Here is a 55925-nt window from a genome sequence, read left to right on the forward strand (position 1 = left end):
GCTCTCAATCCGCCAGTCCACCTCCGCCGCCTGTGACCGCTGCCGCCTCCGACGGTTCCGCCCGGCGCTCTCAATCCGCCAGTCCACCTCCGCCGTCTGCGACCGCTGCCGCCTCCGACGGTTCCGCCCGGCGCTCTCAATCCGCCAGTCCACCTCCGCCGACCGCGACCGTCCCCGACGACCCCACCTGTCGCCCTCAATCCGCCAACCCACCTCCGCCGTCTGCGACCGCTACCGCTCCCGACGGTTCCACCCGTCGCCCTCTACCCGCCAATGCGCCCCCGCCGCCCGCAACCGGCGGCCCCACCTGTCGGCCAGTTCAACCCACCAATCCAGCTCCGCCGCCATCGGTCGCTTCCGCCGCCGACGGGCGAACCCGTCGGCCGGTTCGACCCGCCGACCTCCCTCCGCAGTCCTCGGCCCCTTCCACTGCCGGTGCGCCCGCCCGTCGGCTGGTTCGGCTCGCTATCCCATCCCGTCCGCCGTCGGCCACGTCCGCCGGCGGTGGCACCACCAGTCGGCCGATCCGACCCGCCCCCTCATCCCAGCCGGCCCCGGCCACTCCCGACACCAGCGGAACCGCCCGTGGGCGGGAGCTGGCCACCGAGCACCACCTCCAACCAGCCCAACCTCACCAACCTCCGCCCCTGCCCGTCGCGGAGCGGCTGTGATGGACTGGCGGCCCGGTCCGGTCGCCAGGCGCATCGGCCTGGAGGTCCTGGCGGTCGGCGTGCCCCTGCTCGCCGTGCTCCTGTCCTACCCGCCCAACCCATGGGCGATGCCGGTGGCGATCGGAGCGTGCCTGGCGCTGCCGCTGCGCCTGCGCTGGCCGTGGCTGGCGTTCGCCCTGTGCCTGCCCGCCCTGTACGGCAACCTGGGCTGGCCACCCGCCCTCGTCGCCCTGTTCCGCCTCGGCCTCTGCACCAAGCGCGGGTGGGTCGCGCTGGCCGTAGCCATCGTGGTGGTGACCGTGCAGGCCGCCAACGGCTTCGGCCTGGACGAGCCGGTCGCCAACCAGCTGATGAGCCTGATGTTCACCCTGGTCGCCCCCGCGGCCCCAGCCGCTCTCGGCGTGCTGGTCCGCCTGCGCGCCGAGCTCAGCGCCACCCTCGCCGAGCGCGACCAGGCCCGCCGCGCCGAGCTCACCGCCCGCCTCGACACCGCCCGAGCCGACGAACGAGCCCGCATCACCCGCGAGATCCACGACGCCGTCGGCCACAACACCACCCTCATCGCCGTCCAGGCCGCCGCCCTCGCCGCCACCACCACCGACCCCACGGCCCGCGAAACCGCCGACCACCTCCGCCGCCTCGCCAAGCAGTCCCTGGCCGAGATGCGCGCCGCTCTGGGCCTGACCACCCCCGACACCCGCCGCGGCCTAGCCGACATCCCCGCCCTCATCACCCAAACCCGAGCCGCAGGCGTCGACGTCCGCTACACCCCCGTGGCAGCCACCCCCAGCCCCCTCATCAGCCGAGCCCTCTACCGCGTCGTCCAAGAGGCCCTGACCAACGCGGTCAAACACGCCCCCGGCGCCCCCATCACGGTCAACCTGACCCGCGACACAGCCCACATCGTCGTCTCGGTGGTCAACGGCCCACCCACCCAACACCCAGACCTCACCCCCGGCGGCACCGGCCTGGAAGGCCTCACCGAACGAGTCCGCACCGCAGGCGGCACCCTCACCACCACCCCCCGCCAGGACGGCGGCTTCACCCTCCAAGCCACCCTCCCAGCCCACCGAAAGTAGCCCCCAACACCCCCAACTTCCGGCGGTAGCCACCCCCACCCACCCCGAGCGATAGTCCGACATGCTCCCTGCCAGTCCCGGGAGCACATCGGGGGTGGTGAGGGACCTGCCGCCGGGGGGCAGGCCCCTCACCCCACCCCCGCACCAACCCCACCAACCCCATGCGCTAGTCTTCTGCACGCAAGACAGACCGGGCTGTGGCGCAGCTTGGTAGCGCACTTGACTGGGGGTCAAGGGGTCGCAGGTTCAAATCCTGTCAGCCCGACCAGAGAGGCCGCGAAGACGCAGGTCAGAGCGGTTTCCCGCCGGTTCTGTCGTACGCAGGCCCCGGGGTATCCAGGATTTGTCCAGGATGACCCGGGGCTTTCGCACGTCTAGGCCGCTGCCAGTTCGGCGACCGCCGCCGCGCGGCCCACGTCCAGGGCGTCCGCCACGACGTCGAGCCGGTCGGGCCACAGGTGCCCGTACACGTCGAGCGTCATCGAGGCGTCTCGGTGCCCGAGCATCTGCTGAACGACTTTCACGTCCGCCCCGGCGGCGATGGCGAGCGAGGCCGCCGTGTGCCGCAGCTTGTGCGGGGTGAGGCCCTTCACCTTCAGCTTGGCCGCCGAGACCGCCGCGTTGAACTCCCGGACCCGCCAGTTGTTGGCCCGCAGCGACAGCCCCCGCGCTGTGCGGAACACCAGTTCGTCATCGTCACGTCCGGCGATGAGCGCCCGCAGCTCGGGCACCAGCGACGCGGGGATGGCTACCGTGCGTGCCTTGCCGTTCTTCGGCGGCCCCACGTGCTGGACTCCGCCGAGCTCGTAGAACGTTCTCATGACCCGGATGCGCCGGTTAGCGAGGTCGACATGGCCGACGAGCAGCGCGGCGGCCTCACCCCAGCGCAGGCCGGTATAGGCGAGCAGCAGGATCAGGACGCGGTTCACTGCGGCGCCCGCCGTGGGCCGGTTGTACTTGGTCCGCAGCGTGCTCGCTGCCGTGGCCAGCAGCTCTACCTGCCGGTACGTGAGGTAGACGTGTTCGGCATCGGGCGCAACGGGCACGGTGACGCCCTTGGCCGGGTTGCTGGGCAGCCGCGCGGGCACACACCAGCCCAGGACCATGCTCAGCACCCGATAGGCGTGCCGTGCCTGCGACGGTCCGAGGCCGCTGCCGCCCTGGTCCTTCGACCTGACCAGCTTGGCCACCCAGACCGCGACGTCTTCCTTGGTGATGGCATTCAAGGGCAGGTCGCCCCAACTCGGAAGCACGTGGTTGTCCAACAAGCCGCGGTACTTCCACCAAGTCGAGGGTCGCAATTCGTGCCGCGACTCCAGCCACTTCTCCGCGATCTCGCCCAGCCGAGCCTTGCCCGCGGTCGGGTCGACATAGGTGCCAGCCGATAACGTCTGCTCCAGCTCCCGCTGCCGACTTTCCGCGAGAGCCTTGGTCGACATGCTCTCCGAGCGCTGCCGGTTGGTGCGGTCGAGGTACATCACCATCCAGCGGCCCGGAGGCTTGCGACCGGCCTCTTTTGCCTTGGCCGCGAGTTTCTTGTACGACGCCGTTTTCGACCGGTCGTATATCCACACGCGAGCCATCAGACCGTCCCCGGCCGACTGTCCACCCAGGCGTAAACATCCTCGGGCCGGAACTTGACGTACTTGCCGATACGGCGACCAGGCGGACCGTACCGCTTCGACCGCCACTGGTAGATTGTCTGGAGCGGGACACCCAGGAACTCGGCAAGTTCCTTCGGCCCCCAGAGCTTGCTCATGGCCGATTCTCCTCTCGGTAGGCGCGTTGGCGGGGAAGTCGTTTGCTCTCCGCGATGGCGGCGGCGAGTTCGCGTTCGGCTTCGTTGTGGTGGCCGACTCCGGCGAAGTCCCATTCGCCGACGACGACGACCGTTTCGGGGTCGAGGTCGGCGGCGGCCAGGAGTTCGGCGAGGCGGAAGGCGCGGCGGTCGGCGCGGATCGCGCCGAAGGTGGTGGAGTAGGCGCGGGATTTGGTGAGGAAGTGGCCGCGGAAGCCGAGCATGTGCGCCCAGCGCCGCAGGTTGAGGTCCGCGTAGTCGGGGTGTTCGCCGAGGTCCCAGCAGGTTTGAATCATCCGGCGGTGGTGCTCGGACACGCGCAGGAAGTCGATGTCCTGCTGCGAGCGGATGGGCCGGTCAGCCGCTTCGCTCTTGCCGGTGCCCTTGGTCGCGTACTTGGCTACGTAGGCGGCGAGGGCGTCCTCTGCGATGCCGTCCCGGTCGCCGTCGCCCTGGTCGTGGGTGATGGTGCGGACGTCGACCTGCGCGCCGAAGGCGAGGTCGATGGGTGTGCCGTCGGGGCGGACGGTCTCCACCGACACCGCCGCGGCGGCGGCCCGGATGGCGTGGTCGAGCAGGTCGGCGGTGGCCCACGCGGGGGGTGGGGTGTCGGGGCCGTGGGGTCCGTCGAGGCGGATCACGGCGTGGAAGTGGACCAGGCCGCGCCGCTGGTACTCGGCGACCTTGCCGTAGGAGAGGCGCAGGTGCTCGCCGAGCTCGCCCACCCGCAGGCCGCCGAGGTTGGCCAGCCTGCGCCGCAGGTAGGTGGTGAAGCGGTGCCAGAGCGCGCCGCTGTGGGCCTGCCAGAGCACCGCGCCCACGTAGTCATAGCCGTCTGGGTCCAGGGGCGCGCCGAGGCGGGGGTCGTGGTCGTGGTGGAACTGCCCGCACCCGCACGGACGCCGCTTGCCGCCCGTGGTGGTGGGCTGGTTGTGCACGCGGCCGAAGGAGGGCGGGGTGAGGGTCACGAACGCCCGCGGGTGGGCGGTGACGGTGGTGGGGATGCCCTTGTGGCCGCCGCACAGGCCCGCGCGCATGAGGTGGAAGGCGTCGGCGGCGTAGCGGTCGCTACAGCTCGGGCAGACGGCTTCGCGGCGGTTGCCGCAGGGCACCATCACCGAGCCGGTGTGGTGGTGGATCAGCCGGTCAGTGGTGGTGTCGATCAGGCCGTACTCGCCGGACAGGCGAATCGGTTTCGCGCAGCCGCCGGTGGCCTCGACCTTGGCCCGCCAATCATGGTAGTCCGCGCGGCGAATGCGGTCGGCGATCATGTCATCGAGCAGGGCGGTCATGCAGTCCTCCTTTCCGGGTGGGGTAGGTGGTCGAGGGCCAAGCAGCCCAAGTAGCGGGTGTAGGCGGGCGGGATGGCTTCGCGGGCGCTCTTGGCGCTCATCCAGTGGCAGCCCATCGCGTCGGCGTAGGCGCGTTCGTCGCGATGCTCGAAGGCCAGCAGCCCGACGTGGCGGCACGGGTTGGTCAGCTGCAGGCCCCAACCCGAGGTCTCGAAGACCCGATGCCGCCGCACCCGCAGCCCGAACATCGAGCCGCACAGCAGGAAATCCGCGCGCAGCGGGGCCTCCGGGACGTTCTCGATCACCCACACCGGATGCCCGGAGGCGAGCAGCGCCGCCCTGGTCGGACCGAGCAGGTCCGGGTGGGTACTGCGGTCGCCGCGCCAGCCGGTCACCCGGCAGTAGCGCTGGCAGGGCGGGGAGGCGTGGATCAGGTCGAACTCGGCTGCGTGCGCGGCCAGGAACTCCAGCGCGTCGCCCTCGTGGAACACCTCGCCCACGTAGTTCGGCTGCGGGCGGATGTCCACGCCGGTCACGTGGAACCCCGCAGCCTGGTATCCCTTCGTCGCCCCGCCCTCATGACAGAACAGGTCCAACACACGCGGCACGGTCACGCGATCCTCCCCAGGTGGACAGCAGCAGGCGGGCCGGGACGCATGTGTCCCAGCCCGCCCACAGCGGGATAACGGGTTGTTGTCAGGCCACGGGGTGGCCGTTGGTGATGTGGTCGGCCAGCACGCGCGCGGCGAGGGCGTCGGAGAGCCGCACCACGGATTGCACGTCGGCCACGCTCGGGGTGCGGCCCTGCGCGCGGGCGTAGGTGATCGAGGCGGCGACCTTGGCCGCCAGGTCGTCCGGGAGCCGGACCCTGCCCGGTGCCGGTGCAGGTGCTAACACGGGGGGCGGTGTGGGCGCGGCGGGCGTGGGCGGCTCGGTGGGAGCCGTCGTGGCGGGTGGAGCGGTGTCGTGCGCCTGCGCGGCGGGTTCGGTGACCGCGGGGGTGGGCGCCGGGGGTGGGGTGTCGCGGAGCCGGGCGCAGGTCTGCTGCACGACGGGGACGACCTGGGCGATGAGGAACACGATCACCGGGATGACCAGGTGGACGAACACCGAGCCCACGCTCACGCTGCCGCCCGGTGGTGGGGCGAGGGTCGGGTAGACGTTCATGAACAGCGTCGCCCCGAGCAGCACCCACTTCAGCGCCCCCACCGAGCGGGCGGTGATCTCCAGCCCGCGGGCGAGGACTTCGGCCTCCCACCGCAGAACGGTGATCAGGATTCCGGCGAGAGCGGGTTCGACCAGCCACGCGCCCCACCACAGCGGGTCATCCGGTTCGCGGTCACCGGCGAGGAAGGCGTGCACGCCGGTGGTGGTGAAACCGAGCCCGCAGGCCAGGAAGAACCACAAGCCCCGAGTGATCGAGAGCCGGAACCGTTCGGCGCGGACCGCGGTGAGGTGGGGGTCCGCCGTGAGTGCGTGCAGCTCGCGGGCTTCGGCCAGTTCGTCCACCAGCCGCCGCACCCGCCGAGTCCGCCCATCCTCGCGGGGCGGGGTGTCCGGGGTGGACATGACGTGTTCCTCCTTCCCGGACACCGCAGCGGGTCCAGGGTCAGGTGATGGGGCGCAGTGCGGACCAGCGCGCCCGAAGGGACAGGCCGGATCTGGTCAGCCGCAGCGGCGAGACCGGCTTGCGCACCGCGCCGTGCAGGCAGGTCGCGGTGTCGCGGGGAGGGCGGCGTTCGACGTAGCGTTGAGCCAGCAGCGACAGCACGATGTCCTCATCGGCCGACAGCCGGACCCGGTCGTCATCCTCGAACACCACCACCCGATCCGAGGCGTCGAGCATGCCGAGGTGGCCGTGGTGGACGTTCTCCAGCACCTCAGCCACCAGCTCCGGACGCTGCGGCCGGTTCCTCCGGCTACGACGCGAGACAGGCACGGGCGGCGAGGCGGCCGGGGGAGCGAGATCGGTCGGCGGGGTGAACAGGTCGATCTGGTCGCTCACGCCGACCCCCGGTGCCGCAGGGCGTCGCGGTAGTCACGGCCACGGCGGGTGAGCAGGCAGTAGACCCGCCCGTCGTCGCAGTGCGCGGACTCGTCGGCGATCAGGGCATTGTCCCGCGCCCACGTGGCCGCTTCCTGCTGCGCGGCGGGCAGCGGCGGGCACTCCACCCCGTCCACCGCGTGCGGACCCTGCCAGTCCGCCCAGAACAGCACCTCGGCGGCGGCGTGGTCGAGCACCCGCGCCAGCGCGTCCAGGTCGATCCACGGCGGCACATCCCGAAGCAGCGCCACCGCCGTCGAGGCGTTCACCGCGACCTCCCCGCCGACCGCTTCCGGTCGCCCTCCCGATCGGCGACACCGGTCAGCGCCGAGCGTGCCCCGTAGAGCACCGACCCGACGACCAGCGCCGTGATCCAGAACAGCGCCGAGAACCCGGTGCCCACCCAGATCACGGCCAGCAGCAGCAGCCCGCCGCCGCCGTACTTGAGGTACTGGCCCGCCGACCAGATGCGGAACCCGAGACGCCACATGCTCATCACCTGCCCCTTCCGAGCAGGGCGAGCAGCGCCCTGCCACGTGCGGTCGGAACCAGGCCGACCATCGACACCTGCTCGCCGCTGTCCGTGCGCCCGCTGATCGTGGCCGCGTCGTCGAGGAACCCGAAGTCCCGAAGCTCACCGACCATCAGCTCCACCACGACGTCCACCGGGTGCAGGCGGTCCCCATCCCGCTGCCACGCCCTGCCGCCGCCCACGTACACGGTTTCGGCCTGGGCCAGGCGCAGCGCCTCCACCACGCCCTCCCGAGCGTCCGGCACCCTGCAGACGTCGATGTCGGACAGGAACCAGCGGGCATCGCTGTAGTCGATATCGGTCACGGTCACGCGGATCACGTCCCTTCGAGTAGTTCGAGCAGGCGGCGGCCTTCCTGGGTGATGACCACGCGCGCGGCGTGCACCACCTCGCCGCTGTCGTCGGTGCCGATCTCGGCGAAGCCCTGTTCCGGGGTCGCCATCTCCGCCTCGCACAGGTCCATCACCGCCATGCGCAGGCGCTGGGGCAGCTCCACCAGGACGCCCTTGCGGCTCTCCTGCCAGACCTGCGACCAGCCGATGTGCACACCCTCGGCGAGCACCAGGCGCAGCCCCTCGGCCAGCTCGTCGGGCTGACGTCGGGTGGTGAACAGGAACTCCTCAGCGCTCCGCCCCGCGGGCATCAAGGCACCTCCCCAGCGCCGTCGCAGCCCCAGCACGCCGTCTCCGGCCCGTCGGGGGCGTGGCCGAGGCCGTCGCAGTCCCCGCACAGGCGGGTCAGGCCCGTACCCCGGCACACCCCACACGGCTCGATGCCGAGGACCACGTGGGGGCGGGCGCGGTCGGTGACGGCGACCAGGCCGCCGCCGTCGCAGGCCCCGCAGGCGTCATAGGGCTCGGTCAGGTCGAGCACCGAGCCGAGGATCATGGTCATGCCGGACTCCCTTCCGGGGTCGGGAAGAACGCCAGTTGCTGGCCCCGCGCACAGCCGCGGGTGAGACGTTCGAGAACGGTGCTGCGCCACTGGCGGGCGTAGCGGGGGCAGTTGGCGCAGTTGCGATGATTTGTGCAGCCGGGCAGCGCCGGGGCGCGGCGGGCGCGGAACGACCACGCCATCGAGTCCGCCGAGGCCAAGTGCTGCCCGTAGCGGGCGAGTCCGCCGGTCTTGACTCCGAAGCCGTGCAACCGCAGACCCATCCCGGCCAAGGTGGTGACGATCTCGGTGATTTCCTCGGTGGACTGCCGCCTGCACACGCTGCCTAGGCCCACCGTGGGGAAGGAGCGCAGGTCGACCCCTGCTGCCTGGTAGAGGTCGACGCAGCGCAGGTAGTCGCCCAGCGCCCAGCCCTGCACGACCGGGATGATCGGCAGGTCGGGCGCGAGCTCGCGCAGCCGCAGGAAGTTCCCGACCGTGCGGGCGTGGTGCTCGGCGATGGTCAGGCCGGTGCGGGCGAGCATGAACGGCTCGCACATCCAGTCTTGCGGCGCGATGAAGTCGGGCATGCCGAGGCGGTCGCGGTAGCGGTAGAGCGCCTGCACGTACTCCTCCGGGCTGGTCTTCCAGCCGCCGTGCATGCTCAACTCGGTGAAGCCGCCCGAGTCGACCGCGTAGCGGTTCACCGCCGGACGCAGCCCCTTGGGAGAGCGGGCGGCCAGGCGACGGTGGGACACGAACAGCGGGAACAGACCGCGCTGCCACAGCCAATGCGGATGATGCGCGCCCACGTAGAACACCGCACCACCCGCACCCGGCGACGTCGACGGCGTGGCCATCACGCACCCGAACGGCGGGAGCGGAACAGGCTCGACCAGACCACGGCGACGATCAGCAGGCAGTACAGCAGGAACCCGCCGAGGTGCTCGGGCAGCTCCAGCGACCGGCCCGCGGGGATGATCAGCGCCGCCGCGATCAGCAGACGCACAACGTTCGAGAGCATGGCTAGGCCACCACCTTCAAGTGAGAGTTGTTGTTTCCAGCCAGGACGAACGCGACCAACTCGGCGATCTCGTGGTCGTCGGTGAAAGCGGCGCGGATGCGCTGTGGGGCGCGGGTGCGGGGGCGGATGACGAACCCGATACCGGCGGTCTCCGGCAGGTTGGGGATCTCGTCGGCCAGCGCGCCGCGTGCGCGGGCGTCCTCACCCAGCACCATGTCCACATGCGCGGCCGAGGTGACCCGGAGGCAGACACGGCAGGTGAACAAGTCCCGGATCGGCACCACATCCTTGGACGGCTCCTGAACCAGGCCCCACATCCGGTGCCCCGTGGCGCGCCCCTGCGTGGCGATCACGGCCAGGTCCCGGCGCAGCAGCCGCGCCAGATCGGAGTAGGCGGTGATCGCGCCGATCTCGTCCAGGATCAGCAGGTTCAGCGGCGTCTCCCGTGACACGCTGATCTTGCGGGACTTGTCGGCCTTGAGACGCCGCTGCGTGGCCGCCATGTCCGCGCGGAACTCCCGCACCAGGTCCGCGATCGTGTACGGGTCGTCGTCCTCGTCGTCGGGTTCGGTGACGGTCGAGTAGCGGTAGGCGATCGGGGCCAGCGCCGCGAACTCGCTCTGCTTGGGGTCGGCCAGCCACAGCCGGACCAGGCCCGCGCGGATCATCGGGGCCAGCGCCCGCAGCGCGGCCAGGATGACGCTGTTCTTCCCCGCCCCGGTCGCCCCCGCCACGAAGACGTGCTCACGGTCGACCCCGATGCGGAACTCGGTGGCGAACTCCGTCTCGCCGATGTAGACGCTGCCCAGGTCCACCGACCGCACGTCCTGCGGCATCTCCGGTGCCGGGATGACCTCCGTGAACGGCTCCGAGCGTTGGATCACCAGCGAGATCACCCGCGGCTTGACCTTCTCCACCCCGACCCGCTCAGCCTTGAGGCAGTCCGCCAGCTCCGGCAGCTTGTCCTGCCACGTGGCCGCCGACTGGCCCGGGGCGAGCTTCACCCGCACCACGTCGATCGTCGGCGACCAACACCGGACCGCGAGGATGCGCGGGACCCGCTCTTCACCGCTGCGGCGGTTCGTGGTCGTCAACCCGCAGTCCAGCAGCGCATTGCGCCACCGCCAGCCCATGTAGGTCACCCAGCGCCGACGCCACGCCCGCAACACCGGCAGCGCGTAGCGGTCGAAGGTGTCCGGGTGCGCCCGATACCAGGCCCCGCACCCCAACACCGCCGCGCCCAGCGTCCACGACCCCGCCGCCAGCGCGGCCTCCTCCCCGAGGGCGCCCACCGCCACACCCGGCACCCCGGGCACCAGCAGCGACCCCGGATGCTGCACCACCCACCGCGCCACCCGAAACTCCGCGCCCATCCGACGCCTGCTCGCCTCACCCATCACCCACTCTCCCTTCCCTTGCCGTGCAACGAGAACGGCCCGCACAACCCCGAGTAGGGGCGTGCGGGCCGAACCGGTCGCGTCTGGTTTGTGCTACTCGCGGTCGAACGAGGCCGCGTTGTCGGCGACCTCCACCGACAACGCCGCCACAGCGGTGGTCAGCTTGCGGTGCGTGTTGCGGAAGAACTCCCGCCGAATCGCGATGTTGTCCACCGCGTCCCGCAGCTTCTCCATCGCCTGGTCCAACTCGTCCAAAGCGTTCGTCACCTGCTGGGACATGTCAGGGCCTCCACTCCCGCGCGATCATGTCGCGCTCGTAGTGCTTCGCCGTCTCCCGCAAGTCGTCCAACCGGCCCTGCGCCGTACGCCGCAACGCCTGCATCTCCCGATCCGTGCGAGTCCGCCAGTTCACCGCAACCGGCTCATAGTGGCGCTTGATCAAGCCGTCCACCGTGTCCAGCGCCTCCTGAACGGCGTCCATCGCCTTCACCAGCTCCAAGTAGCGGTCCTGTGCCTCCTCCGCCTTGGTCTTCGGCTTCGTCGCTTTCGCCGTCGCCACCCTTCACCCCTTCCTGATCATCTGCCGCGCCAACCGCAGCCCTTCGACGTAGCCCTCCCGAAACTCGGGCGAACGCGAGTTCACCCACGACGGCACATCCCGCCCCTGCCGGTCGAGCACCGCCACCAACCGATGACGCACCCGCCCCTCACGCACCCTGCGCGCCATAAGACCCGTCCCTCTCGCCTAGTACACCGAGGACATCGCACGGTGCTGGACCACCCGGAACCTGCCGGTGTCCACGTTGCGCACCATGTACCGCCAGCCCGACACCGCGCGATACACCCGCCACCGCCGCGACCGCACGTCCCCCGGAATCGAGCAGAAGCGGCCCACGTTGTTGAACCGGTCCACCACGAACACGATCACCACTCCCTTCCCATGCCTCACTTCCTCGGACACCAAGACCCCCGGAACACGCCCACACCAGGCGACGCGGCCGGGGGTCAACGTCTCCGCCCGGCACCCGCAGGCACCGGGAGAAGGCATAGATCGGCCCACTGTGGAATTGACAAAGAACAAGCAGCCCACGAAACCGGCTTAAGAAAGCGAATCCCCAGAAACCTGGCAGACGAGAATCACGCCCACCCGAAGCGGCGCACTAGGCAGCCGCGCGCCCCGCCACAACCGGCGTGATCCCCGCGGCCCGCCACGACAGACCCGACCGGCCGTCAACCTCCCAGAACGAGATACGCGGGTTGATCAGCTCCACCCGCACACCCTCCTCGATCCCTTCACCCGGGTCGGTCTCCAGCGTCACCTTGATCTCCTCACCCTTGCCCGCACGACCCGTCTCCGGGTTCGGCAACGGCTTGACGAACAGGCTCACGACGTAGAGCTGCGTCCCGTCCCGATCCGTCGACACCACCTGACGCCCGTCCTGCTCGAACGTCTTCACCACCGGAGCCTCCGTCACCTGGAGCTTGTAGCCCTCCAGCAGCACCGGGATGTTCCGCATGTAGACCTCCTGAGCTCGTTAGAACTATCTCTATTGAAGCGTACCGCTGTGAGCCTGTCAATAGAGATGGTTCTAATGTCGGTGGTCGGGGCTAACATGCAGGTAGGGATAGGGTTATCCCGCTGAGAGGAGAGTGGTAGATGCCGCCCGGCTACCGCGAGCTCGCCGCCATCCTGCGCGAGGCGATCCAGCGCGGGGACTACCCCGCGGAGTCGACCTTGCCCAAGCAGGAGGAGATTGCCGCTGCGCACGGGGTCAACATCAACACCGTGCGGAAGGCCGTCAGCTTGCTAGAGGCTGAGGGCTTGGTGACGCCAGTACGGCGGCGGGGCACGGTGGTGCGTGCGCGGCCCCCGATGAAGCGTCTCGGTGTCGACCGGTACGCCAAGAGCAAGTGGAAGTTCGGCCTGGTCGCCTTCGCGGCCGATCGTGAAGCGTCCGGGCGGGAGTGGAAGCCGGGGGACCAGACGAACGAGGTTCGGAAGACCGTCGCCGACGAGGAGACGGCGACCGCGCTGGGCGTCGAAGTGGGCAGCGCCGTCTACGAGCGCGCGCGGCTGGTTCGAGATGAGGACAAGGTGCCCACGCATACGCTGACGAGCTACTACCGACCGGAGCACGTCGAGGGCACCCCGCTGGTCGATCCGTCGCCTGGACCGGCGACGCCTGGCGGGGGTTTCGCCGTGCTGACCCTGCAAGGCTACGAGCCACACCGGATGACAGAGACATTCCTAGCCAGGATGCCCACGCCAGAGGAGTTGGCCAAGCTGGAGATGCCAGCCGGTGAGCCAGTCATGGTGCTTCACCGCACCACCTACACCGAGGTCGGCGAGCCCATCGAGTTCGCGCGCGGCATCCACCGGTCCAGCCGGTTCTCCTGGACCTACACCTTCCCTCTCCCGGACTGACGATGAGCTCCGCGATTCCCGCCGAGCACCGTCGCGCCGTTGACGTGCTGTGGGCCTATCACGACCTCGGTCACCCGCTGACGACCTCGGATGTCGGTATCGGACTCGGCAGTCACGACCTAGGCGTGGCCACCTGCGCGGCGGAGCTATGGCACAAGAAGGCGTTCCCCCTCATCCTCTTCACCGGAGCCAACGCCCCCACCACCGTCGAGCGATTCCCCCAAGGTGAAGCCGTCCACTACTGCGAGCACGCCCTCACCCTTGGCGTTCCCCGTGAGGCCATCTTGGTCGAGACCCAGGCCCGCAACACCGGCGAAAACATCGTGAACAGCCGCCGCCTACTGGCCGAACATGGCCTCAGGCCAACCTCGGTGACCTTGATCTCGCGGCCCTATCAACAGCGGCGAGCCTTCGCCACGTGCAGGAAGCTGTGGCCCGAAGTTGCCGTCCAATGCGCGTCGCAGCCACTCCAGCTTGACGACTACGTGGATCAGATTGGCGAACCCGACCTAGTGATCAACATGCTGGTCGGATACACCCAACGTATTGCCGTCTATGCCGACCGAGGCTTCGCAATCCCGCAGGACATGCCCTCCGAGGTCGCTGATGCCTACGGTCACCTCGTCGCCGCGGGGTACACCCGGCACCTTGTCAGGGACGCCTGAGTCAGCCACCGCTGTGGCGTGCGTGTGCAGACTTTCTTCTCTTGTTCAAGGCGGCGGCCCTGCCGGGCCGCCGCGGGCACACTGTGCCGCTCCGGTCGGCGCAACTCCGCGGGCGGCTGCGGCTGCCGCCGGTCCGCCCGCGGGCGCCGCCCGAAGAGGCGTGCCCGCAGGACAACCAGGCAGGCCGCCACCAGCCCAGTGGAGATCAAGAGCATGCGCTCGCCGCGCGGGCAGGTCTCCGGGATGGCCGGGAAGCCGCGCAGGCTGCGGTTCGTCGGTGGCTGCCTGCCATCCCGACGACCTCCCAGAGGGCTACCACGGTGCCCACCAGGCGCGCAGAGCCTGGCACCAGGCGCAGACCCACCCGAGGCCCCGGACACCCAGCCCAGGCCGCCGGACACGTCGCGGGCGGGACCTCGGGCAGCTCAACGCCCAACCTCACCAACCGTCGAGGGCTGCACGCCTGGTGACCACCGTGGTAGGGCTACGCCAGGTCGACGGGATGGCAGGAAGTCACCGCCTAGTGCGTGTCCATATAGGACCCGCCGATGCAGGATTTATCCAGAATGAGGTCCGTAGAGACCGAGAAGCGACGACAAGCGACCAGACGTATCCGTGCAGCTCAGGCCCCGTTTCGCTCGCATCCCCGCAGGTCGGAGGCGAGGCGAAGAAGAACAAGGGGTCGCAGGTTCAAATCCTGTCAGCCCGACGGTCTGAAGAACGCCCGCTGGCTAGGTGGAAACACCGGGTCAGCGGGCGTTTTGATCTTCCTAGGGCGATCTTTAGTTGATCGTCGTTTGTGGACGGAAAGATCGTTGTACTGACGGGTAAGGAGCCAATCAGGAGAAGTGCGCTCCAAAGCCCCTGTTGATCTCGTTATGGGGTCGCCGTTGATCTTCCCGATCGGATGAACTTCGCCAACTGCTTTCAATGGACCGCATCTGCCCTGGTCAGGCCCATAGTGAAACTGGTCTGGGTCGGTTGATGCGCGATGGGGATGCTTTGCTGCGGGAAGCGATGGTTGGTGCCGAATGCCCTGCGCGTCCTCCGGTTGCGGTTGGTTCGCGTCCTCGACACTCGTGCCGTGCCGCGGTCATCGGCAGCGGACGGCCCGTCTTGACCCTCACACTGCCAGTTCGGACCGCCTAGAGCCCTGACCAGGCAAAACGGAGAACACGCACGTCGCAGGACGTCGAACGAGACCGTTGGCTGTGGTTCACCGCAGTTAAACCCGGTTCAGCAAGCGTGCATGCTCCAGATTTGCTCCACCCACCCCAGTGTGAACCGGACATGGGCTCATTGTCACGTGCGCAGGTTCGAGCCCTGGGCAGGGCACCACGCAGACCTTCAACCGTGCGAACCCGGGGTCAACTGGATATCCAGGAAACGTTCTCCTTGGACGACCGGAGTCCGGACTGAGCCGAAGATTTCGAAGTCCAGCAGGGGGAAGCGGGTCCATCCCGCACCCCCTATCCTGCAGTTGATCGCCACGAAGAGCCGACGGCTCCCCGTCTGGTGGGCGATACTGGGATTGAACCAGTGACCTCTACCGTGTCAACGTAGATCGCCCGGCCCTGTGACCTGCGGAAACGTGACTCCTGCGGGTCACAGGGCGTCCGTTGAGTGTCGTTGGGTGCGGTTCAACGCTGTTGTACGCGTTCGTCGGCTCCCAATCTGCTCCCATCCGGTGCTCCCACGCTTCCTGGCACAGCGGGACAACGTCCGCTCGTGGCTCCCCTCTATGTCAAGGGGGCTGGTGTGGGCGTTGCTTTGGCGTCGTGGGTGAGTTGTGTCGGAGAGGCGGCGTTTGAGGCATCGGATGGCCTCCATCGGCGACTTGCCCGCGGCGAGTTTGCGCCGGTAGTAGGCGCGGCCGGGGGTGTCGTTGCGGAGTTGGACGATGGCCATGACGTGCAGGACTCGGTTGATGCGGCGGTTGCCTGCGCGGGAGAGTCGGTGGCGGTGGTGGTCGCCGCTGGAGGCGTCGATCGGCGCTGTCCCGTTCCAGGTGGCGAACCTGGCCTTGTCGGGGAAGCGGGCGATGTCGCCGACGTCGCCGAGCAGGCGGGCGGCGCTGGAGGGCCCGATGCCTTAGAGATCTCGCAGTGTCGTGCCGGTGACATCGAGCAGCTCGTCGAGGTGCTTGTCGGCGGTCTTCATCGTGCGGTCCAGCCCGGCGAGTTCGGTGATGAGGTCCGCGGCCAGGGCGCGGCGGGTCTTGCCGACGATGTCGCGTGGGCGGACGCTGGCGAGCAGGCTTTTGGCTTGGGTGGCGGAGAGGATCTTCGTGGCGCCGCCGGGGATGAGCTCGGCCAGCAGCTTGTGAAGGCGGTTGACGGTGTCGGTGCGGGTGCGGCCGAGTTCGTCGCGGCGGTCGACCAGCAGGCGCAGGGCGACGGTGTGGTCGTCTTCGACGACCTGGTTGAGCCCGTCGGTGCGCAGCGCGACCAAGGCGACCAAGGCGACCGAGCGGGCGTCGGTGTCGTCGGTCTTGCGGCCATGACCGGTCGAGAACACCCGCGTCCTGGCCGAGAGCTTCGCCGGGACGTCCACGACGATCTCGCCGTCGGCGACCAGGCGCTGGGACAGGTGCTTGCCGACACCGTTGCAGCCCTCGACCGCCCACACCCGCCGCGGCCAGGCCGCCGCGGCGGCGAGCATGGCCTGGTAGCCGGTGTTGTCCGTGCCGAATTGGCCTGACCGAGCAGACGTTCCCGCCGGTCGAGAACCACGATCGTGGCCGAGCGCTTGTGCGGGTCGACCCGGATCGTCAGGATCGAAGTGTGTCTGGTGTCCAACATCCCGGGTCAAGTCCCCCTTGCCGTCAGGTCTGCGGTGTGGCGGGTGCGCGTCCCTGAGGCCTCAGGCGGTAGGCCTCGCCTGTCCGGCCACGCTCAGCGGCGCCAACGCCAGCGCGCGATCGACCAACCCTGATCGAGGCCCGGGGGCGGAGCAGAGAGGTAGGCGTCGACGGTTCCCGGCGGTGCCCTTGACAGCCAGTGGCCGTTGCAGTGAGGACAGCGGGTATCCAGGCACCGCTTCCTCCTGGTCGGAGGTGGACGACCCCGGTCCCGGCGAGGATGGCGTCATGGGCGTGAGGTCTGGCCAACGAGTATGCGACGGGAGCCGGGCGAGCAGGAGCTACGCCTTGACGGTCGAGTTATGCGTTGCGGGAGCGAGCTGAACAACTTGGCGCCGACCGACGGCGCTGCCCGTGCCGCATGCCCCGTGTCCAACGTCCTGGGATAGGACCGCGTAAGCACTTGTCGAAGGCTGGCAACCACCCAGCACGTCGCCTCACCGGCCGCCCCTACTAGTTTGGCCCGGGGAAACTTCGGCCGCAGGTTCCGTTCCCGTGTTGAGGGGTGTCGCAGCATGTCGGTCTCGGGTGACTGGCCGGTCGGGGACGGGCCCAAGGTCTTCGTGTCCTACGCCCATGACTCCATCGACCACCGGACACAGGTGCTGAGGCTGTGCGAACTGTTGGCCAGGCTGAACATCAGGGTCACAGCGGACTTCTGGGCTGAGGACCGCCGACGGGACTGGGCAGCGTGGACCACTGGCCAGATCGTGACCGCGGACTACGTCCTGGTGGTCGCATCACCTCGGTACCACGCGACCAGCACTGGCGAGCCCGGTGTCATCGAGGGCCGCGGCGTCCAGAGCGAAGCGGCCATTCTGCGCGAGCTCATCCACAGCGACCGCACGACCTGGCTGCCCAAGGTGCTGCCGATCATCCTGCCGGGGCGTTCGGTGACCGAACTGCCGACCTTCCTCCAACCCCGCTCGGCGAGCCACTACGCCATCCCCGCCATCACCCCCGCCGGCGTCGAACTCCTGATGCGCGTGCTCACCAACCAACCCGCCTACATCCGCCCCACATCCGCCCGCACACCGCACCTGCCACCCCGCTCCACCGGCTACCACGGTCAGTCTTCAGGGGCGGCCCCGCCCACCATGATCGGTGACCTCATCGACGAGCCGGGCACGACGAACCACCCCGACGATCGAGCACTACCCAGCACTGCCAGCAGGTCACGATGGCCGAAGATTCTCCTCATCCTGGCCGCCGCAACATTCCTCACTCTTGCCCTGTTCGGGCTCTACACCTGGATGCAGCCAGCATCGACCGGGATGCGATTACCGCCGACCTCCCAGCAAGGGCCTCTCGCCACCGCAGGACCCGAACAATCCACATCAGCAGGGCCCGCCAAACCCGGCACCACGGCCCCAACTCCCACCGAGTCCGCCATCACCACTACTACGTCGACCACCGCTATCACCAGCGACAGAACACCTGACCCGGACGTCCCGAAAGTACTTCACGCCGCGGAAACGTTCGAAGTGGGAGGAAACTCCAGTCACTTCGCCGACCTCGAAACGTCGTCGAGAGGAATGGGCGGATCCTTCCTCAACGAAACCTGGGACATCCGATTTCCTTACGCCGACGACGACAAGTTCCACTTCGCGATCACCCAGTATGCCGCACCGATGCAGTCTGAGCCCACATTCGACCAATGCGCAAAAGCGGCAGAGGTGAAAACGGACAGCGCCGTCGACCGAGTGTACGTCGAGCCCTTGGGCTCCTGGTACTGCATCCGCACCCGAGAAGGCAACACCGCGGCCATCCAGGTAACGGGAACAGGCGAGAACAACAAATCCGTGACCATCACCTACGTGGTATGGGACACCAACTACTGAGTCTGGACAGCCGCTCGAGCCGGTCGGCCCCCGGTTGTCCCGGCATGCTGGGAGTCCAACTCATCGCTCGCCGCCGACCATCACCGCACAACCGCCGCGGACCGGGTCATCATGGCCAGTCTGGACTCACGCAAGCTCATGCCGATGTGGAGAAGTTCGGCACGGTGCCCGTGACCAAGATAAGCGAGTCATAGCTGATCAGTTGCCGTAAGGGATCAGTGCGGGATGGGCTGGTTGAATGATGCCGTGCACTCCAACGAGGTGGAGCAAACCGTCCGTGAGTTGGTCGCGGCCGCTGACGACGAGAAGCGGCGCTGTCTCGGCGCGGAGACCGTGGTCCGGCTGAGCGCGGGCGACGACCTCGCGGACGCGGCGGGGGCCGAGTTCGACGACGACGCTCAGCAGGCGTTCGAGCAGCCATGCACGGACCCGGCGGGCTGCACGCCAGACCGGCTGCGCGCGTGGCTGGACACGATCGACAAGGGCACGCTGTCCGACGGCGACATGGAACCGCGGGTGCTGTGGGCGCTGGAGCACTAGGCGAACTTCCTCGTCAACCGCGACCCCGAATTCGTCGTGCAGCTGGCGATCCGGTCGCTGGAGGCGGTGGACTACGAGGTCTCAGCGGACCTGGACGACTTTCTCGCATCTCCGGAGATGGCGGCCGAGTTCGCCCGAATCGGCAGGCACCTACGCTAAATCTAAGCACGTTTCCAACCGCATTCCACTGCTCGCTCGTCAACGTCCGGAAATGCCGAGTTGAGGATGATCGAGGGCACCGAAGGACTGCGTTGTCGATGACTACGCACGCGGGTTGAGTCACAGTGTTGGGCGGCGTTCGCTCGCACCACGACGCAGCCGGACGGGACCGTGAAGCTTATCTCTACTGATAAGCGCGTGATCGCGACGTTCAAGCTTTGTCAGAACGTCCAGCCCTGTGCCTGGACGAACCCGACTAGGTTCAGGCACGGCACGCTGACGGCTTTACAGACATCGGGTATGCGTGGCTTGTTGAGGTTGCCGCTGAAGGTCTCGTCGGTGACGACGGTGCCGCTACGGGCGAGCGCGAGGCCGATGACGAATGGGTCAGCACCGTTACGCCCGCCGCCGGTGCCCATCATCTTCGGATGGGCCTGCAGGATCTGTTTGGTTGCGAGCTGAATGTCCTGGTCCAGGGACACGAAAAGTCTGCTTTGGGCCCGCGCCCAGGTGTTGGCGTCGTCGTCGCGTTTGCCGAGCTCGTCGCGAACGACTTCGACGGAGCGGATGCTTCCCTCGGCGATCAGCGCTTCGATCCGCTGCCACAGGGTGCTGAAGACCGAGGGGGGCAGCTGGTCGCGGCGTCCGTTGAGGATGGCGCTGGTGTCGAAGGAGTACAGGGGCACCGGCTAGACCGCCTCCCGGACTGCTGCGGCGTCGGCAAGCTTGTCGATCTGGCCGGCCTTGGCGTTCAGGTACGTTGCGGCGGTGTAGGTGTCGATCACGCGGCGGCGGTGTGCGTCGGTGACCTGACGGACATAGCCCTTGCCCAGGTCACGGACCGTATTGCGATACCAGTCCCCGCCGCTCGTCGTTCGCGCTGCCGCGTCGGCCTCGTATGCCTTCAGGAACTCAGCTCGGCGCGCTTCGTAGAATGGCTGCGTGACGCGCTCAAGGATGAGCAGGCGGCGCAGGAATGCCTCGGCGCTCGCCCCGAACGGGGCGGCTGCATCGCGTAGCGCCGCATAGGTCCAGGTGTCTTCTTGTCCGACCCTGGCCTGTACCTCAGGTCGCTGAAGCACGGCGGCGGCCGGCATGAGCATGGCCGCAGCGAGCGCGTTGCAGCGTGCTTCCAGCTGCCGTTCCGGCGTCGTCGCACGCAGGTCAGTGGTCACATCGCACAGGCCCTGCGTGTGTAGGACCAAGTGGGCGTACTCGTGCAGGAGTGAGAACAGGCGGCCTCGGGGGCTGTCTGCGCCGTTGACCATGATCACCGGTAGCTGATCGAAATAGAGGGAGAAGGCCCTCATTTCGGTCGTCTGGATCCTGCCCCGGGACGTAGCCAGCACCAGGACACCAGCGCGTTCGAGTCCGGCGGCCCAAGCGTTGAGGTGGTCGTACGGGTTCGACCGAATCGTCAGGCCCAGCGGCGACAGGTTCAGCAGCGTCTCGCGGGCACGCGCCGCCAGACGTTCGTCGGGCTCCACAGGGTGCAACCGCCAGTCGTCGGCTGGTTCTTCATCATCAAGCTCATACAGCTCGAGCAGGTTGTCGCGTTGCTGGTGGGCCCGCCGGTACTCCGCGTGCAGGCCTGGGGACCACTCGTCCGGTCCGGCGTCGGGAAGCCTCCGGAAGTCACGCAGCGTGTCGAAGGCAGCAGGTGGTTCGGCCAGGAAGAACACGCCCAGTGCCCTGTTGTACGCGCTCGCCGCTTTCTTGAGCTGCGCGATCGTCGGTTGCGCCTCGCCCGACTCCCACTGCGTCACGCGGTCGTCCGGCACCCCGATCCTGCGCGCCGCAGCTACCTCCGTCATCCCGATCGTGACCCGGGCCCACCGCAGGACCGCAGGTTCAACCAGAGCGGGAATCGATGTCGGCACGCTACCCATCCTGACCCAACGTCACCAACACCGCCACTACCGACCCATCGTTGGGCCGGAGCGGTGGGTGACCTGATGTCCAATCGACGAGCAGCGATGATGCCAGTGGACCCCAGCACTCTGCGAGGCTGCGTCCAGGGCGGGAGCGGTCCTACAACGGTGGGGCGTTGATCGCGTGCCGCGATCAACGCCCCACCGTCTGCCCGGAGCCTTGAACCCCTACTGAACGGCCTCTCCTACCAGCGGCCGGCCACGATGCGCGGGGGCCACCAGTAGATCTCGACGTACACCCCGTGGTTGGTGGCGTTGCCCCAGCCCTTGGCCCACTCGACGAGCAGGTTGCCCGCTGCGGTGCACAGCCAGCCCGGCAGCCTCGCCTGGCAGGCGCGGACGCCGGCCCACACCGCACCGTTCACGATGTCGGCGTAGGAGGCGACGATCCAGAAGTGGTCGCCGGTGATGCCGGTCGCGAGGTCGGTGCGCATCTCGCCGGGCTTGGGGGGCGCCAGCGCCGCGGCGCCCACACCGGTCACGCCCTCGAACGAGGTCCGCAGGTCGGCCACCACGCGCTGGCGCCCCTCCTCGGTCGAGACGATGCGCTGCCACTCCGCCTGCTCGGCGGCGGTCAGCTGGACGGTCATCGCGGGCCTCTCCTCGGCCCGCAGCGGGATGGGCGCGGCGGAGGCCAGCGGAGCCGCCGCGGTCACGATCGCCGCGGCTCCCAGCACGGCCGCCACGGCGCGGGACAGGAACATTTTCACGATCTCTCCAATGGATGTGGTCCCTCCCGCCGCGCCCTCCGCCCGCGGCGGTGGATCCTCGGTGGTGAGACGGTCTGAGGTGGTCGCCTCGACTGCCCCTGACGATGCGCGGCCCCGCTGTGATTACGATGTGCCGCCGCTGTGCTGGCTGGCGGTCAGCTTGCCCTGGACACGACGGGCGTCGTCGTCGCGGAGTTGCTCGCGGTACAGGTGCAGCGCGTGGGTCCAGGCCGGACGCGGGTCGCGTCCGCATCCGACGCTTGCGTCACCCAGTCGTTCGAGGGTGTCGGCCTGCGCGTAGGTGTTGCCGAGCTCGGCCAGCAGGCTCGCCGCCCGCTGGTAGTGCTCGACCGCGCGCGGGTGATCGCCCATCGTCGCGGCGATGGAGCCCAGGCTGTCGAGCGCTGCGGCCTCACCGTCGCGGTCCGAGACACGCCTGGCCAGCGCCAACGCGGTGGTGCACCGGTCGAGGCCTCCGGGCAGATCGCCGTTCGCGACGGCGCACAGCCCCACGAGGTTCAGCACGTCGGCCAGACTCGGCGGGTCGTGCAGACTTTCGAACAGAGTCAGTGAACTGGTCGCGTGGGTCAGTGCGAGCGGGGCGTCGCCGTGTTGCAGCCAGTACCAGCCGAGGAACTGGCGCGTGTGGGCCTGCCCGAACACGTCGTTCGCTCGCTCGGCCAGCGCTAGTGCCAGGCGGAACGAGCGTTGGGCGTCGTCGAGTTCGCCCGTACGGGCGCAAGCCCCGCCGTGCAGGCGGAGCGCGAGACCTCGCGCAGCCGCGTCCTCGACCTGCGCGCAGTCCTTGCCGATCCGCCAGGAGACGAGGTGGTCGCGCCGGTGTCCGCGGCGGTGATGAAACGTGTGCGCCGCCCAGGCGAGCTGCCATCCGGCCTTGTACCAGGCGATGTCCGCTGCGGTTCGCTGTGCGGCGAGCAGGCAGCGGTGCTCGGCATCGAACCAGGCCACCGCGGCGGTGCGGTCAGGGGGTTCGATGGACACGCATCCCGCGGGTGGCGGCGCGATGGGGATTGGCGGTCGCGGCGGGTGCAGGAGCCGATCCGCGGCGATGGCTGAATGCAGGTAGTGGCCGATCGCGCGGCGCAGCGCGTGGTCGCGTTCCTCTGCCGACAGGTCATGTTCAGCCCGGTCAGCCGCGTGCGCGCGCACGAGGTCGTGCATGCGGAAGCGTCCGGACGGCGTTCGCTCAAGCAGCGACAGCTCGGTCAGGCGCCGCAGCACCTGCCGGGTCGGCCCTGTCGGCAGCGCGAGCAGGCTCGCGGCGGCCGCGAGGCTCACGTCCGGGCCGGGGGCGATTCCCAGCAGGCAGAACGCCCAGGCCTGTTGCTCGTGCAGGGCGTGGTACGACCACGACAGCACCGACGGGACGCTCACCCGCTCGTCCTCGGTAACCACCTCCGTGAGCAGCTCTTCGCGCAGTTCGACGACCAGCTCGGCCAAGGGTGTTGTGGTGTCGGTTTGCAGACGGCCTGCTGCGATGCTCAGCGCGAGTGGAAAGCCCGCGCACAGGTCCAGCAGGTCGCGCACCGCGGCCGGATCGGACGCGAGGCGTGCCTCGCCCGATCGCGCCGACAGCATCGCCCGCGCGTCGTGGTCGTCGAGCACCTCGAGCCGGAGATGCTCGGCACCCAGCGAGGTGATCAGCGGGGTGAGTTGGTCACGACTGGTGATGAGGACGGTGCAGGTCCTGGAAGCAGGCAGCAGGTCGGTGATCTGTTCGGCGTTGACGGCGTTGTCCAGGACGACCAGCATCCGCTTGCCGTAGGAGAGGCTGCGCCACAACGCCACCTGCGCGTGGTGTTCTGGCGGAATTCCGCGCGGGTCGACGCCCATCGCGTCGAGGAAGCCGCGCAAGGCGGCGCCGGTGGGCAGCGGACGGCCGCCCGGCGTGTGCCCCTGCAGGTCGACGAAGATGTTCCCATCGGGAAAGCGGTCCCGGTTCTTGTGCGCCCAGTGGGTGGCCAGGGTGGTCTTGCCTATCCCGCCAGCCCCGGTGACGACCCACAGCCCGCCCTCACGGCCGCTCACCCCCGACAACGTGCGCAGTTCTGCCTTCCTGCCGGTGAACCCGCGCGGCGCGAAGGGGAGTTGCTCCCGACGCGAGGGGACGGTGGCTGTCTCTGCCTCCAGCAGCCCGGGATCGTTGCGGAGGATCTTGGTGTGCAGGTCCCGCAGGTCGGCACCGGGGTCGGCCCCCGCTGCCTCTGCGAGCTGCCTGCGGCAGCTGTCGTACGCCCGCAGCGCCTCGCCCTGACCGTCGCTGCGGAATGTCGCGATCAGCAGGTGGTGGTGTAGGCGTTCACTGACCGGGTACTCGGCGACCCATCCCCTCAGCTCGGCGATGATCTCGGTGTGTCGTCCCAGGTCCAGCTCCGCGGCGGCGCACAGGTCCAGTGCCTCGATCCGCAGGTCGATGAGCCGCTGCCGCTCGACGTCGAGGGCGGAGGTGGGGACGTCGCTCAGGGGAGCGCCACGCCACAACGCGAGCGCGTCGCGCAGAAGCGTCACCCGGCGCTGGATGTCCGTTTCCGCGCGCGCTCGCACAACCGCGTCGCGGAACCGGCAGGCGTCGACCTCGGCCGGATCGGCCCTGATCAAGTAGCCGGGTGGGATGCGCTCGACCAGCGCTGGGTCGCCGAGCGTTTTCCGGATGTTCATGACCACTTGCTGCACGGCGTTGTCGGCGTTCTTGGGCGGTTCGGGGCCGTCGTCCGGCCACAACGCGTCGATGATCGTGTGCATCGCGACCACCTGCCCCGGGGTCAGGAGCAACAGGCCGAGCACGGTTCGCGTCTGGGCACGAGTCAGGGTGATCGGCCCGTCGGCACCGCTGACGCTCGTGGTACCCAGCAACCCGTAGTCCATGTACTTCCCTCCTGGCGGGCACGCCGCGCGCCCGCCAGAAGGGGACCAGCGATCGTGCACGTTTCGTGCATTTCGGCGGATCAGGGCATCCTCACGGGGCGTGACCAGCCCGGCGCGCGTGGTCTCAGCGGAGGTTGGAGCTGAGGACGGCGGCGATGTGCTGGGTGAAGGTGCGTCCTTCCAGGTGTGCGGTGGTGTAGGAGCTGTGGGCTGGGCTGGTGAAGCCGTTTATGACGAGCTCGATGGCGCTGAGCCCGTTGGCGCTGCAGACGATGTCGTTCTTCACGCACAGTTCGGTGACCGTGGTGAGGGCGCCGAAGGATCCGCGGAGGCCGAGAGCGCCATGCCCGGCCCAGCCGGATCCCTGGACGGGGTGGATGGGGTTGCGCACGGGGTCGGCCACGAGCATGACGTCCTGAACCCGGTCGGGGGTCACGGGGCTGGCTTCGTTGCCGATGGTGGCGGCGAGGTCACCGATGATGTGGGCGCCCTGGGAGTAGCCCAGCAGCGCGAAACGGCTGTTCGGGCAGTCGCGGGCGTAGGTGTTCAGGGCTGACCAGGCGGCGCTGTAGCCCTGGTCCTTGCTGGCGAAGTAGAGGCCCGGGTCGGGCAGGTTGTTGTCGTTGTAGAGCTTGGCCGGGTAGTCGACGTAGTGCACGCGCACCTGGTGACCCAACTGCGTGGAGATCGAGTCGGTGGCGTCGGCGAGCAGACCGTGCGCCCGGGCGGGGTCGTTGCCGACGTGGGTTTCATGGCTTCCGGGCACCGCGAGCAAGATCGATGGGGCGCAGGGAGCGCCGAACGGCTGAGGTTCGGCGTGCTGGGGCTGCTCGCCCCCCGGCTCTTGGCAGCGCGGCAGCCGCGGGTCGAATCCGTCGACGCCGGTGTAGGTGTAGCGGTCGGGCAAGTAGGTGCCGTCGACAAGGCGGTTGTAGATCGTGTTGCCCTCGACGGGCTCACCGGTGGTCTGGCAGTCGATCTGCACGGCGGTGCCGTCGGAGAGCGCGACCCCGGTACGCGCGCTGGGGTCCATGGTGGGGGCAGAGCGCGGGAAGATGCCGATTCCGGTGCCGAACACGTGGTAGCCGGGGTTGGCGGTCGCCGATCCGGGCAGCACCGCGATCGCCGTGATCACTGCGAGCCCTGTGGCCGCAGCTGTGCGCTTGTACATCATCACCTCATGGTGTGGGCGGATGGTCGGGAGCGTCCCGCCGGGCGACGTCCGGCGGGACAGTCCCTGTCTAGCGCCTGGCAAGATTTCCAGACACCTGATCGGAGATGGATAAACAAACCCCTGACCTGGATAAAGAACCCGTAGATCTCAGGAGAGCTCGTGTCGATAGGCCGTCCGGAGAACCCGGTCGATCCCGAGTCCGGCCCCATCGCCCGGTTCGCCGGTGAGTTGCGCGAGGCCCGCAACGCCCTGCCCGAAGGTCAACGAACGTACGCGAAGCTGGCGGAAAGGGGGAACGGATCGACCTCGGGCTACTCCAAGGCTTGCGGTGGTAGTGAGCTGCCGACTTGGCCCACCACTGTCGGGTTCTTGCGCGCCTGCGGGCAGGAACCCGACGGTGGTTGGTGGGCACGTTGGCGCACAGCCCACTACGACGCCCAGCAGCTGAAGCTGAAGGTGCCGCGGCTACCGGACTGCCCACCGTTCACGGACCCCACCATCCCCGTTGAACCTGATGTGCAGTGCGTCGGCGCCGACCAGGCTGACCAGCGTGCATCCGGCCCGACCACCCCTGCCCGCCCCGCCCCGTCTGGCCTTGTCGCGTCAGCGCCTGAGGTCGACGGCACTGACACAGGAGGAGCGGAACCGCTTCCGTCCCCATTCGCCGACCTGTCGCGCTCGCCGTCACCAGCTAGATCCGTCGGCCCGAGACGGGTGCCCCGCTTGGCCGTCGCCGGGGTGAGCGTGATCGCTGCGGGCATCTTCATCGGCACGTGGGTGGACCAGGCGCCGTCTACCCCGACCTGCGATGACATCGGTGTCGGCGCGACCGCGGAATGGATCGTCCCATTCCGTGAGGCCTATGCCAGGGCAGGCGGACGCGAGGCGGTAGGCTGCCCCACCCCGGATTCGCACGGCTTCGTGCACCGCTGGGAGCCCGGCTTCAGCCAGGACCTGGTCGGTGGCCGCGCCGGCCAGGCCCGCATCATGGCCCTCGACACCAGGCGCGCGGTGGTCATGGCAGGTGACTACTACCGCGACTACACCATCTTCCACGGCGAGTCCGCCAAGTACCAGGGCTACCCCACCGGCGACCCGTTCCCCTGTGGCACCGCCCAGATCGTGCTACTCGACGGTAGTAGCCACTCGCCCAGCGCGATGGTCACCAGCCCAGACAACAGATTCGTCTGGCTTCGCCGACCCGCCTGGGACCTCTATCGACGCCACGGCGGCCCCCAGGGCCCTCTCGGACGTCCCATCAGCGGCCTCGGGACCGAGCTCGACGGGCACATCACCTTCGAACACGGCACCATCACCCTCGAAGGAAGCACCGCCGACCTCGCCCCCGAAACACCCCTGACACCAATGACCTGCATGCCTGGCTGAGTGGACTTCCCATCAGTTGCGGCGCCAGCTGTCCGACCACGTCCAGCAGATGCCATCGACTCCTCCGTCCGGACCAAGTACACGCCCTGGCTTCCGGATCAACGCCGATGTCCTCTGCGCGCACCGTCTGCCTGATGGCGACATCGCGCACTCGTCAGAGAGCCCAGACGGACTCCTGTGGAATCCACCCGCAGGCCCGGGGCTGATCCCGCCGATCCGAGTTGACCTCCAGAGTCCTCTTGGTGTACCACCGGGGGCGTGCTCGAGCGGGCGTGGACGTGGCTCGAAGTCGACAGCCTGCCCGACCTCTACCTGCGAACCAGGTAGAGGTCGCCTGCTGAGGCCGGTTCTCTGCGGCGCAGTTCAGTGCTGTGACCTGCGGTTTAATGCAGTTCAGTGCGGTTGAGTGCAGGTGGTGAAGAGCCCTACTGTGTCAACGTAGATCGGCCGACCCTTTGACCTGCGGAAACGTAACTCCTGCAGGTCGCAGGGCGTCCGTTGAGTGTCGTTGGGTGCGGTTCAACGCTGTTGTACGCGTTCGTCGGCTCCCAATCTGCTCCCAATCCATGCTCCCAGCGCTACGTCGGGCATCGGTGAACGTCCGCTCATGCCCGATGTCCGGGCCTTTGGTCGCGCCGTGGCACAGGGGGGAGCTGGGCGGCAGCTCGATTAAGTCCAGACGACCTGCTGACTGCGGGCGGGGCGCGTCAGCGCACCTCCTGGCGCCGCTGACCAATCGGCTTTCCGAGGGCACCGGTCGACTTGCTTAGCCGATCAGCGGCGGATCACGCGTTCGGCTCCAGCTTCCGCAGCCATCGAACGAGATCGTTCAGATCGGCAATCTGCGCTGATTCCAACGGATCCGGGCTGAAATGCATGACCTCGTTACGGACCTCGCGCACCTTGTGCAGCAGTCCGATGAAGATCGTCCGGGTGACTCTCCACCCAAGCTGCTCCCAGTTCGCGGGAACTTCGAGAAGCCGTGCACACTCTCCTAATGTCAAATCTGCTGCGCAAGTGACCTCGCGGTCGGGGTCGACATCGCCTTTGGCCGACGCGATCTCTATGTTGCTGAACTTCTCGTCGATCTTGCGGCGCAGGCGTTGTTCAATCTCCCCGAGAATGAAGTAGGGTGTCGCCAGATCGGCGAATTGCTGACTCAGATCCGTGGTGGTTATGATTCCCTGGATGGTCTGGTCCTTCGCGCGTACGAAGACGAAGCCCTTATCCATGATCAGCCGCACGTGGCCGAGCAGGTTTTCACCGACTGGAACGACTTCAGCGGGTCGCATCGCTTGCCGTACGGTGGCCTGTGGATCGTGCAACAGTGCACTGGTGATGGATTCCCAGGTTACCGCCCCGTCCAGATTGCGTACGCCCGACATGACGGCCAGTTGGGAGAAGTCATGGCGCATCATGAGAGTGATGGCTTTTTCGAGGCTGTCATCGCGTGACACGCTGACGACAGCGAGATTAGCCGAGCGGACCTGCCCAACCCGCATCTCCACTTCAGGTAGGGCGCGATCTGTTTCTTCCGCGCCCTCGACTTCGGACGCAGGACCATTTATGTGAACCTGTTCTGTCTGAAGGATTAGATTGATCGGCGCGTCGATCCAGACAGTGGCGAAATCGGGGTGGGTCGTCAGTCCTTGCGCTCCGAGGTCGCGGCGTATTCGATCAATTACCCAGATTCCTCTGCGCTTGGATCCCCATTGCGCAAGGAGTTCTCGGACAGTTACATTGATCGGAGAACTCTGTGCCTGTTTCACGGCACCCTCAAGGAAGGCTGCTAGCCTTTCGTCATCCTCCATACACCCCTGCCGTTCCTGCTCGCAGCTTCACCGTTGTCTACTGGCTATCGTGCCTGCCGTCACCGTGTTACAGCCTTCGCCCCGAACCCGGGCTCGGCACTCGAGCGTGTACCACGGCGCGCTGGAGACTCGCCGACAACAGCTCTGGATCGTCAAGCTTTGAACATCCGCACATGCCGCTGATCGTGCGGTCGAGCACGGGTGCGCTGGTGGTGCCGAGAGGGAGGGGAGTCCTCGTTGAGGTGCTGGTGCTCTGGTTCGGCGCCGCAGAACATGCAGCGGCCCGGGGTGAAGTAGCCGAGCAGGGATCCGGCTTCGGCGACGGCGTCGAGTCGGTCCAGGTCCGAGGTGTACTGCTCGCGCAGCAATGTGAATCTCGCGTCGAGGGTGTCGAGTTCGGTGAGGCTGCGTCGCGCGGCGGTGACCAGGCGCTCGCTGTTGGACAACTGATGCCCCCACTGCTGTCTTGCTGCGGCGGTCTGCTCGATGGCCGCGGTCGTTTCTGCGACCGCGGCTTGCAGCCGACCGAGCCGTTCGGTGATCTGTTCGAGTGTCTCGTCGGTCTGGACCTGTTGACGGGCCTCGGCCAGCAGTTTGTCGATGACATCGTGCTTGGCGGCTTTGGATCGGCGACGCTCGGTCGGAGACTCGGTCGGCTGAAGCGCGGAATCGTCCTCCCCCTGCAGGAGCAGGCGGAACGTGGAGATCTCCCCGGTCCGGTTCGTGTGCTGCCCGGACGTGACCGGCGGCGTCCTGGCTTGGATCTTGGTCTCGTCGACCAGGAACAAGGGGGTCAGCTTCCGCAGGCTAAGCGAGGTTGTCTTCCCGTGGCCGTCCGTGCGGACGACTTTCCCATCCAGGCCGATCTTGTCCATGACGTAGCGCGAGACGTTAGTGGTGGTCTTCTTGCTGTGCGTCGCGCCCAGGGTTTCGCCTCTGTCTGGGAGTGGGTGGCTGCGGTGGTCGCCGCGGAAGAGCCGAAACCCGCCGCCTTGGACGGCCCGTGCCAAGGTGACGTCCTCGCCGTCAGGCAGGCGGATGCCCAGCAACGCGGTCTCGTAGCCCTTTCTCTCCGGGATCTCCTTCAATTCCGAGGCGCCGAGCATGAAGTCGATGCTGTCGGCGATGTAGGACTTACCTGTGTCCGAAGGGCCGCGGACCAGGGTGAGCTTGGGCCCGAACTCGACACTGGCAGGGGGCACCGCCCGGCCGATGAAGGTCAGATGTAGCAGGGTCAGCCGTTCCATGCGCCCAGCCCTCTCTCTGGTTCGCCGACGTCGCTGCCGGGCCTGGTGCCGAACACGGCCGCGGTTTGGCGCCGGATCTCTTCCTCGGTCAGTGATCCGAATTGCTCAACCACCCACCGGGTGCGGTCGCGCAGCGCGGCGATGTAGCTCGAGGCAAGGCCGGATACGAAACTGTGTGCCTCGTCCCCGGCCTCGTAGCGGATGCCCGCGGCCGAGGCTCGCATGTCGACCAGCCCGGCGCGCACCATCACTCGCAACCCCTTCTCGACACTGGCGCGGCGCACGCCCAGCTCGCCTGGGTGCATGGCGTGGGAGGGGTGGATGCTCGGGGGCCCTCCGAACTCGGCGGTGTGCAGCACGCTGTGGTCGAGCAGGACCAGATGGTTGATGTCCAACTGCCCCGGATACGCCTCGGTCAGCATTACCAGGATCCGGACGCCGTACTCCAACGGTCCGTTGAGCGGGGTCACGTGCCCTCCACCCAGGTCAGTCGGTCGTCGTTGGCCAGCTGGTGACATACACCCTTGCGGTCGTCGATGTCGGTGACGGCGATGAGCTTGTGGCGGCTGAGATCGAGGCTCCCGACCTGGGCCAGCACCTGGCATAGCCGCGTGTACCCGTCCGGGTGGTCGCCGTCGGCGACGTCGATTACTCCCTGGTGGATGTCGTCCTGGAGCTTCTCGAATGTGCCCGGGGGCACCGCCCCGGCCGAGTAAGCCCGCAGCGACTCGGCCCGGAAGAAGCTCTTCCGCTGCCGCTGCAGATGCCTGCTCATCTTGGGGACGCAGGCGACGGAGTCCAGGTCGGTGATCTTGCCGGGGTGGCGCTCTGCGTACGCCTCCACCAACTGCTGCAGGTAACGGGCCTCCTCCGGCGCGTACTGCTCCGGCGGGAGCTCGCAGTCACCACGCGCGGAAGAGATGTGGCGAACCGGGCGGCGTGCCACCTGGTCCGGCTGTGCGTGCTCAGCGCGTCCAGCACCTCGACCGACTTGAACATGGCGAAGTCGGTGTCTGCGGCCAAGTCCCGCACCGCCGTGAGCTTGGCCCCTTCCAACTCTCTCACCAGCGCACTGTCCTCGACAAGCCGGGACAGGAACTTCGTCTGCAGGGTGGTCGGGTTGCTGATCAGCATGTTGAACTGGGTCGACAGCCCCCGGGGAGCGAGGAACTGGTAGGTGTCGGGAAGGCTATACGCCCCTTCGATCACCGACGCGAAGAACTTGAGCATCTCGGCCGCGGCCACGGCGAAGCCGAGCGGCTTCTCGTAGTGTTTGGCCTGGAAGCAGTCCCACGGCCCCTCGAACAGCCGGTCGGTCTTGAACGCGGCGATGTCCGCGCCCTTGTCGCCCGCTCCTCCGAGCCGTTTGATCTGGACGTAGTCCCCGTCCACCGCAGTTGCCCATTCGCGGATGAACTCCTCCCAGTCATCGGGCGAGTACAACCGGATGCGCGCCACTGGTGAGACGGGCGAACCGTCCAAGGCCACCGACTGCGTCGAGTCAGTGGGCGCAGCCATGGCGCTAAGAGTTGCCCGCGCCCTTGTCTGCTGGTCCCCGTCGTCACCGTTCGCCCTGCCCTGGTCGTCCGAGTCTGCTCACCCTATCCGGGAGAAGCCGGAGGCGAAGGAATTTTCGGCAGGTCATCGGGCGAGTTTCGCGTACAGAGAGCGAGCATCGCCACTGCCCGTTGCCCCAGGTCGGTGGTCTTCAGGTGGGCGAGAAGGTCGCGATCGTGTAGACGGCGGTAGGGCGATCGGTGGGGCAGGAGCCCGCATGGCCCGCTCGAATGGAGTATTACGGGTGAGGGAGCGCGGTCTGCGATGTGCTCATCGTGGGACAAGTCGACGACGGTAGATGGTGCCCGCTGCAGGACGCCTGCTCCTTCGGCTGTCCCGGAACCTCCTGGACGACGGCCGCAGGCAGCGGCTCGCGAAGTCGAAGCTGCGCCGCGGGTGCGCCGGGACGGACCGTCAGCGGTTGGCTGCCTCGGGTGCTACGTCAGTCGACAAGGTAGTGGGCTTCGATGTAGGCGACGGTGGAGTCGTACGGTTCTCCCACCGGCTTCAGCGCGTATCGGCGGAAGACCGCGGCGGTCGCGCGGCGGACGCCTCGGTTGCGCGCGTCGGCGTTGTCCCATGACTGGGCCAGCGTGCGGGTGACGACTTGGTCGATCTCCTCGGCCAGGTTCCTCTCGGTGACGGTGAGGCCGGGCGGTGCGTGGTCGCGGATGATCTGGGACAGAACACCGATGTGGTCGTCGTCCAATACCACGGCTTCGTTGGGGTGTTTTCCGGCGTCCACGATGGCGCGGGCGATTCGGAGTGCTTCGGACAGGAACTCCAGGGCGTCCTGCGCGTTCTGGATGATCCGGTCCCGCAGCGTCCTGATCCGTTCCGCGAGGGCGGTGTACTTCACGGAGCCAGGCTCGACGCCCTTGTCGAGGGCCGCCTTGATGCGGTCCAGGATCTCCTTCGCGGTCGGCGGTGCCTTGTCCCCGCCGCCGTCCTTGCTGGGCTTTCGGCGGACGAGGGCCAGCAGCTCTTTGAGGACGGCGATGCCCTGGGCGTCCAACACCAGGGCTTCCTCCTGGGAGGCGACCACAGTGAAGGAGTGAACGTGGGCGTTGATGATCTCCAGGACCATCGGCCCCAGCTCGGCCAGTCGTTCCTTGCGTTCGTCGTCTGAGGACTTCTTGAACAGGGTGGTGTAGACCGACCCGAACAGGGCGAAGCCGTCCCGGTATTTGGCGACGCGCTTGTCGGTGTTGATGAGCGGGTACAGGCGGGCCAGGAGCCGGTAGTCCTTGGTGAACACCTGGGCGGCGCCGGGGTTGGCGTCCAGGAAGGTGTTGATGGCCCGCACGGACTCATAGCCGTGGACGGTGAGGTCCAGGTGATCGACGTCGACGAGGAGGTCCTCGATCCGGGCGAAGGTGGTGCGGAACTCGTCGACCAGCTCGGACAGGTCGGTCACGAACCCACCGCCCTTGCCGGAGGCCTCCGGGGTGGGGTCGACGACGGCCCGCTGGACCTCTTCGGCCAAGCCGATGTAGTCCACCACCACGCCGGAGGTCTTCACGAACCCGGTCGGGGACACCCAGGTGCGGTTCGTCCGGGTGATCGTCTGGAACAACGTGTGGGCCTTCAGCGGCTTGTCCAGGTAGAGAACGCCTTCGTTGGGAGCGTCGAACCCGGTCATCAGCTTCGCGGTCACCACCAGGAAGCACAGCGGGTCGTCCGGAGTGAGGAACCGTCGCTTCTGCTCTTCCTCCTCGGCCTCCGAGAGCTGGAACGCCCGCATCGCGCGGTCCTCGTCCTTGGCGTCGGAGACGGAGATGTTCACCTCGGCGGTGATCCGCTGGTGCTTGCCGACCTCGGCGAGCACCTGCGACGCCTCGAACCCTGCCAGCAATTCGTTGATCTTGTCGGTGTAGGCCACGGCCAGTTCGCGGTTGTAGGCGACGACCTGGGCCTTGAGGCCGTTGCGGTAGGCACCGGCCAGGTAGTGGTCCACGATGTCCTGGCAGACCGCGTGGATGCGCTCGGGGTTGGCGAACACCGAGGTGAGGCGCCCGAACTTGCGGGACAAGGTCTCGCGGTCGGGGTCGTCGAGGTCGAAGTCGTCGGCGAACTGGTCGAACTCCGCCTGCAGCTCGTGGTCGTTCATGTCGAAGGAGACCGGGTGCGGGTCCAGCACGACCGGGACGGTGGCCTCGTCCCGCAGCGAGCGGGACACCGAGTAGCGGTGCAGCACCCTGCCCGGATCGGTCTCCTCGCCGAAGAGGGCGAAGGTGTCGGTGGCCAGGTTCCTGACCGGGGTGCCGGTCATGCCGAAGAACTTCGCGTTCGGCAACGCCGCGCGCATCTGCCCGGCCAAGGACTTCGCCCTGGAGGATTGGGTGCGGTGTGCCTCGTCGACCAGCACGATGATGTTGTCCCTCATCGAGAGGTTCTTGCCGGCGTCGGCGAACTTGTGCACGGTCGTGGAGATGACCCCGCGCACGTCGTCGGCCAGCAGCGAGCGCAACTCCTGGCTGGTGGCGGGCTGATGGAAGTAGGCGACCCCCATCGCGGAGGTGAACACCCCGGAGGTCTGTCGGACGAGCTGGGTCCGGTCTGAGAGCAGGATGATCGTGGGGGACTCGGTCCGAGTGTCGGCCAGCAGCAGCGAGGCAGCGAACACCATCAGCAGCGTCTTCCCGGATCCCTGGTGGTGCCAGATCAGGCCCTTCGACCCGCCCTCCACGACCCGCTGGTGGATCAGGTGCGCGGCCTCCATCTGCGGATAGCGGGGCAGGTACTTCCTGTCGACACCTCCCCCGGAGGTGTCGAAGAGGACGAAGTTGGCGAGCATGTCCAGGATCGTGGCCGGGCTCATCAGCAGCTCGACGGAACGCTGCACGTCATCCCGCCCGGACAGGCTCTCGTCGTCAGCGGTGGACCGGAACGGCTGCCACAGATTCGTGGGCGCGCCCGTGGCGCCAAACCTCAACCTGAGCCCATCGGAGGCCACGGCGAAGACGTTGGGGGTGAAGAACCACGGGTACTCGGCGGCGTACACGTCGTTGATCTCGCGAGCGGCGTCCACCCACCCGGACTTCCCCGTCGGCGACTTCACCTCGACCACGACCAGGGGCAGACCGTTGACCCAATACACCAGGTCGAACCGGCGGGAAGGCTTGCCGGGCACGGAGATGCTCACCTCATCTGACACAACCAGCGAGTTGGCGGCTGGGTGCTCGAAGTCGATCACCTTCAGGGCGTGCCAGACGCCGTCGGAGTCCCGGAACTCCTTATGCCCCCGCAGGAGATCCAGCACCAGTTCGTTGGCCCGTACCAGCCCGCCTTCGACAGCATTGACTGTGGCCACGATCTCCGCCACCACCGCGTCCACATCGAACCCGCCGATCATCCCAGGATTGAACCGGATGACGGCGTCCCGCAGATGGCTGACGACCACCGTCTGAGTCGTCTCTCGCGGCAGTGACCTGCCTGCCGTGAAGCCCCAGCCCATCGGAAGGGACCACTGGATCATCAGATTCTGGAACTCGCGCTCCGGAATACTGTTCGCCATGGCTCAGACCTCCAACTCGGCTGGCTTAATCTCGATCGTGCCGCCCAGCAGGCCAGACAACAAGCAATTACGGACAGCACGCAGGCGCCCGGCCTCTGTGTACCTGGCGTCCACGCCAGTTTGGAGGGCGTCCAGTGTCTCAACGACTTTATCCTGTACCTGTCGTGGAGCGAGCGGAACCCGGATCGCTGATACAATCTTCTGGTTCACCGAAGGTACTGCGCCCGGCTGGGTTAGCTCTGAGAGTCGGATGCACGACATCACTGCCAGCAGGTACTCGGGCGAAACTCGCCCGTTCGGCACCAGGCCCATGAGGTTCTGATCGAACGCTGACGGCTGGACGAGAAGGCGACGCTTCTCCTTCGAGAGTGCAGCTCCAAGGATTGGGAACACGACAGTGCCAGGAGGGCACACCCTCGGCTTCACCGCTGCGATACCGTCACTGTCTAGCCAGTTGCACGCAGTGGTCAGATATCGACTGTTCGCCGGAGAGTTCATGTCGGCGACCTTGAAGTACGGCAGCTCCCCGCTGGCATTACCCTGGTACTTGTCGGGAAACGCACGCCCGGTCCTAGTCTCAGCAAGATCGCTGACAGTGACGTCCTCCCAGTCTTCTCCCGGTTGAAGAAGCTGCCTACGTGTCACAATCATGACCTCTGACAACGCATTCGCTTCGGTCTCGAGCGCAGTGACCTGGTTATCCATCGCGCCGATTATCTCGACGATTCGCTTCTGTATAGATAAGGGCGGCAGAGTGACGGTGGCAGCGTAGAACTCTTTGAGGCGGACATTCAGCAATCCGTGGGAACGCGCACCCTCGCGAAGGGTGCCAGCGAGCGAGCCAAAGAACTGGTCCGAATTCAGGGCAAGCTCCAAGTACTCGGGAAGTCCGCCCCCGCCGCTGCCCTCGAACACGAAGTACAGCGGAGAGACTATGCCCGGCTTGTTGCTGATGTTCCGTGCTACCGTGCCATAGGGAGCCGACTTCGACGTGCTCTTGTTGTAGACGAACTGGCCTGGCGCAACAACGTAGTAGCCCGAGGTGTCTTTACTGGCGACCTTCTTGGTGAAGAAGGTTTCCTGCGGGATTAGCCCGTGCTCAGCGGAGACGGTCAGGACATTCTCGTTGATCCCGTTCACGTTCTTCGTCGTCACACGTGTAACAACCTCCGACAGCGGGACTTGGCGCCAGTCATTCATCGAAGCCCTCGATTCCGGCGTCGGCGAGGACTTCGAGCATGCGCTGTTCGGCCTTCTGGCGCTCAGCACGGGCGATGTTGTAGGCGTCGATGAGGGTGCCGAGGTCTTCCTGCTCGGCGGCGGCCTGCTTGATGTACCGCCCGATGTTGAGGTCGTATCCGTTCGCCGTGATCTCTGCGGTGGGGACGAACCGGACGGCGAGTCCGCCGTCGCCGTCGGGATCGACAGGGTTTCCGTCGCTGTCGAATTTGGCGTGGTAGGCGGTCACGATGTCGGCGATGTCCGCCTCGGTGAGGACATTGCGGTTCTTGGCTTCCAGAACATAAGCGGGAAGACGACCGAGGAGTACTGCGCCTCGGGCATCGCCACGCGCAGCTCGTCGGCGGCGTCCCACAACCGGTTCTCGATCTCCTGCTGGGTCACTGCCATCAGTCGGTGTGTCCTTGCTCGTCAAAGGCTGGCGGCCCGGGGGCCGAGGCGTTACTTCCGATCACCCTATTTCGAGCGTGCCCGGCACGTACACGCTGGGTGTCCAGCCGAGCGAGCACACGCAGGAGGTATTGCCAGTGCGCCTGGTCAACGAGACTCCTCCCCAGGATCACGAAATGCGAGAACGCTCGCCAACTCAACCAGGCGTCGTCGTCCCTCTGGTCACGCTCGTCGGAGGCGGCTGAGTACCCGGATGATCCACGGTCGGTGGTCGGCGATGGCCATGACGAGTAGCGGCTTGTCCTTGACCTCGGGGTGCCAGGCCACGGGAGCGGCGATGCCGTTGTCGAACACGATCCACCACTTCGCGTCTGGGTAGGGTCGTGCCCAGCGTGGTTTGTGCCAGGACAGTCTGCCGCTGAAGCGGAACGACTCGGTGATCAGCCGGGCTTGGCGACCTCCGGGTGGGAGTGCGTCGGGGTCGAGTCGGCACTGCGCGGCCAGTCGGATCGGGTTGAGGGTGAACAGGTCTGCGGCGCGGTGGATGCAGGTGATCACGTCGAAGGCGCGGGCACCGCCACCCGTGCGGCAGGGCAGGCAGAACTCGTCGTCGGTTCCGGCCACGAGGTAGAGGTCGGCGGGGCGGGTGCCGCACCACCGTGGTGGTCGCGGCTGGGCGCGGACCGTGGGTGCGATCGTGTCCAGGAGTTCCTGGCGTGCCCGCTCGGGCAGGCGGTGGCCGCCGCAGCGTTGCTGGAACCGCTCGACGGCGTGCGGCAGCACGTTCACATGGCTCAGCAGGTCGCGGCCGGTCAACTGGAACGGATCGACCCGCGCGGCGGTAGCGGCGGGTCGGTTGGTGCCGGGGATGGCGATGCAGTTGGTGGCGATCCAGTGGGCGGCGCCGTCGCGATCGTGGGCCAAGGGCAGGATGAGCACGTTCTCGACCAGGACGAAGTGCCCGGAGGGGCTGCGGCGGCCCGCGACCGGCGCGGGTAGGCGGTCGGTGATCTCGCCGTTGTTGGAGACGAGGTCGCTCAGCCAGGCGCGAGCTTGGTCGCGTCCGGCGAGTCCGAATGCCTCCGCGCAGGCATCGGCACAGCGGTTGGTCACCACGATCGGCCACTCGCTCATGTCGGTCACCTGCCAGCCCACCTCCTGCTCGGTCCGGCCACGGTGCCCGGGTCGCTGGTCATGGTCAACAGCAGCCGGAACGGCAACACGGATTGCCCGTCGCTCTGACCCGCGGGCACGCCCGAGGAACATGGGTAGTGCACCGTCTGACACGCTTTCCTCCACCGGGAGGGGTTAGGTCAGCGCCGGTCGGGTTGGACCATGTTACGGGGCATGGTCAGGTACGGCGTGTCGTCCAGCTCCACGCGGGTGGGTGTCTGGCCGGTCGCGCGTAGGGCCCAGAAGTGGTCGGGGTCGAGGTCTTCGGCACAGGCGGTGCAGGACAGGTAGACGATCCCGTTGCGTTCGACGGCGCGATAACCGGTTCTGCCGACTGGGTGGACGCCGACCTTGCAGGTGGCGGGCAAGACGCCGATTCTGGCGCCGAGGCCGTCGCGGCGGTAGTGAAGTGGTCCGTCTGGTTCTCGGTCGTCGTACACGAGCCGGACCCTACCCCGCGTCTCGCACACACGTTCGAGTGACGTCGCCTGTGGGGTCGAAGGAGTCGGTTGAGGGCGGGCGGTCGTTGTCCAGGCAGGATGGTGTGGTCGCCACTTCGAGTCGATCGAATCGCCCGGTTCCGTGACGAGTCGCCGGTCACCATGTCCTCGGTGTGGGCGCGGCTCGGCATCGCAGGGCCCTGGTTGTTCGGCGTGGCCGGGCCATCGGTCATGGTCCTCGTCGGGGAGCGTAGTGCGGATCCCGCTGCACCCGATGCGCCGTGTGGCGACGGGTCCCGAGGAACCTGGTGCGGTTCCGGGAGGTCGGGGGTGGCGTCCGCGGAGTTCGGCGCGTAGGTCCCTGGTGGCCTGCGATTCCTGGTCTCCACGGGTGGAACGTGGCTGGCGGCCATCAGCGCCCGCAGCGCCCAGCGGGCCGCACACGTCGATCCCGCTGGCCGAGTGCGAGAGATGCCATGGAGGGTCATTGTGTGCACGAGGTCAGCTGTGAAGCCTGCAGGTCGGCCGGACGAGTGAATTCCCTTCTCCGATCCCAAGGGCCTCCTGAACCCTCGCTTTCCACGGCCACGATGTGCCGGTGTCTCTAGTCGAAGTCGCCGCCGCGATGCGCGAGGGGCTCGGCCGCATTGACGCGGGGAAGGCGTCGCTGACCGCTGCGGCGGCCCTGTTCGACGAGGCCCGGGCGCTCGTACAGCACAGCACGCGAGGCACCCAGCGATCCGAAGCCGGTCAGGCTGTCGCCGCGCAATCCGAAGCGCTGCGGCGTATCGGCGAAGTTCTCGCTCAGGTCGACGCAGCAGGCCAGGCGATGGCCGAGTACCTGGCCGACATCACGGCTCCCACAACCTCGACCGGGACTCCTCCGCGGCGGCCGCCCGCGGGCCCGCGGCCTCGGCCGTCGGCCCTGGCGACCGGTCGGGTCGAGCGGCTGCGGAGCGAGCTTCCCCCGCCGTTGGACGGGCCCGGCACCGGGCGCAAGACACATGGTCGGTGGTTTATCGACGACCACCCGGCGCAGACGATCGTCAGCGGCGAGGACGACACCGCCGACCTGGCCGCGCGCTATCTGGCTCGACTCGGCTCGCGTGTCCCCGTGATCCGCACGCACGCCGAGGCCAAGCTCGCAGCGTTGATCCGCCAGCACTGGGAGACCACGGGCGAGGAACCCCAGGTCACCCTCGTGATCAATCACGAGGTCTGTCCCGGCCGCATGTCCTGCCGCACCTACTTGCCCCGCCTGCTCCCGCCCGGGTGCTCCATTACGGTGGTCACCCCGAGGACCCGTCACACCTTCACCGGAGACCCGACGTGACACTCCTGATCTTCTGGTACGCCCCCGACCAGGAGGACGACCACATCGCCGCCACCCCGGCCGAGATCGACGCCGCCCTCGACCACATCGCCACCCTGGCTGGCAATGTCGGCGTCGTCGCCGAGATCACCCGTGAGGACGACGACACCGACGGGCTCTACGCCGGGCTCAACGGCCATGTCGGAACCCTGCACTACGTCGGTCCTGGCGCCGGTCTCTACAGCCGCAGCCCCAATCCGGCAACCGACAGCGACGGCACTGCCCTGACCTACGACCACCAATGGAACGTGATGGAGTTCCCGCCCGACTCCGAACTGCCCATCGCCGACATCAGAGCCGCCGTGCACGAGTACGCCCACACCGGCACCCGGCCGACCTGTGTCGAATGGCAGGAATGGTCACCCCCACGCGGCCCCGACACCACACCCGCCCTCGCCCCCGACGATCCCGCCTGGGGAAGCCCAAGCCACGGCTGATAACACACACGGCTTGCGCTCAGATCGCGCCCTGTGCCGACCACGCCCATGTCGCTGGTGGCGTGGAGGGGTCGTGTCTCAGCGGAGCAGCGCGCGGGCCCGATTATGGACAAGACGTCGGCACCCTCGCCGCGGACGGTCTTCCCGTGCTCGCCACCGCTCAGCCCTCGCGGTCGCCGCTGGGGGAGCTGGCCCGTCATGGCACCGACACCTACACCGGCATGGCCCTAGCGTGCCTGTGCGCCGCGGACCGCCACCACCAACTCGCCGTCGAGATCCTGCCCGCCCTGCACAAGAACAAGATCGTCGTCTGCGACCTGTCGGTGGCCTCGTCGCTGGTCCTGCAGGGCCACGACGGTCTGAGCGCCGACACGGTGTGGGCGCTCAACCACGGCGTCCGCCGGCCCGACCTGGCCGTCATCCTCACCGCCGACCCACGGGTCATCGCCGCGCGCCCGCACGGTCGGGGCGAGCACAGCCGCTTCGAACGCGCACCCGACAACAGCGCCCGCGAGACCGCCCTGTACGTCCACGCCGTTGACCGGACTGCGCGGAAGGGGATGGCCGGTGATGACGGTGGACTGCACCACCGAGCCGGCTGAGACCATCGCTGCCACGATCGTCACCCGGATCCACCGCGTCCTGGAGGAGACCCCGGTATGCCGCTGAGCCTGATCACCGTCAACGTCGGCGCCCCTTCCCTCGACCGCGCCCACCGCCAACTGCGCTGGCTCGCCGAACGCGGCGAGGAGGTCCTTGTGCTCACCGAGACCAAGGCCACCGCGGGCAGCAGGCTGCTGGCGGACTCGTTCACCGCGGCCGGGTACTCGGTGACCTTTCCCGACCACGCCCCCGGCGAACTCGGCGTCATGATCGTCTCCAGGCTCCGCGCCCGCCTGGACCCGATCGGCAAGGCCCTGGACTACCTGCCCGCCCGCGCCGCCGGGATCGTCGTCGACACCCTCGAGGGCCCTGTGCGGGTCATCGGCGCCTACGTGCCCTCCCGCGACGCCTCGCTGGTCAAGACCGAACGCAAGAAGACCTGGATCGAGGGCTTCCACACGGCCCTGGACGCCACCGGTGACGACTCCCCGGTGCTGTTGCTCGGTGACCTCAACGTCCTCGAACCCGACCACCGGCCCGCGCACCGCGGGCAGTTCGCGTCCTTCGAGTACGACTTCTACACCGACCTCACCCGCCGACACGGCCTGGTCGACCTGTTCCGTCACCTGCACCCCGACCGCGTCGAGCACAGCTGGGCCCGACGCCCCGAGCTCGGCTACCGCTACGACCACGCCCACGGCTCACCGGCCCTGATCGCACACCTCACCGGCTGCCACTACCTCCACGCCACCCGGGAGAACACTCCGGAGGGCGACCGGCTCACCGACCACTCCGGACTCGCCGTCCACCTCCACCTGACCCCCACCGCGGCGCTGCTGACGTCGGACCCCGCCACAGCGGCCATCACGCACGACGGACCCGAACCCACCCTGTTCTGACCCACAGGCCACCTCGCGCGTCGGCCGCTGTACCCCCGTCAGCCGCGACGACGCCTTCCCACAGTGCGCGCACCTGCTGGGGACGTGCAGGCAAATGCTGTAGAGGCAGCTGTACCCGACCACTCGGCGGACGTAGGTGACCCCTCAGGACATCTTGTGGAACAGCGGGGTGACCTCGCTGGAACGGCACAACGTGTCCTGCGAATAGCTGCACGTGTTCTGGTGGACGCACTGTACTGGCTTCGGTCCGTCGATGATGTGACTCGACTGGCTTTGAGCCATGTCAAGACCTGCGGGCTGGCACCGCCCGGACGTGTGATCGAAATTGCCTTCAATGCCTGGTCAACTGGGATGCCGCCGCGTTGACGCCGTATGAGCGCCCCATGCCCGCTCTGGCCGTGGTCGCCGAGCGCCGGTCTAATTCGGGCACCCCGGTGAGGGGTGGTGCCGAGCCTCGGCCCAGCCGGGCCATCGCGCAGTGCACGGGAGGAGGGATCAGGGTGGGGAAGACAGCAAGAAGGACGCCGAGTCGCGAGCGGGGACGCAGAGCCAACCAGGACCAACGCCCCGCCTCCGTGATCTACGCCAGCTGACGGCCTGGGCGTGTGGATTGTCCGACCTACTCGCGCACCTCCAGCCCCTCTTTGAAGCCGCGATCCCTAACCGCCGCTCGGCGGTCCACCAAGCCCCGTCTGCCCGGGAACCTGCCGGTCCCCCTTCCCGGGCAGACGGTTCCACTCTCATCGGTTCAGAAAGAGCATCTTATGGCCATGCCACCCGCAGTCGACCTTGACGAACTACCTGAACTCGCCAACCTCGATATGACGGGCTGGCACAGCCTTCCTGGACCAGTCCTCATCCTCTATCGACTCTGGCCTGAGGACTCCGTCGACACCCTGCTCGTCCACAGCCGAACCAATGCACACGGCGAGCGCGTCAACGGCGAGGGTGCCCCTGTCTGGCGTTGCGATGCGACTCTCGCGGCGGTCGTCTCCGCTCTGCTCGCCGTTCCCGCCCCCGGCCACCCAGACGCACCGGCCACTCCGCTCGACGCCAACCCGAACATCGACCGGATGTAGAGCCCACGTCCCACCGATCGGGCGATCGGCGCAGGACGGCGATCGGAGAGGACCGACGCAGACATGCAGCATTCGCGCGTGACACCTCGTCACCCCTATTCCCGAACAAGCAGGGCCGAGAGGGCAGACGGTCGAGATGTCGGGACAGCATAAGCCGCCGCACGCCCGCAATCGGGCGGTGGGAGCGGTCGTGCGGGCGATCCGGTTGTCGCAGACGACGCTTACGCTCGAGCAGGTCGCGGAGCAAACACAGATGTCCTTGTCCACCCTGAGCAGAATCGAGAACGGTCGCCGGCACATCAGTCGGGAGGACATGGCGACGCTGTTGACCGTCTACAGAGTACTTCTGCGGCAGCGTCGCGAGTTGTACGAGGACGCGCACACAGACACTAGGGCTTGCTGGTGGCAACGGACGCTACCTGAAGTGCTACCGGATTCCCTGCTGGTCGCGGGTTACGGCGCAGACGCCCGAGTGGTGACGGACTGGTCGATAGGGGTCGTTCCCGAACTGTTGCTGACCTACCGGTACGCCCGCGGCTGGTGGCGCGCAAGCGGGGCGACGGACGACGAGGTCGAACGCCGATGGAAGGCCTGCCAGGAGAAGCAACGCGGCCTGAGTCAGGTGGAATACACCGCCTACATCCACGAACTCGCACTTCGAACGCCGTTCGGCGGCGTCGCCGCCCTGCGTGACCAACTCGCCCACCTCATCGCCGCGCCGGAGCGCGGACTCGGGATCAGGATGGTGCGTGCGGGTGTGCCGGTCGGTGCGCTCGGCTCGGCGTGGACGCTGATCCAGTTCAGGCGAGACCCGCCCGTCGTTCACTCGGAACTCCTTCGCAGCAGCATCGTCCTGCATCACCCGGAAACCTCCAGCTACCGCGCGATGTTGAAGGAGGTGGAGCGGGCTGCCTGCTCGGCTGCCGCGACGCGCGAGCGGCTGCGACAGATCGCCGAAACCCTCTCCGAACGCGGACAGCAGAGGGCGGGAGAATTCAGGTGACGCACTACTTCACCACCGTCGCCCGCTGTCGGATCACAGGGACCCCCTCTGCCGACTTCAGACGGCTGCGCGCAGTGGCAGACTGTCACCACAGCAGGTCGTCGCCCTGTCCGACAGTTCGCCCTCCTGACGGTTTCGGGTGCTGACACAGCGCACCGCGGGAGCGAGAGTGGTCAGTAGTACTGAGGCCAGAGGAGTCAGTTCGTACACGGTCGATTTGGGGAACCGGTTGGGTTCCTCGTGTCGAGTGACCAGGTCCTTGTCCTCCATGCGCCGCAGTGTGCGACCCAGAATGCTGTCGTGCAGCCACCGGCCGGAATCAGGTTGACCGATGGTCGTGTCGTGGATAGTGGACAGGATCTCGGTGAAGTGTCGGGGGCCGTTGATCAGCGTGGCGAGGATTGCTGGCACCCACTCGCCTTTGAGCAGTTGAAGCACCTCGTACAAGCCGTGCCAGTAGGCAGGCTCCTGCACAAGGGCGGTCCTGTCGGTCGTCGTTGACGACGTCTCGAGGGCAGGGTTGCCGTCGCGGCGGACCGGCGCGGGTTGGTGGTCGCGCTCACCGGATCGTTCGTCGGCGGGCTCGAGTACTTCCGCGCCGATGCACGTGGTGTTGCGCCCCGCGTGCTTGGCATGGCGCAGGGCCGTGTCGGCCTCCAGTAGCAGCGTCTCGATGCTGGTGGGGTCGGTGGCCGCGTGCACGGCGACGCCGATGGACACGGTAAAACTGCGGATGGCAGTGGTGCCGCCGGAGGCGACAGGGGCGTCAACGACGATCGCGGCGATGCCCGCGCTGATGCGCCGGGCAACCCCGAGGGCCTGCTCGGTGTCTGCACCAGGAACCAGGACAACGAACTCGTCGCCGCCGAGGCGACCGACCAGGTCGGAGCCGCGCACGGCGGTCCGCAACACGTGCGCGGTCGCCCATAGGACGGCGTCGCCGGCCGGATGGCCGTACTCGTCGTTGACGCGCTTGAAGCGGTCAAGATCCAGGACGAGCAGGCTGACTGGACGCTGCCGACGCCGGGCGTCCTCGAGCGCACGCGGGACGTGAATGTCCCAGCCCCACCGGTCGAGCAGACCGGTCAGCCTGTCCCTGCCCCAGCTTCCCCGAGGTTGGCCGCACGAGGAGCACTGCCGCGGCAATGCCTCGCGTGGCCGACCCGAGGTCTGCGCTGTCGGTGCTGTAGTCATCGCGATCCCCCCGAACCTCTGCCACCGGACGCCTGCTAGCCCTTGTACTGGAAGCCTGATGTTCCCGTGTCACTCTTCAGGGCGGTTGAAGTGACGTGTTATGGACTTTAGGCTGTAGGTAGCAACTCTTCAACCGCAATGAGCCCGATTGGGTTAGCTTCCTCAAAACAGTACAAGGCCATGAGGGCGGAGGTGGGCTGATGAACGACAGCAGGTGGCCGTCGTTCGCGGCCGTTCTGAACCTGCTGTGCTCGACCAGCCAGCCCGGGAAGGCGCGCCCGTACTCCAACGTCGAGCTGGGACAGGCCATCGGGGTTACGCACAGCTACGTCGCCCAACTGCGTAAGGGGCAGCGCGAGCCGACCCTGGCGACCGTCCTGGCCTTAGCCGAGGCATTGAACGTGCACCCCGCCGTCTTCGTGGGAGGCCGTCGCAGCCGAACGCCGGACCTGCCCGGTCGCCCGTTCGCCGTCAAGCTCAATCGCCTGTTCTCCCTGGTGCATCCGCCCGGCCAGGGTGAGATGACGTCGGAGGCCGTGGCGTCAGCCGTGCGCCGCAAAGCCGAGGAGCTGGGCGACAACGGATGGACGATCGCACCGAACACGGTCCGTGATCTGCGCAGCGGTAAGAATCCGAATCCCAAGCTCAAGCACGTGATCGCACTCGCGGTGGCCTTCGGCGCCGAGCCTGCGTACTTCTTCGACGAGGAGTTGGCCGCCCGCGTGGAGGAGCAGTTGGAGACTCATCAGACGTTGGAGCGCCTGGGAGTCAACGAAGTGATCCTACGCGCCACGGCCGCTTCCCCGTCGGCAGAGGTGCGCAACAAAGCGGTACTTGCGCTGGTGCGGGCGTTGCGCCCCGAGGTGGAGCACGAAGCACTGCGGCAGCTGCTGGACCGGTCCGCTTCCGACCCATCCGACGGTCCCGCTGGACCACAGGTCAAGGTGCCTCGCGATGAAACGACCGACTGATGCCCGCGATCTCGATGTGGCGAGGCAACCAGGGCTCGAAGGGTGGTGACACCATGAAACCCCGGCACCTGCGGGCTCTGCGCGACGACCTGATCCGCGAGCTGAACCTGGACTCCTCGGCGACGACCGAGACCGTCTGTCTGCGGCTATGCGAGGTCGTTGCCCAACGGCAACAACGGGAGATTCGACTACGGTTCGACGATCTGGGCGCCGGGCTCAGCGGCCTCTGGGCGGTCACGGACGACGATGTCCACGTCGTCATCGTGACCACCGCCCGCAGCTGGGTTCACCGTCTGCTGATCCTGCTGCACGAGATCGCACACATGCTCTGCGGTCATCAACCGATGCAACTGAGCACCGGCGAGGCCAATGCCCTCTTCTATCCCGACCTGTCCCCGGACATGTTGCGAGTGCTGGCCGGACGTACCACGCTCTCGCGGGACGAGGAGCGCGAGGCCGACCAGGTCGCAGGCGCGCTGACCCAGGGATTGATCGACTGGGCGCAGCGGCAGGAGGTCCGCCCCTTCGAGCCCGGCCGCGACGACCTGGCGACCAGGGCCTGGTACACCCTCGGATACACCCCGCGAGGACACCATGGCTGACCTGATTTTCCTTCCTGCGGCGCTGGGTATCGCGATGCTGGGCCTGTACAAGTTCTGGGCTCTGCGCCATGCGCCTGCCGACCGCAGACCGGCGATACGCACCGTATGCTTCTCTTGCCTGTTCGCCGCGCCCTCGGTGCTGCTAGGCGCTCCCGCCATCGGCATGGCCCTCGACCGAGTCGTCGGCATCCACAGCCTGTCGGTGCTGCTGGGCTACTGCTTCGCCCTGGGATTCGTGTGCTCGATCCAGATCATGCTCGTCTACTGGCTTCACTCGGCCGCTGCGGCGTGGCAGATCTCGCGATGGCTGGTGCTGACCTACACCGGCATCGTGGCCGCGATCAACATTCTGTTCTTCCTCGGCGAACGACCAGCCGAACACCATCACGACTTCGCCGCAGCCTACGCTCGCGCGCCCTACCTCGCGGAATTACTGGTCCTGCACTTCCTGGCCTATGTCCTCGGCCTGGCCAACGTTGTTCGTCTTTGCTGGCGTTGGTCCCACCACCCGGACACCACTGATCGCCCCTGGCTGCGACGAGGGCTGCGCCTGACCGCCGTGGGGATCTTGTTCCCTGTCGTTTACGGCGTCATCACCCTCGTCGCCGTTGTTGGCAGCTGGTTCGGCGCCGAGTTGGGCCTTTGGAGCACCCTGATCGCGCCCACGGTCGCCATCCTCGGCGTGCCGCTGGTGATCGTCGGCAACAGCATCGCCGCGTGGGGGCCAAGCCTGTCGTCGCTGTGGGAACGCGTCGTTCACGTCAGCTCCGACCTGCATGACTACCGCGCTCTCACACCCCTGTGGCAGGCGCTGCGCTCCATCGAGCCGGAGATGGTCCACACCCACCACTCACTGGCGAACCGCCTCAGCCCCCGATCACGACTGTTCTGGCGGATCATCGAGATCAACGATTGGCTCCACCAGCTCCCGGCCCGCGACGTCGCCGTTTCCGCCACCGCTCGTCACCACGCACGTCAAGCCGGTCTTGACGAGCAACAGACCGCGGCGCTGGACGAAGCCGCCAACATCAAAGCCGCGCTACTGACCACTGCGACCGATCTCCGCACCGGCCTTTCGGGCCCCGTCAACCTAGACCATCCTCGCGACGCGGGGCACGCCTTCGCGGGCGAACGTCGACGACTTGTGCTCATCGCCAAGACCTTTACCAGCCTCCTGACTGACGAAGTGGTTCACGCAGCCTCCCGTATTCCTCAGTCTGCGCAGACCCATCCCCACTAAACGTTCCACATCTCCCTTCCGGAAAGGACACTTCCATGCCCACCGGAAAGTCCCTGCGCGCGGTTGTCCTCGGAGGCGGGCTGGCTGGCACCCTGGCTGCTGCGGTCCTCGCACGCCACACCGACGAGGTCACCATCATCGAGCGCGACCGCCTGCCCGAGGGACCCACCCACCGAAAGGGCACCCCTCAAGCCCACCACACCCACGTGCTCGTTTCCGGCGGTGCCCGCGCACTCGATCAACTCCTTCCTGGAAGCACCCGCGCCTTGCTCGACCATGGCGCTCAGTACATCGGTGCGCCCAATCGGCTGCTCGTGCTGCTCTCCCGCGGCTGGCTCGGCCGCTTCGAGGAGATGCAATTCATCATCGGCTGCAGCCGCAATCTCCTGGACTGGGTCATACGAAAGCGCGTCTTGGCGCAACCCACCATCACCGTTCGCCACGCCACCGACGCCATCGGCCTATGCGGCAACCCGCAGCGGATCACTGGCGTGCGGGTCCGCGACCGACAGACCGGACGAATCGAGGAACTCGACGCTGACTTCGTGGTCGACGCCACCGGCCAAGGATCCGACGCCAGCGTCTGGTTGACCGCACTCGGCCTACCTACACCAGCTGAGGAACATATCGACCCTCAGGTCTTCTACAGCACCCGCATCTACCAGCAGCCTGCCGGAACCGTCAGCGACTTCCCCGAGATCAACATCATGTCCGACCCGGCCCGCACCGACTACGTCAAAGCTGGAATCCTGGTGCCCATCGAGAACCGGCAATGGATCGTCACTCTTGTCGGCACCCACGACCACCGGCCACCCACCGACGCGAACAGGTTCGGCGCCTACGCGCGCAGCCTGCGCCACCCCATCATCGCCGACCTTATCGACCGCGCCCAGCCGTTAACCGAACCTCGCGGCTTCCGCATCCCCGGTAACCGCCGCCGGCACTTTCACAGCCTCGCCGCCTGGCCGAACGGGTTCGTCGTCCTCGGGGATGCCGCCTGCACCGTCAATCCCATCTACGGGCACGGCATGGCCATCGCCGCTCGCGGTGCCCTCGCCCTCGATGCCGGTCTGCAGCGGCATGGCACAACCCGAGCCACCCACCGCATCCAACAGACCATCGCCGAGGTGGCCGATATCGCCTGGAAAATGGCTTCTCGGCAGGACCTTCGATACCCCACCACCATCGGACCACGCCCCGGTCCAACAGCCCGGCTGCAGCAGCGCTTCCTCGACCGTATTGCCTGGGCGGCAACCGATCGACGCGCCGTTGCCGCAGCTCAGTTGGACGTCTACACCCTCTCGAAACCGCCCAGCCGCATGCTGAGCCCCTCCGTGCTGATAGCAACTCTTCTGGGCCCTCGTGAACCAGCCCGGACCGAGCCTCCTCTTACTTCCGACGAGTACCCGGGGCTACCACCGTCAGGTTCCTAGGTGGCAATCGAACGAAAGAGCTTGGAGGGTGTTGTCAGGGCTGGGCTGGCCACCACGGGTGCTCGCCGGTTAGAGCTGCGGTTCGCAAACCTGTCTGCAAGCCCCGCGGGGCCCAGCTTGAGGTGGCCGAGTTCACTTTCGGCTACCCAGTGCGCTTCGCCGCGACCAGCCGGGACGGCATTGGGGTCGATGAGGGTCACGTCGAACAGCAGCGCCAGTTCGTAGACCGCGTTCTCCCTGCCGCCGCGGCTCCTTCGGCGTTCGACCACGGCGTAGAAGTCCAGGTGTGCGACCTCGGCGTTGACCTGCTCCCGCAGGATGCGCCGCAGCGCACTCTCGGCGGCTTCACCAGCCAGCACGAGGCCGCCCGGCAGGCGGTGGGAGGTGACGTCCTGGTCGTGGACGGCCAGGAGGCGTTCATCGTTGCCAACGAGGCCGTACACCGCGACAAGCGGCCCAAGGGCTGGCGAGGTGGGCGTGGTCATCCTGTCCTCGCGATCGACGGAGAGGGTGATGTCGAAGTCGGATTTAAGTACGGCCTGACGCCGTGGCAGGGCTTGTAGTGCACGGCGCAGGTCGAGAATCCGGCGGCGGTCAGCCGCTCGCCCAGCGCGGTGGCAGTCGTGGTTTCCCGGTGCCCCTGTTCCCTTCGACGGTGATCATCACCGCTGGCGGTCTCAAACGGCTGCGGGTCGGGCTGGCTTGCGGCAAGGTCAGCGGCCACGCTGGTCTCCCCAGGTGAGCACATGCAGCCGCGTGGTTAGGTGGAAGCCCCGCTCGATGGCCGGGTCGGCGATCTCGGCCAGCCGCCTCGTGATCTCCTCGGCGGTTCGGCCTTCGGGCATCACGTACACCGGTGCCAAATCGTGGTCGGCGACGAGTTCGGTGGCTTCATCGAGGTCGGCAGTGGTGGAGACGACGAACTTGAACACGGCCCGGCCGCTGGCCGCGAAGTCGCCGAGCACCCGGCCCTTAATCCGCTTCGAGGATGGCATCCCGGCGCCGAAGCTCGACAACTTCGGCGACACGTTGAACCGGGTGACAGATGCGAGCAGGTCCGCTGCGGGGGCGATCGTGCCGTTGGTCTCGATCTCCACCTGCAGCCCGGCGTCCGCGAGCCCCTGCGCGAGTGCGATGAGGCGGCGCTGCTGCATCAGCGGCTCGCCGCCTGTGATCACCACGAGGTCGACCGGTTGCACTGTCGCCCAGGCCAGCAGATCGCTGATCGAAGCGACTGTGCCTTCGGCGTGCAGGTTGAAACGGGCGCTGTCCCAGGTGTAGGAGGTGTCGCAGTTCCTGCAGGTCAGGTTGCAGTTCATCAGCCGGATGAACACCGCACGGCGCCCGATCGACGGGCCTTCGCCCTGCACGGTCGGGCCGAACTTCTCCGCGACGAACAGCTCGTCGGTGGCCAGCGTGATCCTCATCGGCCGCTCCGCTCGTCCTGGGTGAACTCGGCCCATCGGCGCGGCGACTCCCAGACGCGAACCGCCTGGACTGCGGCGGTCTCTTGTGCGTTGGCCTGGCTGAGGGTCCAGTCGTACAGGTGTTCGGCAAGCAGTTCTGATGTCGGCTGGAACGGGAGCACGGCATTCAGGTCACGGTGGTCGAGGTGCCGGTCGAGGTATTCGGCGAGCAGGGCGTGGAGCCTGGCGCGGCGGCCGGGGTGCGTCTGCGGGTCCAGCCGGAGGTCCACACGGTAAGAGTGGCCGTGATGCCGGCCGCACTTGTGCCCGTCAGGCAGGCCCTCCAGGTGATGGGCCGCCTCGAAGGTGAACGACTCGTCATCGACATGCTGGCGTGCCCCCGTGGCTGCGCCGAGGCCGACGTGGACGGCCTGAAGCTGCTTCCCTCGCTCGGGTGGCATGTTGGCCAGGAACCACGCGGTGATGTGGTGGGCGAGCGCGTCGGTGGTGGTGTCGAACGTGAACAGATCGTTGAGGTCGCGATGGTCTAGTTCGCGTTTGAGGTACTCACCGACGGGGGCGAGTTCGGCGTAGTCCGCCACGAAACCGGGTGCCCGCAGTTCGGTGTCGGCGAGCTGGACCTCGACGGTGAAGGTGTGACCGTGGGGTCGCGCGGCCTTGTTCTCGGCGTCGGGCAGAGTGACGAGGCGGTGCGCTGCGGCAAACGAGAAGCTGCCGTCGCCGACGCAATAGCGTCCCTGGGCCAGGTCGCTCACCGCGACTCGGGTCGAGTTCGCCGGGTGGGGCCCCACGGTCATCCTCTCGTTAAATACTGGGGTGTGATTGGCTCTCATGGAGTCGCGATGCGGACCGCAGCAGGAGGGCTCACGAGGGCGCTCACCAACACCCGGGGTGTAGCGGCTTGCGATCCCACCCGCTCCGACGGTTCGGCTGCGGCGTGGTGCTCACGGACGGCGGTTGGCCGACCATTCTCGCCAGCACACCCGCGAGTGAAACCCGGCGAAGCGGAGGGCGGTCTCACCACCACTCACCCCTTAGCACCATGTCTCGGCAAAACGGTTCCGATACCTGGGCTGCGTCGAAGCGGACACCACCCGGACTACGGCCAGGCCAGTCAACGCTCGTTGATCAACGGCAGCCAGAGCGTCGACGGGGCGACCATGGGGCGGCAATGGGGCGGCACCAGGTCTGACCTGCGCAAATGACTTTTCTGAGGTGGTAGTCCGAACGGGTACAACTCGCCGAGCGGGTGATTGGCCTTGACCGGTGGCTGGTTATCGTGGCGGGTAACCAACCGGCGAGGTGGTGTTCATGGGCAACCGGCGAGACGCATTCGCCATGCGGCGTGAGCAGATGGGTTACACCCAGGAGAGTTTCGGGGCGGCAGTGGGGGTGGAGTTTTCCACCGTCGGACGTTGGGAACGGGGCGACCTGACCCCGCAGCCGTACCGCCGCCACCGTATCGCCAAGGCACTCGATGTAAGCCTCGACGAGTTGGGTGCGTTGCTCACGCCACCCCGGCAGACTTCTACCGTTGCCGCTGTACCACCCGACCCTGCGGAGGCCGACGACATGAACCGTCGAGACCTGCTGCGCTTGTTCAGCATGACGGGCGCGCTGCTCGGGCTGCCTGTTGACGAAGCGGCTCTCGGTGATGTCGACCGGCTCGCTGGGGCGGCTCACACCGGCATGGTGGACACGATTGGGACAGCGGAGTTCGCCCAACTCAACTCCCACCTGTGGCGCGTGTTCGTCTTGTCGCCGACAAAGGCGCAGGTACTGCCGCTGGCACGGGCCCAACTCGACGTGCTCACCGACTCTCTACGCCGACCGCAGACACCGGCCATTCGGCGGCGGCTTTGCGAACTAACCGCCGACCTGTATCAGCTGGCTGGGGAGATCTTCTTCGACGGCGACCGGTACACCGACGCCGCCCATTGCTACGCGCTGGCGGCGACAGCGGGCAGGGAGGCCGCCGCTTCTGACCTGTGGGCTTGCGCGCTGACCAGACATGCCTTCATCGCCGTATACGAGCGCCGGTTCGCCGAGGCCATACCGCTGCTCGAACTGGCCGCCGACCTGGCCGACCGAGGCGACCCCGCCCTCTCGACCCGGCAATGGATCTTCGCCGTGCAGGCAGAGTCCTTCGCTGGTCTCGGTGACCTAGATGCCTGCCAGCGCGCACTCGACATGGCCGCCGAGGTCCAGCACCTGCAGGGCCCGGTCCACAACGGTGGCTGGCTCCGGTTCGACGGCTCCCGTCTAGCCGAGGAACGCGGCACCTGCTACGTCAACCTGGGCCGCTACGACCTCGCCGAAGCCGCTCTGACCGACGCGCTGGACAGCGACCTCACAGCCCGCCGGAAAGCTGGTGTTCTCACCGACCTGGCGATGATCGGAGTGCATCGGCGCGATCCTGACCAGGTCGCAACCTACGTCGACGCCGCCCTCGCCACTGCCCGCCAGACCGGTTCCGGAGTCATCGCACGCAAGCTGCGCGGTCTACAGCCGAACCTGGCTCCTTTGCTCACCGACCAGCAGATCCAGCGACTCGACGCCGAGATCACAGAACTCGCCGGCAATCGCGCCGCATGATGGAGGACAACAGAATGCAGAACGACCGTGGCCGCGTGTTCCGCGAGGCGTGGATCGCCGGGGTGACCAAGCACTACCCCGGCGAGCCGAAGCCTGGCTACATCGCCCCGTGGGAGGAGACCCCGGACTGGGAACGCGACGCCGCGACAGCCGTGTATGACCAGGTCCTGGACTTCATCAAGGCCACCGACGGTGCCACCGCGAAGCTCACCCCGGACCAGAAAGGCCGCTTCGTCGCACTGTGCTGGATAGGCCAGATCTACAAGCACTTCCCCGATCCGAAACCGTCATACGTCGCTGACTGGAACAACCTGCCCGACTGGCAGAAGGCCACGGACATCGACATCTTTGAGCGCATCGAACAAGACCTCTGATCGTATGCTGCACCGGCAGCCATGCGGTGTGACCATTCAGCAGCCAGGCCGGGGGCTGAGGCAGGCTAGCGAGGTGAGCGGCGTGGGTGACAAACGCGAGGCGTTCGCGGCCCGACGTGAAGCGATGGGTTTCACCCAGGAAGGGCTCGCTGCGGCTGTGGGTGTGGAGTTCTCCACCGTCGGGCGGTGGGAACGCGGTGCTCTGACGCCTCAACCGTGGCGGCGCCCTCGAATTGCAGCGGCGTTGGGTGTTTCCCTCGACGAACTGCACGTGTTGCTCGGACAGGGCCCGACTCACGGCCGACAGGACCTGCCACAGTCGGTCCCAGGGCAAACGACCTGGAGACGATCCTCGCCAGCGTCGAGTTCGCCCGCCTCTGCGCTCACCGCCGCGTATGAACCCGCCGGAAGCCTCGACATGGGATCGGTGCCCGCTGAGTTCCTCGAGTCCCTCACCTTGACCGTGAAGCCACCGCGGCGGATCGGATCGGCTGAGGTCGAGCAGGTCAAGCTAATGACGAGCACGTTGGCCGCCAGCGAGAATCTCTATGGCGGGGGCATGGCCGGTGAAGCGGGAGCCGCGCACCTGCGATGGGCTGGCCGGCTGTTGAGTGCCCGAGCCAGTACCGCCGTCGCGGCGGATATGTTCGAGGCCGTTGGGAACCTCGCGGGAGTGGTGGCATTCTCGGCTTTCGACGTCGGAAACCACGACGCAGCGGCTCGATGCTTTCGCTTCAGTCTGTGGTGCGCCGAGCAGAGCGGCTCGTGGGAACTGCGTGCCGCGACCCTCGCAGACATGGCACGGCAGGCCATCTATCTCGGCAACCTGGACGACGCATTGTCCTTGATCGAGTTCGCCCAGGTCCGAGCTGACCGGCTGACCGCCACCGCGCGAGCCATGATCGGCGTGGTCCGGGCCCGATTGCTGGCGATGCTGGGTCGCCACAACGAGTCGCGAGCCGAAGTGGACCGCGCGGATGCGTACTTCTCCCAACGGGAACCGGAGACCGACCCGCCCTGGCTGGTCTACTACGACGAAGCCGAACATGCGGGCAGCAGCGCGCGGGCACTTACTCCGCTCGCCGTCGCGGAAAAGCAGCCGGGGGATGCCGCTGAGCGACTTGTCTCTGCGGTTCGACTCCATAGCGACGCCTATCCTCGCTCGCGCGCGTTCTCTAGGGCGCGCTTGGCTACCTTGCACATGGCAGTCGGGGATCCGCGTGAAGCCGTCCTCCTCGGACGGCAAGCCGTCGATGACGCCACGATGTTGCACTCAAAGCGGATGGACGAGGAACTCGCCAAGCTGGTGCGGGCTTGCGAACGGCATCGTGCGATATCCGAAGTGGCCGAGTTCTCGGAACTCGTGGCGTCCGGTATCGACCATGTCTGATGTAGACGCCGACACAGACATGGTCCCGTCGGTAGACCCGCTTGACGCGCTGACGGTAGCGGGCAGGAAGGTTGGCGTACCGACCGCGGGAGCGATCTTGATCCGTGACGGCACGAACGTCATCTACGAGGTAACCGATGGCGTTGTGGCTCGTGTGGGCCCTCCAGGCTCACAGCTTGTAGCTGCCCGTCAAATCCAGGCGTCGCGTTGGCTGGCTGACGCCGGCATTCCCGTCGTGCGTGCAATCGACGCCATCGATCAGCGCACGATCGTTGGCGATCGGCCCGTCACTTGGTGGGTGCAGCTTCCGGATCACCGCCATGCCACGCCAGCCGAACTGGGTGCGGTCCTGAGACGCCTGCACGCGCTGGACGTACCAGAGTCGCCTTCGTTCCCCGCTGTCGACCCTTTCGAAGGGCTACGCGAGACAATCGACCGCGGTACCGCCTTGCCGGAGGATGACCGAGCCTGGCTTCGAGACCTCGTGAAACGGCTGCACAGGGAGTACCTGGCGATGGTCCCGGGACTGTCTCGGTCCGTCATCCACGGCGATGCTTGGCAGGGCAACATTGTTGTCCCCAGGGCCGGTGGCGCTCCCGTGTTGCTGGATCTAGACCATGTCGGGATCGGACCTCAGGAGTGGGA

Annotated in this window: 62 protein-coding genes and 1 tRNA gene (1 of these 63 cut by a window edge); 22 read left to right on the forward strand and 41 right to left on the reverse strand. The window is 67.4% G+C overall.

What is annotated here, in order from left to right:
* Positions 1-670 precede the first annotated feature (670 nt).
* A complete protein-coding gene (locus ACWEPX_RS26585; protein ID WP_451899975.1) occupies positions 671-1750 on the forward strand; it encodes a sensor histidine kinase in 1080 nt (359 codons plus the stop codon).
* Positions 1751-1941: 191 nt separating this feature from the next.
* Positions 1942-2018, forward strand: a tRNA-Pro gene (locus tag ACWEPX_RS26590).
* 106 nt (positions 2019-2124) lie between these two features.
* Here ACWEPX_RS26590 and ACWEPX_RS26595 read toward each other — a convergent pair.
* The 19 genes from ACWEPX_RS26595 to ACWEPX_RS26685 form a co-directional block, all read right to left on the reverse strand.
* Positions 2125-3333 carry a tyrosine-type recombinase/integrase gene (locus ACWEPX_RS26595; RefSeq protein ID WP_451899976.1) on the reverse strand — a complete coding sequence of 403 codons (1209 nt, stop codon included), beginning with the start codon at positions 3331-3333 and terminating at the stop codon, positions 2125-2127.
* Entirely contained in the window at positions 3333-3509 is a 177-nt protein-coding gene (locus ACWEPX_RS26600) for a helix-turn-helix transcriptional regulator (protein WP_451899977.1), read from the reverse strand. Before ACWEPX_RS26600 ends, ACWEPX_RS26595 begins: the two co-directional genes overlap by 1 nt.
* Positions 3506-4840 carry a replication initiator gene (locus ACWEPX_RS26605; protein ID WP_451899978.1) on the reverse strand — a complete coding sequence of 445 codons (1335 nt, stop codon included), beginning with the start codon at positions 4838-4840 and terminating at the stop codon, positions 3506-3508. Before ACWEPX_RS26605 ends, ACWEPX_RS26600 begins: the two co-directional genes overlap by 4 nt.
* A complete protein-coding gene (locus ACWEPX_RS26610) occupies positions 4837-5454 on the reverse strand; it encodes a DNA methylase (protein WP_451899979.1) in 618 nt (205 codons plus the stop codon). Before ACWEPX_RS26610 ends, ACWEPX_RS26605 begins: the two co-directional genes overlap by 4 nt.
* Positions 5455-5536: 82 nt before the next feature.
* Positions 5537-6409 (reverse strand): hypothetical protein, encoded by an 873-nt coding sequence (locus tag ACWEPX_RS26615; protein WP_451899980.1) that lies wholly within the window; start codon positions 6407-6409, stop codon positions 5537-5539.
* Positions 6410-6449: 40 nt separating this feature from the next.
* Positions 6450-6728: a hypothetical protein gene (locus ACWEPX_RS26620; RefSeq protein WP_451899981.1), complete on the reverse strand. Its 279-nt coding sequence runs from the start codon at positions 6726-6728 to the stop codon at positions 6450-6452.
* Between the two features lie 113 nt (positions 6729-6841).
* Positions 6842-7153 carry a hypothetical protein gene (locus ACWEPX_RS26625; protein ID WP_451899982.1) on the reverse strand — a complete coding sequence of 104 codons (312 nt, stop codon included), beginning with the start codon at positions 7151-7153 and terminating at the stop codon, positions 6842-6844.
* Positions 7150-7380, reverse strand: coding sequence for a hypothetical protein (locus tag ACWEPX_RS26630; RefSeq protein WP_451899983.1), 231 nt, complete (start codon positions 7378-7380; stop codon positions 7150-7152). Before ACWEPX_RS26630 ends, ACWEPX_RS26625 begins: the two co-directional genes overlap by 4 nt.
* Complete coding sequence (locus ACWEPX_RS26635; RefSeq protein ID WP_451899984.1) at positions 7380-7727, reverse strand: hypothetical protein; 348 nt, start codon at positions 7725-7727, stop codon at positions 7380-7382. The genes ACWEPX_RS26630 and ACWEPX_RS26635 overlap by 1 nt, the downstream gene beginning before the upstream one ends.
* Positions 7728-7732: 5 nt before the next feature.
* Positions 7733-8059: a hypothetical protein gene (locus tag ACWEPX_RS26640; RefSeq protein ID WP_451899985.1), complete on the reverse strand. Its 327-nt coding sequence runs from the start codon at positions 8057-8059 to the stop codon at positions 7733-7735.
* Entirely contained in the window at positions 8059-8310 is a 252-nt protein-coding gene (locus ACWEPX_RS26645) for a hypothetical protein (protein WP_451899986.1), read from the reverse strand. Before ACWEPX_RS26645 ends, ACWEPX_RS26640 begins: the two co-directional genes overlap by 1 nt.
* The gene (locus ACWEPX_RS26650) at positions 8307-9110 is read right to left on the reverse strand and encodes a deazapurine DNA modification protein DpdA family protein (RefSeq protein WP_451899987.1); all 804 of its coding nucleotides are present in this window, start codon (positions 9108-9110) and stop codon (positions 8307-8309) included. Before ACWEPX_RS26650 ends, ACWEPX_RS26645 begins: the two co-directional genes overlap by 4 nt.
* Before the next feature lie 38 nt (positions 9111-9148).
* On the reverse strand, positions 9149-9313 hold the full coding sequence (locus tag ACWEPX_RS26655; RefSeq protein ID WP_451899988.1) for a hypothetical protein: 165 nt from the start codon (positions 9311-9313) through the stop codon (positions 9149-9151).
* A 2-nt stretch (positions 9314-9315) separates the two neighbouring features.
* On the reverse strand, positions 9316-10710 hold the full coding sequence (locus tag ACWEPX_RS26660) for an FtsK/SpoIIIE domain-containing protein (protein WP_451899989.1): 1395 nt from the start codon (positions 10708-10710) through the stop codon (positions 9316-9318).
* A gap of 93 nt (positions 10711-10803) precedes the next feature.
* Positions 10804-10989 (reverse strand): hypothetical protein, encoded by a 186-nt coding sequence (locus ACWEPX_RS26665; RefSeq protein WP_451899990.1) that lies wholly within the window; start codon positions 10987-10989, stop codon positions 10804-10806.
* Between the two features lies 1 nt (position 10990).
* Positions 10991-11269, reverse strand: coding sequence for a hypothetical protein (locus ACWEPX_RS26670; protein ID WP_451899991.1), 279 nt, complete (start codon positions 11267-11269; stop codon positions 10991-10993).
* Between the two features lie 3 nt (positions 11270-11272).
* Positions 11273-11395 carry a hypothetical protein gene (locus tag ACWEPX_RS26675; RefSeq protein ID WP_451899992.1) on the reverse strand — a complete coding sequence of 41 codons (123 nt, stop codon included), beginning with the start codon at positions 11393-11395 and terminating at the stop codon, positions 11273-11275.
* A 60-nt stretch (positions 11396-11455) separates the two neighbouring features.
* A complete protein-coding gene (locus ACWEPX_RS26680; protein ID WP_451899993.1) occupies positions 11456-11638 on the reverse strand; it encodes a hypothetical protein in 183 nt (60 codons plus the stop codon).
* A gap of 232 nt (positions 11639-11870) precedes the next feature.
* Positions 11871-12227, reverse strand: a complete 357-nt coding sequence (locus ACWEPX_RS26685) for a hypothetical protein (RefSeq protein ID WP_451899994.1) — start codon at positions 12225-12227, stop codon at positions 11871-11873.
* A 140-nt stretch (positions 12228-12367) separates the two neighbouring features.
* Between ACWEPX_RS26685 and ACWEPX_RS26690 the strand changes: the two genes are divergently transcribed.
* Positions 12368-13135, forward strand: coding sequence for a GntR family transcriptional regulator (locus ACWEPX_RS26690; protein ID WP_451899995.1), 768 nt, complete (start codon positions 12368-12370; stop codon positions 13133-13135).
* Positions 13136-13137: 2 nt separating this feature from the next.
* Positions 13138-13800, forward strand: coding sequence for a YdcF family protein (locus tag ACWEPX_RS26695; protein ID WP_451899996.1), 663 nt, complete (start codon positions 13138-13140; stop codon positions 13798-13800).
* 1605 nt (positions 13801-15405) lie between these two features.
* Here the strand turns inward: ACWEPX_RS26695 and ACWEPX_RS26700 are convergent.
* Positions 15406-15888, reverse strand: a complete 483-nt coding sequence (locus ACWEPX_RS26700) for a transposase (protein WP_451900059.1) — start codon at positions 15886-15888, stop codon at positions 15406-15408.
* Positions 15889-15891: 3 nt separating this feature from the next.
* Positions 15892-16611, reverse strand: coding sequence for an IS110 family transposase (locus ACWEPX_RS26705; protein ID WP_451899997.1), 720 nt, complete (start codon positions 16609-16611; stop codon positions 15892-15894).
* 564 nt (positions 16612-17175) lie between these two features.
* Here ACWEPX_RS26705 and ACWEPX_RS26710 point away from each other — a divergent pair.
* The 3 genes from ACWEPX_RS26710 (at position 17176) to ACWEPX_RS26720 (ending at position 19200) form a co-directional block, all read left to right on the forward strand.
* Entirely contained in the window at positions 17176-18501 is a 1326-nt protein-coding gene (locus ACWEPX_RS26710; protein ID WP_451899998.1) for a toll/interleukin-1 receptor domain-containing protein, read from the forward strand.
* 246 nt (positions 18502-18747) lie between these two features.
* A complete protein-coding gene (locus ACWEPX_RS26715; RefSeq protein WP_451899999.1) occupies positions 18748-19041 on the forward strand; it encodes a hypothetical protein in 294 nt (97 codons plus the stop codon).
* Between the two features lie 36 nt (positions 19042-19077).
* On the forward strand, positions 19078-19200 hold the full coding sequence (locus ACWEPX_RS26720; protein WP_451900000.1) for a hypothetical protein: 123 nt from the start codon (positions 19078-19080) through the stop codon (positions 19198-19200).
* A 221-nt stretch (positions 19201-19421) separates the two neighbouring features.
* Here ACWEPX_RS26720 and ACWEPX_RS26725 read toward each other — a convergent pair whose 3' ends face one another.
* From ACWEPX_RS26725 to ACWEPX_RS26745, 5 genes are all read right to left on the reverse strand, one after another.
* Positions 19422-19886: a DUF4411 family protein gene (locus tag ACWEPX_RS26725; RefSeq protein WP_451900001.1), complete on the reverse strand. Its 465-nt coding sequence runs from the start codon at positions 19884-19886 to the stop codon at positions 19422-19424.
* Positions 19887-19889: 3 nt separating this feature from the next.
* A complete protein-coding gene (locus tag ACWEPX_RS26730; RefSeq protein ID WP_451900002.1) occupies positions 19890-21080 on the reverse strand; it encodes an XRE family transcriptional regulator in 1191 nt (396 codons plus the stop codon).
* A 236-nt stretch (positions 21081-21316) separates the two neighbouring features.
* Positions 21317-21841 (reverse strand): hypothetical protein, encoded by a 525-nt coding sequence (locus ACWEPX_RS26735; RefSeq protein ID WP_451900003.1) that lies wholly within the window; start codon positions 21839-21841, stop codon positions 21317-21319.
* A gap of 123 nt (positions 21842-21964) precedes the next feature.
* Positions 21965-24727: a BTAD domain-containing putative transcriptional regulator gene (locus ACWEPX_RS26740; protein ID WP_451900004.1), complete on the reverse strand. Its 2763-nt coding sequence runs from the start codon at positions 24725-24727 to the stop codon at positions 21965-21967.
* A 124-nt stretch (positions 24728-24851) separates the two neighbouring features.
* A complete protein-coding gene (locus ACWEPX_RS26745; RefSeq protein ID WP_451900005.1) occupies positions 24852-25901 on the reverse strand; it encodes a cutinase family protein in 1050 nt (349 codons plus the stop codon).
* A gap of 723 nt (positions 25902-26624) precedes the next feature.
* Here ACWEPX_RS26745 and ACWEPX_RS26750 point away from each other — a divergent pair.
* Entirely contained in the window at positions 26625-27287 is a 663-nt protein-coding gene (locus ACWEPX_RS26750) for a hypothetical protein (RefSeq protein WP_451900006.1), read from the forward strand.
* A 785-nt stretch (positions 27288-28072) separates the two neighbouring features.
* On the opposite strand, the gene ACWEPX_RS26755 is transcribed toward ACWEPX_RS26750, so the two are convergent.
* The 11 genes from ACWEPX_RS26755 to ACWEPX_RS26805 form a co-directional block, all read right to left on the reverse strand.
* A complete protein-coding gene (locus ACWEPX_RS26755; RefSeq protein ID WP_451900007.1) occupies positions 28073-29098 on the reverse strand; it encodes a CBS domain-containing protein in 1026 nt (341 codons plus the stop codon).
* A gap of 152 nt (positions 29099-29250) precedes the next feature.
* Positions 29251-30345 (reverse strand): hypothetical protein, encoded by a 1095-nt coding sequence (locus ACWEPX_RS26760; protein WP_451900008.1) that lies wholly within the window; start codon positions 30343-30345, stop codon positions 29251-29253.
* On the reverse strand, positions 30333-30815 hold the full coding sequence (locus ACWEPX_RS26765; RefSeq protein ID WP_451900009.1) for an ABC-three component system middle component 2: 483 nt from the start codon (positions 30813-30815) through the stop codon (positions 30333-30335). Before ACWEPX_RS26765 ends, ACWEPX_RS26760 begins: the two co-directional genes overlap by 13 nt.
* The gene (locus ACWEPX_RS26770; protein WP_451900010.1) at positions 30812-31189 is read right to left on the reverse strand and encodes an ABC-three component system protein; all 378 of its coding nucleotides are present in this window, start codon (positions 31187-31189) and stop codon (positions 30812-30814) included. Before ACWEPX_RS26770 ends, ACWEPX_RS26765 begins: the two co-directional genes overlap by 4 nt.
* Entirely contained in the window at positions 31117-31863 is a 747-nt protein-coding gene (locus tag ACWEPX_RS26775) for a hypothetical protein (RefSeq protein ID WP_451900011.1), read from the reverse strand. Before ACWEPX_RS26775 ends, ACWEPX_RS26770 begins: the two co-directional genes overlap by 73 nt.
* 481 nt (positions 31864-32344) lie before the next feature.
* Positions 32345-35419 (reverse strand): type I restriction endonuclease subunit R, encoded by a 3075-nt coding sequence (locus tag ACWEPX_RS26780; protein WP_451900012.1) that lies wholly within the window; start codon positions 35417-35419, stop codon positions 32345-32347.
* A 3-nt stretch (positions 35420-35422) separates the two neighbouring features.
* A complete protein-coding gene (locus ACWEPX_RS26785; RefSeq protein WP_451900013.1) occupies positions 35423-36574 on the reverse strand; it encodes a restriction endonuclease subunit S in 1152 nt (383 codons plus the stop codon).
* Positions 36575-36611: 37 nt separating this feature from the next.
* Complete coding sequence (locus ACWEPX_RS26790) at positions 36612-36938, reverse strand: N-6 DNA methylase (protein ID WP_451900060.1); 327 nt, start codon at positions 36936-36938, stop codon at positions 36612-36614.
* On the reverse strand, positions 36884-37048 hold the full coding sequence (locus tag ACWEPX_RS26795; RefSeq protein ID WP_451900014.1) for a type I restriction-modification system subunit M N-terminal domain-containing protein: 165 nt from the start codon (positions 37046-37048) through the stop codon (positions 36884-36886). The genes ACWEPX_RS26790 and ACWEPX_RS26795 overlap by 55 nt, the downstream gene beginning before the upstream one ends.
* A 222-nt stretch (positions 37049-37270) precedes the next feature.
* Entirely contained in the window at positions 37271-38314 is a 1044-nt protein-coding gene (locus tag ACWEPX_RS26800; RefSeq protein ID WP_451900015.1) for a hypothetical protein, read from the reverse strand.
* 47 nt (positions 38315-38361) lie between these two features.
* The gene (locus ACWEPX_RS26805; protein WP_451900016.1) at positions 38362-38661 is read right to left on the reverse strand and encodes a hypothetical protein; all 300 of its coding nucleotides are present in this window, start codon (positions 38659-38661) and stop codon (positions 38362-38364) included.
* 598 nt (positions 38662-39259) lie between these two features.
* Here ACWEPX_RS26805 and ACWEPX_RS26810 point away from each other — a divergent pair.
* The 6 genes from ACWEPX_RS26810 (at position 39260) to ACWEPX_RS26835 (ending at position 44054) form a co-directional block, all read left to right on the forward strand.
* A complete protein-coding gene (locus ACWEPX_RS26810) occupies positions 39260-39994 on the forward strand; it encodes a DddA-like double-stranded DNA deaminase toxin (protein ID WP_451900017.1) in 735 nt (244 codons plus the stop codon).
* A complete protein-coding gene (locus ACWEPX_RS26815; protein WP_451900018.1) occupies positions 39991-40470 on the forward strand; it encodes an Imm1 family immunity protein in 480 nt (159 codons plus the stop codon). Before ACWEPX_RS26810 ends, ACWEPX_RS26815 begins: the two co-directional genes overlap by 4 nt.
* 146 nt (positions 40471-40616) lie before the next feature.
* Entirely contained in the window at positions 40617-41072 is a 456-nt protein-coding gene (locus ACWEPX_RS26820; RefSeq protein ID WP_451900019.1) for a dTMP kinase, read from the forward strand.
* A gap of 57 nt (positions 41073-41129) precedes the next feature.
* Positions 41130-41972, forward strand: a complete 843-nt coding sequence (locus tag ACWEPX_RS26825) for an endonuclease/exonuclease/phosphatase family protein (protein WP_451900020.1) — start codon at positions 41130-41132, stop codon at positions 41970-41972.
* A gap of 764 nt (positions 41973-42736) precedes the next feature.
* Positions 42737-43051, forward strand: a complete 315-nt coding sequence (locus ACWEPX_RS26830) for a hypothetical protein (protein ID WP_451900021.1) — start codon at positions 42737-42739, stop codon at positions 43049-43051.
* 178 nt (positions 43052-43229) lie between these two features.
* Positions 43230-44054 carry a helix-turn-helix domain-containing protein gene (locus ACWEPX_RS26835; protein ID WP_451900022.1) on the forward strand — a complete coding sequence of 275 codons (825 nt, stop codon included), beginning with the start codon at positions 43230-43232 and terminating at the stop codon, positions 44052-44054.
* A 57-nt stretch (positions 44055-44111) separates the two neighbouring features.
* On the opposite strand, the gene ACWEPX_RS26840 is transcribed toward ACWEPX_RS26835, so the two are convergent.
* Positions 44112-45248 (reverse strand): diguanylate cyclase, encoded by a 1137-nt coding sequence (locus tag ACWEPX_RS26840; RefSeq protein WP_189214259.1) that lies wholly within the window; start codon positions 45246-45248, stop codon positions 44112-44114.
* A 200-nt stretch (positions 45249-45448) separates the two neighbouring features.
* Between ACWEPX_RS26840 and ACWEPX_RS26845 the strand changes: the two genes are divergently transcribed.
* Genes ACWEPX_RS26845 through ACWEPX_RS26860 form a run of 4 tightly spaced genes read left to right on the forward strand, consistent with a single transcriptional unit; the run spans position 45449 to position 49494 of the window.
* Positions 45449-46219: a helix-turn-helix domain-containing protein gene (locus ACWEPX_RS26845; RefSeq protein ID WP_189214260.1), complete on the forward strand. Its 771-nt coding sequence runs from the start codon at positions 45449-45451 to the stop codon at positions 46217-46219.
* On the forward strand, positions 46219-46821 hold the full coding sequence (locus ACWEPX_RS26850) for a hypothetical protein (protein WP_189214261.1): 603 nt from the start codon (positions 46219-46221) through the stop codon (positions 46819-46821). The genes ACWEPX_RS26845 and ACWEPX_RS26850 overlap by 1 nt, the downstream gene beginning before the upstream one ends.
* Positions 46814-48061, forward strand: coding sequence for an MAB_1171c family putative transporter (locus ACWEPX_RS26855; protein WP_451900023.1), 1248 nt, complete (start codon positions 46814-46816; stop codon positions 48059-48061). Before ACWEPX_RS26850 ends, ACWEPX_RS26855 begins: the two co-directional genes overlap by 8 nt.
* Before the next feature lie 35 nt (positions 48062-48096).
* Entirely contained in the window at positions 48097-49494 is a 1398-nt protein-coding gene (locus tag ACWEPX_RS26860; RefSeq protein ID WP_451900024.1) for an FAD-dependent oxidoreductase, read from the forward strand.
* Here the strand turns inward: ACWEPX_RS26860 and ACWEPX_RS26865 are convergent.
* The 3 genes from ACWEPX_RS26865 to ACWEPX_RS26875 all read right to left on the reverse strand — a co-directional run bounded on the left by ACWEPX_RS26865 (position 49491) and on the right by ACWEPX_RS26875 (position 51676).
* Positions 49491-49979: an NUDIX domain-containing protein gene (locus ACWEPX_RS26865; protein ID WP_451900025.1), complete on the reverse strand. Its 489-nt coding sequence runs from the start codon at positions 49977-49979 to the stop codon at positions 49491-49493. The genes ACWEPX_RS26860 and ACWEPX_RS26865 overlap by 4 nt on opposite strands.
* A 228-nt stretch (positions 49980-50207) precedes the next feature.
* The gene (locus ACWEPX_RS26870) at positions 50208-50921 is read right to left on the reverse strand and encodes a 7-carboxy-7-deazaguanine synthase QueE (RefSeq protein ID WP_451900026.1); all 714 of its coding nucleotides are present in this window, start codon (positions 50919-50921) and stop codon (positions 50208-50210) included.
* On the reverse strand, positions 50918-51676 hold the full coding sequence (locus ACWEPX_RS26875; RefSeq protein ID WP_451900027.1) for a 6-carboxytetrahydropterin synthase: 759 nt from the start codon (positions 51674-51676) through the stop codon (positions 50918-50920). The genes ACWEPX_RS26870 and ACWEPX_RS26875 overlap by 4 nt, the downstream gene beginning before the upstream one ends.
* A gap of 556 nt (positions 51677-52232) precedes the next feature.
* Between ACWEPX_RS26875 and ACWEPX_RS26880 the strand changes: the two genes are divergently transcribed.
* From ACWEPX_RS26880 to ACWEPX_RS26895, 4 genes are all read left to right on the forward strand, one after another.
* The gene (locus ACWEPX_RS26880) at positions 52233-53516 is read left to right on the forward strand and encodes a helix-turn-helix domain-containing protein (protein WP_451900028.1); all 1284 of its coding nucleotides are present in this window, start codon (positions 52233-52235) and stop codon (positions 53514-53516) included.
* Positions 53517-53530: 14 nt separating this feature from the next.
* Complete coding sequence (locus ACWEPX_RS26885; protein WP_189214267.1) at positions 53531-53890, forward strand: hypothetical protein; 360 nt, start codon at positions 53531-53533, stop codon at positions 53888-53890.
* Positions 53891-53972: 82 nt separating this feature from the next.
* Entirely contained in the window at positions 53973-55280 is a 1308-nt protein-coding gene (locus ACWEPX_RS26890) for a helix-turn-helix domain-containing protein (RefSeq protein WP_451900029.1), read from the forward strand.
* A protein-coding gene (locus ACWEPX_RS26895) for a phosphotransferase enzyme family protein (protein WP_451900030.1) crosses the window boundary here: on the forward strand, positions 55273-55925 show its 5' portion. It continues 262 nt past the right edge of the window; 653 of the gene's 915 nt are visible here — the first part of the coding sequence; the start codon lies at positions 55273-55275; its stop codon lies off the right edge, out of view. The genes ACWEPX_RS26890 and ACWEPX_RS26895 overlap by 8 nt, the downstream gene beginning before the upstream one ends.

This window comes from Actinokineospora sp. NPDC004072 (genome assembly GCF_053604195.1).

Excerpts from the sequence above, each read along its gene's own strand:
- ACWEPX_RS26585 (WP_451899975.1), top strand. The coding sequence starts at position 671 with ATGGACTGGCGGCCCGGTCCGGTCGCCAGGCGCATCGGCCTGGAGGTC.
- ACWEPX_RS26595 (WP_451899976.1), bottom strand. The coding sequence starts at position 3,333 with ATGGCTCGCGTGTGGATATACGACCGGTCGAAAACGGCGTCGTACAAG.
- ACWEPX_RS26600 (WP_451899977.1), bottom strand. The coding sequence starts at position 3,509 with ATGAGCAAGCTCTGGGGGCCGAAGGAACTTGCCGAGTTCCTGGGTGTC.
- ACWEPX_RS26605 (WP_451899978.1), bottom strand. The coding sequence starts at position 4,840 with ATGACCGCCCTGCTCGATGACATGATCGCCGACCGCATTCGCCGCGCG.
- ACWEPX_RS26615 (WP_451899980.1), bottom strand. The coding sequence starts at position 6,409 with ATGTCCACCCCGGACACCCCGCCCCGCGAGGATGGGCGGACTCGGCGG.
- ACWEPX_RS26630 (WP_451899983.1), bottom strand. The coding sequence starts at position 7,380 with ATGAGCATGTGGCGTCTCGGGTTCCGCATCTGGTCGGCGGGCCAGTAC.
- ACWEPX_RS26640 (WP_451899985.1), bottom strand. The coding sequence starts at position 8,059 with ATGCCCGCGGGGCGGAGCGCTGAGGAGTTCCTGTTCACCACCCGACGT.
- ACWEPX_RS26645 (WP_451899986.1), bottom strand. The coding sequence starts at position 8,310 with ATGACCATGATCCTCGGCTCGGTGCTCGACCTGACCGAGCCCTATGAC.
- ACWEPX_RS26655 (WP_451899988.1), bottom strand. The coding sequence starts at position 9,313 with ATGCTCTCGAACGTTGTGCGTCTGCTGATCGCGGCGGCGCTGATCATC.
- ACWEPX_RS26660 (WP_451899989.1), bottom strand. The coding sequence starts at position 10,710 with ATGGGTGAGGCGAGCAGGCGTCGGATGGGCGCGGAGTTTCGGGTGGCG.
- ACWEPX_RS26665 (WP_451899990.1), bottom strand. The coding sequence starts at position 10,989 with ATGTCCCAGCAGGTGACGAACGCTTTGGACGAGTTGGACCAGGCGATG.
- ACWEPX_RS26685 (WP_451899994.1), bottom strand. The coding sequence starts at position 12,227 with ATGCGGAACATCCCGGTGCTGCTGGAGGGCTACAAGCTCCAGGTGACG.
- ACWEPX_RS26690 (WP_451899995.1), top strand. The coding sequence starts at position 12,368 with ATGCCGCCCGGCTACCGCGAGCTCGCCGCCATCCTGCGCGAGGCGATC.
- ACWEPX_RS26695 (WP_451899996.1), top strand. The coding sequence starts at position 13,138 with ATGAGCTCCGCGATTCCCGCCGAGCACCGTCGCGCCGTTGACGTGCTG.
- ACWEPX_RS26710 (WP_451899998.1), top strand. The coding sequence starts at position 17,176 with ATGTCGGTCTCGGGTGACTGGCCGGTCGGGGACGGGCCCAAGGTCTTC.
- ACWEPX_RS26740 (WP_451900004.1), bottom strand. The coding sequence starts at position 24,727 with ATGGACTACGGGTTGCTGGGTACCACGAGCGTCAGCGGTGCCGACGGG.
- ACWEPX_RS26745 (WP_451900005.1), bottom strand. The coding sequence starts at position 25,901 with ATGATGTACAAGCGCACAGCTGCGGCCACAGGGCTCGCAGTGATCACG.
- ACWEPX_RS26755 (WP_451900007.1), bottom strand. The coding sequence starts at position 29,098 with ATGGAGGATGACGAAAGGCTAGCAGCCTTCCTTGAGGGTGCCGTGAAA.
- ACWEPX_RS26760 (WP_451900008.1), bottom strand. The coding sequence starts at position 30,345 with ATGGAACGGCTGACCCTGCTACATCTGACCTTCATCGGCCGGGCGGTG.
- ACWEPX_RS26775 (WP_451900011.1), bottom strand. The coding sequence starts at position 31,863 with ATGGCTGCGCCCACTGACTCGACGCAGTCGGTGGCCTTGGACGGTTCG.
- ACWEPX_RS26780 (WP_451900012.1), bottom strand. The coding sequence starts at position 35,419 with ATGGCGAACAGTATTCCGGAGCGCGAGTTCCAGAATCTGATGATCCAG.
- ACWEPX_RS26795 (WP_451900014.1), bottom strand. The coding sequence starts at position 37,048 with ATGGCAGTGACCCAGCAGGAGATCGAGAACCGGTTGTGGGACGCCGCC.
- ACWEPX_RS26800 (WP_451900015.1), bottom strand. The coding sequence starts at position 38,314 with ATGTTCCTCGGGCGTGCCCGCGGGTCAGAGCGACGGGCAATCCGTGTT.
- ACWEPX_RS26825 (WP_451900020.1), top strand. The coding sequence starts at position 41,130 with ATGCCGCTGAGCCTGATCACCGTCAACGTCGGCGCCCCTTCCCTCGAC.
- ACWEPX_RS26830 (WP_451900021.1), top strand. The coding sequence starts at position 42,737 with ATGGCCATGCCACCCGCAGTCGACCTTGACGAACTACCTGAACTCGCC.
- ACWEPX_RS26840 (WP_189214259.1), bottom strand. The coding sequence starts at position 45,248 with ATGACTACAGCACCGACAGCGCAGACCTCGGGTCGGCCACGCGAGGCA.
- ACWEPX_RS26845 (WP_189214260.1), top strand. The coding sequence starts at position 45,449 with ATGAACGACAGCAGGTGGCCGTCGTTCGCGGCCGTTCTGAACCTGCTG.
- ACWEPX_RS26850 (WP_189214261.1), top strand. The coding sequence starts at position 46,219 with ATGCCCGCGATCTCGATGTGGCGAGGCAACCAGGGCTCGAAGGGTGGT.
- ACWEPX_RS26855 (WP_451900023.1), top strand. The coding sequence starts at position 46,814 with ATGGCTGACCTGATTTTCCTTCCTGCGGCGCTGGGTATCGCGATGCTG.
- ACWEPX_RS26860 (WP_451900024.1), top strand. The coding sequence starts at position 48,097 with ATGCCCACCGGAAAGTCCCTGCGCGCGGTTGTCCTCGGAGGCGGGCTG.
- ACWEPX_RS26865 (WP_451900025.1), bottom strand. The coding sequence starts at position 49,979 with ATGACCACGCCCACCTCGCCAGCCCTTGGGCCGCTTGTCGCGGTGTAC.
- ACWEPX_RS26870 (WP_451900026.1), bottom strand. The coding sequence starts at position 50,921 with ATGAGGATCACGCTGGCCACCGACGAGCTGTTCGTCGCGGAGAAGTTC.
- ACWEPX_RS26880 (WP_451900028.1), top strand. The coding sequence starts at position 52,233 with ATGGGCAACCGGCGAGACGCATTCGCCATGCGGCGTGAGCAGATGGGT.
- ACWEPX_RS26885 (WP_189214267.1), top strand. The coding sequence starts at position 53,531 with ATGCAGAACGACCGTGGCCGCGTGTTCCGCGAGGCGTGGATCGCCGGG.